Annotated in this window: 47 protein-coding genes and 1 pseudogene (2 of these 48 cut by a window edge); 22 read left to right on the forward strand and 26 right to left on the reverse strand. The window is 70.4% G+C overall.

All coding sequences use genetic code 11. The features are described from left to right. Both AN215_RS24100 and ureA read right to left on the reverse strand, forming a co-directional pair. Positions 1 to 1071 carry the 5' portion of an urease subunit alpha gene (locus tag AN215_RS24100; protein ID WP_070011024.1) on the reverse strand. It extends 636 nt beyond the left edge of the window, so only the first 1071 of its 1707 coding nucleotides appear in the window; the start codon lies at positions 1069 to 1071; its stop codon lies beyond the left edge, outside the window. Further along, complete coding sequence (gene ureA / locus AN215_RS24105; RefSeq protein ID WP_070011023.1) at positions 1068 to 1718, reverse strand: urease subunit gamma; 651 nt, start codon at positions 1716 to 1718, stop codon at positions 1068 to 1070. The genes AN215_RS24100 and ureA overlap by 4 nt, the downstream gene beginning before the upstream one ends. A gap of 122 nt (positions 1719 to 1840) precedes the next feature. Here ureA and AN215_RS24110 point away from each other — a divergent pair, with 122 nt between their 5' ends. Together AN215_RS24110 and AN215_RS24115 are read left to right on the forward strand one after the other, a co-directional pair. Next, entirely contained in the window at positions 1841 to 3052 is a 1212-nt protein-coding gene (locus tag AN215_RS24110) for a PucR family transcriptional regulator (RefSeq protein WP_070011022.1), read from the forward strand. A 438-nt stretch (positions 3053 to 3490) separates the two neighbouring features. Further along, the gene (locus AN215_RS24115; protein ID WP_245694765.1) at positions 3491 to 4579 is read left to right on the forward strand and encodes a nitric oxide synthase oxygenase; all 1089 of its coding nucleotides are present in this window, start codon (positions 3491 to 3493) and stop codon (positions 4577 to 4579) included. 103 nt (positions 4580 to 4682) lie between these two features. Here the strand turns inward: AN215_RS24115 and AN215_RS24120 are convergent, their stop codons facing one another. The 5 genes from AN215_RS24120 to AN215_RS24140 all read right to left on the reverse strand — a co-directional run bounded on the left by AN215_RS24120 (position 4683) and on the right by AN215_RS24140 (position 12079). Next, on the reverse strand, positions 4683 to 4871 hold the full coding sequence (locus AN215_RS24120) for a DUF6104 family protein (RefSeq protein ID WP_070011020.1): 189 nt from the start codon (positions 4869 to 4871) through the stop codon (positions 4683 to 4685). 196 nt (positions 4872 to 5067) lie between these two features. Beyond that, complete coding sequence (locus AN215_RS24125) at positions 5068 to 8937, reverse strand: multifunctional oxoglutarate decarboxylase/oxoglutarate dehydrogenase thiamine pyrophosphate-binding subunit/dihydrolipoyllysine-residue succinyltransferase subunit (protein ID WP_070031247.1); 3870 nt, start codon at positions 8935 to 8937, stop codon at positions 5068 to 5070. 278 nt (positions 8938 to 9215) lie between these two features. Then, positions 9216 to 10331 (reverse strand): HAMP domain-containing sensor histidine kinase, encoded by a 1116-nt coding sequence (locus AN215_RS24130; protein WP_070011403.1) that lies wholly within the window; start codon positions 10329 to 10331, stop codon positions 9216 to 9218. A 136-nt stretch (positions 10332 to 10467) separates the two neighbouring features. Beyond that, entirely contained in the window at positions 10468 to 11292 is an 825-nt protein-coding gene (locus tag AN215_RS24135; RefSeq protein WP_245694683.1) for a response regulator transcription factor, read from the reverse strand. A 79-nt stretch (positions 11293 to 11371) separates the two neighbouring features. Then, positions 11372 to 12079, reverse strand: coding sequence for a spermidine synthase family protein (locus AN215_RS24140; protein WP_171904266.1), 708 nt, complete (start codon positions 12077 to 12079; stop codon positions 11372 to 11374). A gap of 416 nt (positions 12080 to 12495) precedes the next feature. Here AN215_RS24140 and lon point away from each other — a divergent pair, with 416 nt between their 5' ends. Both lon and AN215_RS24150 read left to right on the forward strand, forming a co-directional pair. Then, complete coding sequence (gene lon / locus AN215_RS24145; protein ID WP_070011018.1) at positions 12496 to 14982, forward strand: endopeptidase La; 2487 nt, start codon at positions 12496 to 12498, stop codon at positions 14980 to 14982. Positions 14983 to 15380: 398 nt separating this feature from the next. Further along, positions 15381 to 16508: a hypothetical protein gene (locus tag AN215_RS24150; protein ID WP_070011017.1), complete on the forward strand. Its 1128-nt coding sequence runs from the start codon at positions 15381 to 15383 to the stop codon at positions 16506 to 16508. A 152-nt stretch (positions 16509 to 16660) separates the two neighbouring features. Here the strand turns inward: AN215_RS24150 and AN215_RS24155 are convergent, their stop codons facing one another. Next, positions 16661 to 17512 carry a lysozyme gene (locus AN215_RS24155; RefSeq protein WP_070011016.1) on the reverse strand — a complete coding sequence of 284 codons (852 nt, stop codon included), beginning with the start codon at positions 17510 to 17512 and terminating at the stop codon, positions 16661 to 16663. Between the two features lie 296 nt (positions 17513 to 17808). Between AN215_RS24155 and AN215_RS24160 the strand changes: the two genes are divergently transcribed. After that, the gene (locus tag AN215_RS24160; protein WP_070011401.1) at positions 17809 to 18255 is read left to right on the forward strand and encodes a MarR family winged helix-turn-helix transcriptional regulator; all 447 of its coding nucleotides are present in this window, start codon (positions 17809 to 17811) and stop codon (positions 18253 to 18255) included. Positions 18256 to 18283: 28 nt separating this feature from the next. On the opposite strand, the gene AN215_RS24165 is transcribed toward AN215_RS24160, so the two are convergent. Next, the gene (locus tag AN215_RS24165; protein WP_070011015.1) at positions 18284 to 19171 is read right to left on the reverse strand and encodes a protein phosphatase 2C domain-containing protein; all 888 of its coding nucleotides are present in this window, start codon (positions 19169 to 19171) and stop codon (positions 18284 to 18286) included. 429 nt (positions 19172 to 19600) lie between these two features. On the opposite strand from AN215_RS24165, the gene AN215_RS24170 reads away from it, so the two are divergent. Genes AN215_RS24170 through AN215_RS24190 form a run of 5 tightly spaced genes read left to right on the forward strand, consistent with a single transcriptional unit; the run spans position 19601 to position 25256 of the window. Beyond that, positions 19601 to 22336 (forward strand): sensor histidine kinase, encoded by a 2736-nt coding sequence (locus tag AN215_RS24170; RefSeq protein WP_079123363.1) that lies wholly within the window; start codon positions 19601 to 19603, stop codon positions 22334 to 22336. Beyond that, positions 22333 to 22908 (forward strand): roadblock/LC7 domain-containing protein, encoded by a 576-nt coding sequence (locus tag AN215_RS24175; protein ID WP_070011014.1) that lies wholly within the window; start codon positions 22333 to 22335, stop codon positions 22906 to 22908. Before AN215_RS24170 ends, AN215_RS24175 begins: the two co-directional genes overlap by 4 nt. Next, a complete protein-coding gene (locus AN215_RS24180) occupies positions 22905 to 23330 on the forward strand; it encodes a DUF742 domain-containing protein (RefSeq protein ID WP_070036683.1) in 426 nt (141 codons plus the stop codon). Before AN215_RS24175 ends, AN215_RS24180 begins: the two co-directional genes overlap by 4 nt. Further along, on the forward strand, positions 23311 to 23952 hold the full coding sequence (locus AN215_RS24185) for a GTP-binding protein (RefSeq protein ID WP_079123364.1): 642 nt from the start codon (positions 23311 to 23313) through the stop codon (positions 23950 to 23952). Before AN215_RS24180 ends, AN215_RS24185 begins: the two co-directional genes overlap by 20 nt. Positions 23953 to 23999: 47 nt before the next feature. Then, positions 24000 to 25256 (forward strand): styrene monooxygenase/indole monooxygenase family protein, encoded by a 1257-nt coding sequence (locus AN215_RS24190; RefSeq protein WP_070011012.1) that lies wholly within the window; start codon positions 24000 to 24002, stop codon positions 25254 to 25256. Between the two features lie 164 nt (positions 25257 to 25420). On the opposite strand, the gene AN215_RS24195 is transcribed toward AN215_RS24190, so the two are convergent. The 6 genes from AN215_RS24195 to AN215_RS24225 form a co-directional block, all read right to left on the reverse strand. Then, positions 25421 to 26470 (reverse strand): C40 family peptidase, encoded by a 1050-nt coding sequence (locus AN215_RS24195; RefSeq protein ID WP_245694685.1) that lies wholly within the window; start codon positions 26468 to 26470, stop codon positions 25421 to 25423. Between the two features lie 230 nt (positions 26471 to 26700). Next, positions 26701 to 27564 (reverse strand): protein kinase domain-containing protein, encoded by an 864-nt coding sequence (locus AN215_RS24200; RefSeq protein WP_139140778.1) that lies wholly within the window; start codon positions 27562 to 27564, stop codon positions 26701 to 26703. Positions 27565 to 27952: 388 nt separating this feature from the next. Beyond that, positions 27953 to 28225 (reverse strand): hypothetical protein, encoded by a 273-nt coding sequence (locus tag AN215_RS24210; protein WP_070011397.1) that lies wholly within the window; start codon positions 28223 to 28225, stop codon positions 27953 to 27955. Beyond that, complete coding sequence (gene soxR, locus AN215_RS24215) at positions 28225 to 28701, reverse strand: redox-sensitive transcriptional activator SoxR (protein WP_070011010.1); 477 nt, start codon at positions 28699 to 28701, stop codon at positions 28225 to 28227. The genes AN215_RS24210 and soxR overlap by 1 nt, the downstream gene beginning before the upstream one ends. 67 nt (positions 28702 to 28768) lie before the next feature. Further along, entirely contained in the window at positions 28769 to 29563 is a 795-nt protein-coding gene (locus AN215_RS24220; protein ID WP_070011009.1) for a TetR/AcrR family transcriptional regulator, read from the reverse strand. 53 nt (positions 29564 to 29616) lie between these two features. Further along, entirely contained in the window at positions 29617 to 30573 is a 957-nt protein-coding gene (locus tag AN215_RS24225; protein WP_070011008.1) for an AurF N-oxygenase family protein, read from the reverse strand. 196 nt (positions 30574 to 30769) lie between these two features. On the opposite strand from AN215_RS24225, the gene AN215_RS24230 reads away from it, so the two are divergent. The 5 genes from AN215_RS24230 (at position 30770) to AN215_RS24250 (ending at position 35463) form a co-directional block, all read left to right on the forward strand. Next, positions 30770 to 31900, forward strand: coding sequence for a ferritin-like domain-containing protein (locus AN215_RS24230; protein WP_070011007.1), 1131 nt, complete (start codon positions 30770 to 30772; stop codon positions 31898 to 31900). A 317-nt stretch (positions 31901 to 32217) separates the two neighbouring features. Beyond that, positions 32218 to 33066 (forward strand): SigB/SigF/SigG family RNA polymerase sigma factor, encoded by an 849-nt coding sequence (locus AN215_RS24235; RefSeq protein ID WP_070011006.1) that lies wholly within the window; start codon positions 32218 to 32220, stop codon positions 33064 to 33066. A 218-nt stretch (positions 33067 to 33284) separates the two neighbouring features. Continuing rightward, a complete protein-coding gene (locus AN215_RS24240) occupies positions 33285 to 33467 on the forward strand; it encodes a hypothetical protein (protein WP_070011005.1) in 183 nt (60 codons plus the stop codon). A gap of 226 nt (positions 33468 to 33693) precedes the next feature. Continuing rightward, positions 33694 to 35166: a 3-hydroxybutyrate oligomer hydrolase family protein gene (locus AN215_RS24245; RefSeq protein WP_079123365.1), complete on the forward strand. Its 1473-nt coding sequence runs from the start codon at positions 33694 to 33696 to the stop codon at positions 35164 to 35166. 123 nt (positions 35167 to 35289) lie between these two features. Further along, on the forward strand, positions 35290 to 35463 hold the full coding sequence (locus AN215_RS24250; protein ID WP_070011004.1) for a CsbD family protein: 174 nt from the start codon (positions 35290 to 35292) through the stop codon (positions 35461 to 35463). Positions 35464 to 35605: 142 nt separating this feature from the next. On the opposite strand, the gene AN215_RS24255 is transcribed toward AN215_RS24250, so the two are convergent. After that, positions 35606 to 36502 carry an RNA polymerase sigma factor SigF gene (locus AN215_RS24255; RefSeq protein WP_079123366.1) on the reverse strand — a complete coding sequence of 299 codons (897 nt, stop codon included), beginning with the start codon at positions 36500 to 36502 and terminating at the stop codon, positions 35606 to 35608. Between the two features lie 283 nt (positions 36503 to 36785). Between AN215_RS24255 and AN215_RS24260 the strand changes: the two genes are divergently transcribed. The 4 genes from AN215_RS24260 to AN215_RS24275 all read left to right on the forward strand — a co-directional run bounded on the left by AN215_RS24260 (position 36786) and on the right by AN215_RS24275 (position 39185). Further along, the gene (locus AN215_RS24260; RefSeq protein ID WP_070011003.1) at positions 36786 to 37223 is read left to right on the forward strand and encodes an ATP-binding protein; all 438 of its coding nucleotides are present in this window, start codon (positions 36786 to 36788) and stop codon (positions 37221 to 37223) included. 91 nt (positions 37224 to 37314) lie between these two features. Then, positions 37315 to 37737 (forward strand): STAS domain-containing protein, encoded by a 423-nt coding sequence (locus tag AN215_RS24265; protein WP_079123368.1) that lies wholly within the window; start codon positions 37315 to 37317, stop codon positions 37735 to 37737. A gap of 205 nt (positions 37738 to 37942) precedes the next feature. Then, the gene (locus AN215_RS24270; RefSeq protein ID WP_070011002.1) at positions 37943 to 38284 is read left to right on the forward strand and encodes an SCO4225 family membrane protein; all 342 of its coding nucleotides are present in this window, start codon (positions 37943 to 37945) and stop codon (positions 38282 to 38284) included. Positions 38285 to 38618: 334 nt separating this feature from the next. Beyond that, complete coding sequence (locus tag AN215_RS24275; RefSeq protein ID WP_070011001.1) at positions 38619 to 39185, forward strand: NlpC/P60 family protein; 567 nt, start codon at positions 38619 to 38621, stop codon at positions 39183 to 39185. A gap of 112 nt (positions 39186 to 39297) precedes the next feature. On the opposite strand, the gene AN215_RS24280 is transcribed toward AN215_RS24275, so the two are convergent. Continuing rightward, positions 39298 to 40155: an endonuclease I family protein gene (locus AN215_RS24280; RefSeq protein ID WP_420856157.1), complete on the reverse strand. Its 858-nt coding sequence runs from the start codon at positions 40153 to 40155 to the stop codon at positions 39298 to 39300. A gap of 384 nt (positions 40156 to 40539) precedes the next feature. Between AN215_RS24280 and AN215_RS24285 the strand changes: the two genes are divergently transcribed. Further along, positions 40540 to 42981 carry an isoamylase gene (locus AN215_RS24285; RefSeq protein WP_216093834.1) on the forward strand — a complete coding sequence of 814 codons (2442 nt, stop codon included), beginning with the start codon at positions 40540 to 40542 and terminating at the stop codon, positions 42979 to 42981. A gap of 237 nt (positions 42982 to 43218) precedes the next feature. Then, positions 43219 to 44301: a slipin family protein gene (locus tag AN215_RS24290; RefSeq protein WP_070011391.1), complete on the forward strand. Its 1083-nt coding sequence runs from the start codon at positions 43219 to 43221 to the stop codon at positions 44299 to 44301. Between the two features lie 174 nt (positions 44302 to 44475). Here AN215_RS24290 and AN215_RS24295 read toward each other — a convergent pair whose 3' ends face one another. From AN215_RS24295 to AN215_RS24315, 5 genes and pseudogenes are all read right to left on the reverse strand, one after another. Beyond that, the gene (locus AN215_RS24295; protein WP_079123371.1) at positions 44476 to 45564 is read right to left on the reverse strand and encodes a class I SAM-dependent methyltransferase; all 1089 of its coding nucleotides are present in this window, start codon (positions 45562 to 45564) and stop codon (positions 44476 to 44478) included. 1074 nt (positions 45565 to 46638) lie between these two features. Further along, positions 46639 to 46929, reverse strand: a pseudogene (locus AN215_RS24300) (hypothetical protein); the annotation flags it as partial. 631 nt (positions 46930 to 47560) lie between these two features. Beyond that, positions 47561 to 48019, reverse strand: coding sequence for a (2Fe-2S)-binding protein (locus AN215_RS24305; RefSeq protein ID WP_070010999.1), 459 nt, complete (start codon positions 48017 to 48019; stop codon positions 47561 to 47563). Between the two features lie 10 nt (positions 48020 to 48029). Further along, positions 48030 to 50312 (reverse strand): xanthine dehydrogenase family protein molybdopterin-binding subunit, encoded by a 2283-nt coding sequence (locus AN215_RS24310; RefSeq protein WP_070010998.1) that lies wholly within the window; start codon positions 50310 to 50312, stop codon positions 48030 to 48032. A gap of 304 nt (positions 50313 to 50616) precedes the next feature. Further along, positions 50617 to 51120, reverse strand: coding sequence for a cupin domain-containing protein (locus AN215_RS24315; RefSeq protein WP_070010997.1), 504 nt, complete (start codon positions 51118 to 51120; stop codon positions 50617 to 50619). Positions 51121 to 51419: 299 nt separating this feature from the next. Here AN215_RS24315 and AN215_RS24320 point away from each other — a divergent pair, with 299 nt between their 5' ends. Then, the gene (locus AN215_RS24320; RefSeq protein WP_070010996.1) at positions 51420 to 53615 is read left to right on the forward strand and encodes a LamG-like jellyroll fold domain-containing protein; all 2196 of its coding nucleotides are present in this window, start codon (positions 51420 to 51422) and stop codon (positions 53613 to 53615) included. 70 nt (positions 53616 to 53685) lie between these two features. On the opposite strand, the gene AN215_RS30535 is transcribed toward AN215_RS24320, so the two are convergent. The 4 genes from AN215_RS30535 to AN215_RS24335 form a co-directional block, all read right to left on the reverse strand. Then, positions 53686 to 54576 (reverse strand): helix-turn-helix transcriptional regulator, encoded by an 891-nt coding sequence (locus tag AN215_RS30535; protein WP_070010995.1) that lies wholly within the window; start codon positions 54574 to 54576, stop codon positions 53686 to 53688. Continuing rightward, positions 54573 to 54932 (reverse strand): antibiotic biosynthesis monooxygenase, encoded by a 360-nt coding sequence (locus tag AN215_RS24330; RefSeq protein WP_070010994.1) that lies wholly within the window; start codon positions 54930 to 54932, stop codon positions 54573 to 54575. Before AN215_RS24330 ends, AN215_RS30535 begins: the two co-directional genes overlap by 4 nt. A 313-nt stretch (positions 54933 to 55245) precedes the next feature. After that, a complete protein-coding gene (locus AN215_RS30710; protein WP_275521529.1) occupies positions 55246 to 55374 on the reverse strand; it encodes a hypothetical protein in 129 nt (42 codons plus the stop codon). Positions 55375 to 55425: 51 nt separating this feature from the next. Then, positions 55426 to 57671: the 3' portion of a LuxR family transcriptional regulator gene (locus AN215_RS24335; protein ID WP_070010993.1), read on the reverse strand. 520 nt of this gene lie beyond the right edge of the window; the window shows 2246 of its 2766 coding nt (coding positions 521-2766); its start codon lies off the right edge, out of view; it ends in the stop codon at positions 55426 to 55428.

Genomic DNA, 57671 nt, shown 5'->3' on the forward strand with positions numbered 1-57671 from the left:
GCTGATGGCGCCGAGGTCGTGCAGGGAGTTCTCGGCGGCGATGGCGTGGGCCCGTATGCGCCCCTTGGAGACCTCCACGTCGCTCTCGATGTGGTGGTTCTGCCGGTGGACCGTCATCGTCATCGGGAAGAGCTCCTCGACGGTGTTGACCGTGTACGGAACCGTCGGAGTCGTCGACGAGGGCAGGATGTTCGCCTCGGAGAGGATCTCCAGCAGGTCCGGGTGACCGCCTCCGCCCTCCACGTGGTACGCGTGCACGGTGCGGCCGCGCGTCGCACCGACGGTGTCGCGCAGATAGCCGGACTCGTTCATCGAGTCGGTGTGCAGCGCGACCGGCAGGTCGGCCTGCTCGGCGGCGTCCAGACAGGTGTCGACGATGCGCGGAGTCGCCCCGAAGTCCTCGTGGATCTTGAAGCCGCCGGCGCCCGACAGCACGATCTCGTCGAGGAGCCTTCGCGAGGATGACGAACCACGCGCCAGGAACGCCACGTTGAGTGGTGTGCCACGCCAGGCACTCATCAGCGTGTGCAGATTGTGGGCCGGGTTGCAGCCGATCTCCCACATCCCGCCGAGGCCCATGCCGACGACGGTCGTGACGCCCGCGGAGAGCGCGGCGGGCGCGATCTCCGGGGACGAGAGGTGCACATGGCTGTCGACGATGCCGGGAGTCGCCAGCAACCCCTCGCCGGGAACCATCGAGGTGTGGGAGTCGACGGCGAATTCGACCGGCATCACATCCGGGTTGCCCACCCCGCCGACCGCCACGACGCGGCCGTCCTTCACCCCGATGTCCGTCTTGCGCACGCCGAGCCGGGAATCCAGCAGCACCACATTCGTGATCACCATGTCGAGCGCGGAGTCACGGTCGGAGCGGGGTGAGGCGAGCAGGCCGTCGCGTACGGTCTTGCCGCAGCCGCCGAGGAGTTCGTCGCCCGGAGTGCCGTCGTCCGTCTCGACCTCCACCCACAGGCCGGTGTCGCCGAGGCGTACCCGGTCGCCCGTCGTGGGTCCGTAGAGCGCGTTGTAGGTGCGCCTGTCGATCTCGCGCGGCGTGTTCGGGGGCGTGTTCATTTGCGTGCCTCCACCAGTTCGACCTCGCGCTCGCCGCCCGGTTCGAAGACGAGGGCGGTGCCCGCGGGGATGTCGAGCCTCATGCCGGCGGCCGCCTCGCGGTCGAAGCTCAGCGCCGCGTTGGTTTCGCCGAGGGGGTAGTGCGACGAGACGTAGACGGCGGTCTCGCCGGTGTTCCGCACGGTCAGCCGCAGTCTGCGGCGGCCCTCGTTGATCCGTACGGGCGCGGCCGCCGTACGGACGGCACCCGGCGGATCCGGGGCCGCTGCTGCAGAACCCGCCCGTGAATCCGCCGCTGAATCCGACGCCGAGTCCGGCGCCGACGGCGCCGCCTCAGCGGACCCGGCCCCGATCGGACCGTCGACGGCCACCAGCGACGTTCCGCTGGGGAAGAGCGCCTCGACCTGCACGGTGGGCACCATCGCGGACACGCCTTCCAGCACGTCGTCCTCGGTGAGGACGGAGCGGCCCACCGCGATGACCTCGTCCATGCTCAGCCCGTCCCATGCGGCCTCCAGCACCTCGTCGCAGATGAGGGCGATGGCCTCGGGCGTGTTGAGACGACGGCCGCGGGCGCGGCGCCGGCGCGCGAGCTCCGCGACGGTGAACAGCTGGAGCCGCTCGTTCTCGCGGGGAGTCAGATGCACTGCGGAGGCCTCCGGAATCGACCGGCCGGTCGGTTGGACTCGGGCGATCGACCCAGGATTGCTCTACGCGAGCGGAAGGCCAACGTTGAAGTATCGCGGACCTGGGCGCCACAATTGTGCATGTGCACAATCCAGCGGAGCCCCCGCCCGGGGCCGCGCATCCACGCGCCGCCGAGCTGGCCGTCGACTGCCTGAAGGGCGTCGACGGCCTGCTGGGCGACTGGCTGGAGACCGTCCAGCCGTTGCGCGATCAGTACGAGGGCGCGGTGCCCGACGAGGACTTCCGGGAGTCCGCGGTCCAGGCCTTCGAACTCCTGCTGCGCACCGTCGCCGGGCTCCCCGTGCCCGCGGAGCTCGCCGGGACCTCCGGACGGATCGGGGAGCGCCGTGCCCGCCAGGGCGTCCCCCTCGACTCGCTGCTCGCCGCGGCCAGGCTCGACTTCCGGGTGGTCTGGGACGCGCTGGTCGCCCGCGCCGACGACGAGGACAAGGTGCTGCTCGTCGCCTCCGCGTACCACGTGTGGGAGGCGGTGGAGGCGCACGTCACCGGCATCATGACCGCGTACCAGCGCACGGTGCTGGAGATGGGCCGGCAGCGCGAGGACGAGCGCCGCCTCTGGTTCGACCGGCTCCTGGAGACCGGGGGCCACAATCCGACGGTGGTACGGGACGTCGGCCTGGCCCTCGGATTCGTGCCCGGCGGCCGGTTCCTGTGCGTCGCGGCCCTCCCGGGGCCCGGGCCGGGCGGCGGGCTGCACGGTGCCGCGGCGGCGCTGCGCTCGGCGGGGGCCACCCTGCAGCGGCAGACGGTCTCGTCCGCTTCGCTCCTGGTCGTACAGCTGGGGCCCCGGGTCACGGAGGAGACCGTGCTCGGCAGGCTGGAGGGCGTGCCGTGCGGGGTGTCACCCGTCGCGGACGGCCTCGCCGGAGTCCCCCGCGCCGTCGAGCTCGCGACCGCGACCGTACGGGCGCTCCCCGGCGCCGCGACGGGGCCGCTGCGCCTGGCCGACGCCTGGCTGGACGTACTGGTGGGCCGGGCGGGTCCCTTCGCGGCGCACCTCGCGGACGACGTCCTCGGTGGCCTCAAGGACCAGGGGGAGCAGCGAGGGGCGGTGCCCGCCGCGGAACGGGAACGGCTGCTGCACACGGTGCGGGTGCATCTGGCGGGGAGCGGCTCCATCGCCGAGACCGCGAGGGTGCTCTACTGCCACCGCAACACCGTCCAGCAGCGCTTCACGCGGTTCTGCGAGCTGACGGGCCGCGACATCCGCCGCCCCGAGGACGCGGCGCTCGTGGCGCTCGCGCTCAGGGCACGGGAGAGCGGCGGGAAGTAGACCCTGTCCTCCGGCCCGACTTGGGGGTTGGCGCCCTCGCGGCAATGCCACATGGCAAGGTAGCGCTGAGTCGACAGATGGCCAAAGGTGCGTGCATTGACCTTTGTGCTCCTCAACTGAGCGATCAAGAAGGTGACTGACTCTGAACGACGTGTGGTTCACGCCGGACCCGGCGGTCGCCCCGTCGGCCTCGAGACAAAAGAGGAGGAAGCCATGGATGCCGGCCGAGGATGATGCGGGGCTTGAGCCGGACCGTCCGCGCCGTGCTGCTCTCCGGCACGGCGACTCCCGGTGGTTCGTACGTCCCGTCCCGCCTGCTTCGAGGAAACCGTGACTTCCAACACCTTCCCGCCCTCCACATGCGCCCGCCACGACGCCGCCTCGGAATCGGAACGGACCTCGAGCGGTGTCGCCGACCGGCATGAGGCAGAGGAGTTCCTGCGCCAGTTCCACGCCGAGCATCCCGGTCGGCCCGTCTCGCTCAGCCGGCGTCTGCGCCAGGTCCGCACCGCCATCGACACCGAGGGCACCTACCGCCACACCCCCGACGAGCTCGCCTTCGGTGCCCGCGTCGCGTGGCGCAACTCCAGACGCTGTATCGGCCGCCTGTACTGGAACAGCCTGCGCGTCCTGGACTGCCGCGACGCCACAACCCCCGAGGAGATCCACCAGCACCTGCGCGAGCACCTGCGTCAGGCGACCAACGGCGGCCGCCTCCGCTCCCTGATCTCCGTCTTCGCCCCCGAGGCCCCCGGCAAGCCCGCCCCCCGGGTGTGGAACGACCAGCTCATCCGCTATGCCGGGCGCCGCCTGGAGGACGGCTCGGTGCTGGGCGACGCGGCCTACGTGGGCTTCACCGATCTTGTGCGCCGCCTCGGCTGGCCGGACCCCGAGGGGCCCTTCGACATACTGCCCTGGGTCATCGACACCGCCGACCACAAGCCCCAACTCTTCGACGTGCCAAGGGACTTGGTCCTGGAGGTCACGATCACCCACCCGGACTGTCCGCGGATCGCCGACCTGGGTCTGCGCTGGCACGCCGTTCCGGCCATCTCCAGCATGCGCCTGCGCATCGGCGGCATGGACTACCCCCTCGCGCCGTTCAACGGCTGGTACATGGGGACCGAGATAGGCGCCCGCAACTTCGTCGACGAGGGCCGCTACAACCTGCTGCACGACGTTGCCGCCTGCTTCGGCATGGACACCAGCAAGGAGAGCACGCTGTGGCGCGACCGCGCGCTGGTCGAGCTCAACGTCGCCGTCCTGCACTCCTTCCATGCCGCGGGGGTGCGGATCACCGACCACCACACAGAGTCCCGCCGCTTCCTCACCCACGTGACCAAGGAGGAGGGCCAGGGCCGGACCGTGCCCACGGACTGGAGCTGGATCGTCCCGCCGGTGTCAGGCGGCATCACCCCCGTCTTCCACCGCTACTACGACGACGCGGACCAGCGCCCCAACTTCTACCCCGGCGACACGGCCCACTACGACGATTCATTCCGGGACGGATGCCCCTATCGGCAATGACCCGGCCGGACCCGTCGCCGCGCGGACAGCGGAGCAGTAGTACGTCGCGGCCTCCCAGGTGCCCGGGCTCAGCACTCAGGCTTCGGTCTCAGCACCTCAGGCCTCAGTGCTCCTCGTCCTCGTCCTCGTCGTCGAGCCGCGCAAGCCAGGTCGCCAGCCGCTCGACCGGGACCTCGAAGTCCGGATTGAGGTCCACGAAGGCCCGCAGCTGCTCCGACAGCCACTCGAAGGTGAACTCCTCCTCGCCGCGCCTGCTGCTCAGCTCTTCGATGCCGCGGTCGGTGAAGTACACGGAGGGCTCCCGGTGACGGTGGAGGGGTGCGGTCCCAAATTACCGGCCCGCGTACGGGGGGCATCCGCCAGGGGACCTGCCCGCTCCGGGACTCCGGGACGAACCCCGGCTGAGCACCGCGCGCCGGTAACGACGGAGGGCCCGCCGGTACCGGCGGGCCCTCCGTCCTGCGGTCGGTTCTGCGAGCGGCTGACGCTCAGAGGTCGAAGACCTCCTGGATCAGCTGCTGCTGCTCCTCCTGGTGCCGCTTGCCGGAACCGACGGCGGGCGAGGAGGACGAGGAACGCGAGACCCGGCGCAGCCGGTCCGCGTTGGGGACCGGCTCGGAGCCGATGATCAGGTCCAGGTGGTCGACCAGGTTGAGCGCGATGAAGGGCCACGCGCCCTGGTTGGCCGGCTCCTCCTGTGCCCACAGGAACTTCGACGCGCCGCTGTACTTGGCCATCTCGGCCTGGATCTCCTGGCCGGGCAGCGGGTAGAGCCGCTCGATCCGGATGATCGCGGTGTCGGTCAGACCGCGCTTCTGCCGCTCGGCGTCGAGGTCGTAGTAGACCTTGCCGGAGCAGAAGACGACCTTGCGGACGTCGGAGGGGTCCACGGAGTCGTCGCCGATGACCGGACGGAATCCGCCGGCGGTGAACTCCGACGTCTGCGACGCCGCCGCCTTCAGCCGGAGCATCGACTTCGGGGTGAAGACGACCAGCGGCTTGTGGTGCGGGTTGTGGACCTGCCAGCGCAGCAGGTGGAAGTAGTTCGACGGCAGCGACGGCATGGCGACCGTCATGCTGTTCTGCGCGCACAGCTGGAGGAACCGCTCGATACGGGCCGAGGAGTGGTCCGGGCCCTGGCCCTCGTAGCCGTGCGGCAGCAGCAGCGTCACGCCGGACGTCTGGTTCCACTTCTGCTCGGCGGAGCTGATGAACTCGTCGATCACCGTCTGCGCGCCGTTGGCGAAGTCGCCGAACTGCGCCTCCCACATCACCAGCGCCTCGGGGCGGGCCAGCGAGTAGCCGTACTCGAAGCCCATCGCCGCGTACTCGCTGAGCAGCGAGTCGTAGACGTTGTAGCGGGCCTGGTCGTCGGAGAGGTACAGCAGCGGCGTGTAGTCGTTGCCGGTGTTCTGGTCGAGGAGAACGGCGTGACGCTGGCCGAACGTGCCGCGGCGGGAGTCCTGGCCGGACAGCCGCACCGGCGTGCCCTCCATCAGCAGCGAGCCGATGGCCAGGGTCTCGCCCATGCCCCAGTCGATCGTGTCGTCCTCGATCATCGCCGCACGCCGCTGGAGCTGCGGGAGCAGCCGCGGGTGGACGGTGACGTGGTCGGGGATGTTGACCTGCGACTCCGCGATCCGCTTGACGACCTCCTGACCGACCCCGGTCTCGATGTGCACCGGGAACTCGGCCTCGGGCTGCGGGACTTCGGCCGGGGCGGGGGCGTTGGCGGCGTCCCGCACCTCGGTGAAGACCTTCTCCAGCTGGCCCTGGAAGTCCTGCAGCGCCTGCTCCGCCTCTTCCAGCGTGATGTCGCCGCGGCCGATGAGGGACTCGGTGTAGAGCTTGCGCACCGAGCGCTTCTTGTCGACCAGGTTGTACATCAGCGGCTGCGTGAACTGCGGGTTGTCGGTCTCGTTGTGCCCGCGGCGCCGGTAGCAGATCAGGTCGATGACGACGTCCTTGTTGAACGCCTGGCGGTACTCGAAGGCCAGGCGGGCCACGCGGACCACGGCCTCCGGGTCGTCACCGTTGACGTGGAAGATCGGCGCCTCGATCATCCTGGCCACGTCGGTGGAGTACATCGACGAGCGCGCCGACTCGGGCGCCGCGGTGAAGCCGACCTGGTTGTTGACGATGATGTGGACCGTGCCGCCGGTGCGGTAGCCGCGCAGCTGCGACATGTTGAGCGTCTCGGCCACGACGCCCTGGCCCGCGAAGGCCGCGTCGCCGTGCAGCTGGACGGGCAGGACGGTGAAGTCCGTGCCGCCCTTGCCGATGATGTCCTGCTTGGCGCGCGCGACACCCTCGACGATCGGGTCGACTGCCTCCAGGTGCGAGGGGTTGGCGGTGAGCGAGACCGTGATCTGCTCGCCGTCCAGACCGGTGAAGGTGCCCTCGGCGCCCAGGTGGTACTTCACGTCGCCGGAGCCGTGCATCGACTTCGGGTCGAGGTTGCCCTCGAACTCCCGGAAGATCTGCGCGTAGGACTTGCCGACGATGTTCGCCAGTACGTTCAGGCGGCCGCGGTGCGCCATGCCGATCACGCATTCGTCCAGGCGCGATTCGGCGGCGGCGTCCAGCACGGCGTCCAGCATCGGGATGACGGACTCGCCGCCCTCCAGCGAGAAGCGCTTCTGGCCCACGTACTTGGTCTGCAGGAACGTCTCGAACGCCTCCGCGGCGTTCAGCCGGCGCAGGATGCGCAGCTGCTCGTCACGCTCGGGCTTGGAGTGCGGACGCTCGACCCGGTCCTGGATCCACTTGCGCTCCTTCGGGTCCTGGATGTGCATGTACTCGATGCCGGTGGTGCGGCAGTACGAGTCGCGCAGCACGCCCAGGATGTCGCGCAGCTTCATCATCGACTTGTTGGCGAAGCCGCCGACCGCGAACTCCCGCTCCAGGTCCCACAGCGTGAGGCCGTGCTCGGTGATGTCCAGGTCGGGGTGCTTGCGCTGCTTGTACTCCAGCGGGTCGGTGTCGGCCATGATGTGGCCGCGCACCCGGTAGGAGTGGATCAGGTCGAAGACGCGGGCGGCCTTGGTGACGTCGTCGTCGTGCGACGCGTCGATGTCCTGGTTCCAGCGCACCGGCTCGTACGGGATGCGCAGCGCCTTGAAGATCTCGTCGTAGAACCGCTCGTCGCCGAGCAGCAGCTTGCTGACGATGCGCAGGAACTCGCCTGAGGCCGCGCCCTGGATGACCCTGTGGTCGTACGTGCTGGTCAGCGTCATCACCTTGGAGACGCCGAGCCGGTTGAGGGTGTCCTGCGAGGTGCCCTGGAACTCCGCCGGATACTCCATCGCGCCCACGCCCAGGATCAGGCCCTGGCCGGGCATCAGCCGCGGCACGGAGTGAACGGTGCCGATGCCTCCGGGGTTGGTGAGCGAGCAGGTGACGCCGGAGAAGTCCTCCATCGTCAGCTTGTTCTGCCGGGCACGGCGGACGATGTCCTCGTACGCCTGCCAGAACTCGAAGAAGGTGAGCGTCTCGGCCTTCTTGATCGCGGCGACGACGAGCTGGCGGTCGCCGTTCGGCTTCACGAGGTCGATGGCAAGGCCGAGGTTGACGTGGTCGGGCTTGACCAGCGTCGGCTTGCCGTCCTTCTCCGTGTAGGAGTGGTTCATGGACGGCATCGCCTTCAGCGCCTGCACCATGGCGTAGCCGATGAGGTGCGTGAAGGACACCTTGCCGCCGCGGGCGCGCTTGAGGTGGTTGTTGATGACGATGCGGTTGTCGAAGAGCAGCTTCACCGGGACGGCACGCACCGATGTGGCGGTGGGCAGCTCCAGCGAGGCGTTCATGTTCTTCGCGACGGCCGCGGAGGGGCCGCGCATCTGCGTGTACTCCGGGCCGGACGGCCCTTCCGCCTCGGCGCCGCCTTCGCCGCCGCCCTGTGCGGGCGCGGCGGACTTGGCCTGTGCCTTGGCCGGCTCGGCCGGTGTGGGCTTGGCGTGCTTGGCCGGCGCGGGCTTCGCTTCCGCGGGCTTGGCGGGTGCGGCGGCCTTGGCGGGCTTCGCCGGCGCTGCCGGCTTCGCCTCGGCGGGCCCGGTCTCCGCCGGCTTCGCCGGTGCGGCGTGCGCGGGACCCGCGGCCACTCCGGAGGTGCCGGCCGCGGCGCCCGGCGGCGTGGTGGCCGCGGCGGGCTCCGCCACGGTTCCGGCGGCCTCGGCACCCGGCTTGTAATCGGCGAAGAAGTCCCACCAGGCTCGGTCTACCGAGTTCGGGTCCTGGAGGTACTGCTGGTAGATCTCGTCTACGAGCCACTCGTTTGGCCCGAAGACGGCGGCGGGATCACTTCCCTGACCGTCCTGCTGGGTCGAGACGCTCGAGCTGTTGGGGGACTGTGACGACACGGCGGCAACCGCCCTCTTCCGCGTTCCTTAGGTGGTGGACAGCGGGAACAAAGGCTACGCCTCTCCCCGCCTGACTTGCAGTCCAGCCCCGGTTGTCGTCACGCAAGTCACATCAAGAGTCCGGTTTCGGCGCATGAAGTGGCGGGAAACAACCAAGGTTCGCCGCAGGGTGGAACTGGCGGCGCCGATTCCGCGTCCTACACCTCCGGGGCCTTTCGTCAGGCGTTTCGCCGGGCGTTCCCGCCCGGCGCCGCGCAGCATCGGCCTTGCGTCGTGCGTCAGCCCTGCATCTCGTTCACACCCGGAAGGGTGACCTGGATCCGGCAGCCCCGGGGCGACTCCGCGACCCTGATCCAGCCGCCGTGCAGATCCACCGCCCAGCGCGCGATCGCCAGGCCCAGCCCCGTACCGCCGTCGCCGCCGCCCGGTCCCGAACCGCGCTGCGAGGACGTCTCGGCGGCCTTCGTACGGTTGAAGCGCTCGAAGACGTGTGCGCGTTCCGACTCGGGGATGCCGGGCCCCTCGTCGAGCACCTCCACCTCGAGGCTCTCCTCCGTCGCGCCCGGGCGCGCACGCACCGTGACGCGGCCGTGCGGAGGGCTGTGCTTGACCGCGTTGTCGATGAGGTTGGCGACGACCTGGTGCAGCCGCTCGGCGTCCGCGTAGGCCGTCAGTTCGGGCGGGGAGACGTCCAGATGCAGATGGACGTCCGTACGGGAGTGCCCCTGTCCCTTGCTCATGTTGGCTTCCTTGAGCACCCCCGCCAGGTACGGCCACACCTCGAAGCGGCGTGCGCGCAGCGGCACGACACCGTTGTCCAGGCGGGAGAGGTCCAGCAGGTGCTCCACGAGCCTGCCCAGCCGGTCCGTCTGCTGGAGTGCGATGCGCATCGTCTCGGGGTCGGAGTCCGAGACGCCGTCCACGACGTTCTCCAGCACGGCCCGCAGCGCCGCGATCGGGGTGCGCAGCTCGTGCGAGACGTTGGCGACGAGCTCCTTGCGGTGCTGGTCGACGAGCTCCAGGTCCGCTGCCATCTGGTTGAAGGTCTCGGCGAGCTCGCCGAACTCGTCCCGGCGGTCGCCGCGTACGCGCCGTGAGTAGTCACCGTCGGCCATGGCTCTGGCCGCGTCCGTCATCTCGTCCAGCGGTGCCGTGAGCGACTGCGCCACGAACTGGGTGATCAGCAGCGAGGCGATGATCGAGATGATGGTGATCACGCGCAGCTCGGTCGCGGAGTTGACCGCGAAGAGCGCGAGCAGAGTGGTGATCACCACTGAGACGATCACCAGCGCGCCCAGCGCCGCCTTCACCGAGCGGTACGGGTCGAGCGGCCGCAGCCCCTCCCAGAGCCGGTCGATCCATCCCACCCATACGGGTTCCCAGCGTCGGCGCAGGCGCTGGTTCAGGCGCCCCAGGGCACGCGCCGCGCGCCCCAGGAACCTGCCGGTGACGCGGACCGAGCGCGGAAGGCGGACCGCCCGGCTCGCCGGGGTGGTGTCAGGCACCTCTGCCACGTCGCGACGCCGCCCGTCAGGAGCCGTCCGCGGCCGACGCCGGATGGCCGCCGCCTTCCGCGCCGGACGACGCGTTCGCCGAGTTGGAGCCCGACGAGGGCGTCTCGAGTGCGTAGCCCACGCCGTGCACCGTACGGATGCGCTCCGCGCCGATCTTGCGGCGCAGGGCCTTGATGTGGCTGTCGACCGTGCGCGTACCGGAGGCGTCCGCCCAGTCCCACACCTCGGCGAGCAGCTGCTCGCGCGAGAGCACGGCACGCGGCGAGTGTGCGAGGCACACGAGCAGGTCGAACTCGGTGGGCGTGAGGTGGACGTCCTCACCGGTGACCCGGACCCGGCGCTGCGAGTGATCGATCTCCAGCTCGCCGAGGCGGAGTATGCCGCTGCGCGGTGTGTGCGCGGCGAGCGTGGCACGCTCGACGCGGCGCAGCAGTACGTGCACCCGCGCGGCGACCTCGCGCATGGAGAACGGCTTCGTCATGTAGTCGTCCGCGCCGACACCGAGCCCGACCAGCATGTCCGTCTCGTCGTCCCGCGCCGTGAGCATCAGCACGGGCACCGGACGCTGGGACTGCACCCTCCGGCAGACCTCCAGCCCGTCGAAGCCCGGCAGCATCACGTCGAGGACGATCAGATCGGGCTGCCACGCCTCGGCCGTGTCCACGGCGGCGGGTCCGTCGCCCGCCGTCTGCACCTGGAAACCCTCGGCCCGCAGCCGCATCGCAATGGCGTCGACGATGGTGGGATCGTCCTCGACGACCAGGATTCTGCGCTGCGCGCCGGGGGTGGTCGACGCGGACGCGTTGCTGCTTTGTGCCGGTGTGATGTTCTTCTGGTCCATTCGACCCCGCCCCTGCATGGCCCCGTGGCTTGTTTGTGTGCGTGCTTGCAGCAGCGTAAGGGGCTTGTGTCGGCTGCGGCTATGCCGGTTTGGTTGCGAAGTGGACCACGTCGGGGACGCCTCGGGCGACGGGGATCTCTTCCGTCCGAACCCCTTGGAATCCGGCATTCCGCAATGCATCCCCGAATGTCGGGGAGGCCTGCGCCGACCAGACGGCGAGCACGCCGCCGGGCGCCAGCCGGGCGCCGCAGGCAGCGAGCCCGGCTGGGGAGTAGAGGGTGGCGTTGTCCTCGGTGACTGTCCATTCCGGGCCGTTGTCGATGTCGAGGCAGAGCGCGTCGAACAGCTCGCAGTCCCGCAGGTACCGCGTGAGGTCCGCGTGCACGATCTCCGTACGCGGATCGCGCAGCGCCTCGGCGGAGAGTCCGGAGAGCGGTCCGCCCTCCCGGTGCCAGTGGATGACCGCCTCCTCGCGCTCGACCACCGTGATGCGCCCCCACTCAGGCTCCGCGGCGGCTTCGGCGAGCGAGAAGCCGACGCCGAGGCCGCCGATCAGCAGCCGCGGCGCCGCACGGTGCGCTTCCCGGTGGCGCCGCCCGCGGCGCAGCTCCTCCAGGGCCGCCCGTACGAGCAGGCGCTCGGAAGTGCCGTCGGAGGTGTCCATGAGGAAGGTGCCGTTGGCGATGATCTGCAGCAAGGGGCCGTGCTGCCGCAGCACGACCTCGCCGTGCGGTCCGGCACGGCGGTCCACCACGACGGGGGCCTCGGCGTCTGCGGGCAGGGACATGGGCCCATCCTCTCGCGCCGCGGTGGGAGCCCGGCAGGTGCGGGCCCCCCGGGGTGCCTTCCGGGACGTTGGCAGGACGGGCGGTCGGTTACTCCACCTCGCTTCTCCACCCCCTTCCCTTCTCTATGCCGCCGGCCGTGAGTCGTCCCGCGGCGTAGCCCGGCGGCGCCGGACCGCCGTACGGGCGCGGGGAACATTCGCGGAGCGGAGCGCCTTGCCGAGAGGGAGATCCCGCGGCAGACGCGGGCGCCTCCGCGTCCGGTGGCGGGCCCTCCGGTGCCGCCCGCTCCTCCGGCCGGGCCCGGGGCCCGGAGCGGGTCGATCGCTCCTGGCGAACAGCGCGGATTCGGCGGAACATCCGCGGCCCTCCGTGCATTGAGTGGGCATAGCTCAACTTGCCTGCCTAGGGAGAGATCATGGCTGCGACGTCCACACCGCTCACCCTGCCCGTGCTGCCCCTCGACGACGAGGTCGTGCTCCCGGGAATGGTGGTGCCGCTGGACCTGTCGGACAGTGAGGTCCGGGCGGCGGTCGAGGCCGCGCAGGCCGCCGTCGCCTCGGGAGAGAAGCCGCAGGTGCTGCTGGTGCCGCGGATCGGGGGGAGTTACACGGACATCGGCGTGCTCGGCCGCGTCGAACAGGTCGGCCGCCTCGCCGACGGAGACCCGGGTGCCCTCATCCGCGGCCGGCGGCGCGTGCGCGTCGGCTCCGGTACGAGCGGTCCCGGCGCCGCCCTGTGGGTGGAGGGGACGCTCGTCGCCGAGGACGGCGGAGGTGAAGGCGCCGCGGACGACGAAGGAGCCGGGGACGCCGGCCGTCCCGGGGACACCGGCGGAGCCGCGGACACCGGGGACGCCGCCGAGCTGATGACCGAGTACAAGGCACTGGCCGCCGACTGGCTCCGCAAGCGCGGCGCCTGGCAGGTCGTGGACCGGCTCCAGCAGATCGACGACCCCGGCCGCCTCGCGGACAACGCGGGCTACTCCCCGTTCCTGTCCGCGGAGCAGAAGATCGCCCTGCTGCGGACCCTCGACCCCGTCGAGCGGCTGCGCCTCGCCCTCGGATCGCTGCGGGAGCACCTCGCCGAGCAGGACGTGGCCGAGTCGATCGCGAAGGACGTCCAGGAGGGCGTCGACAAGCAGCAGCGCGAGTTCCTGCTCCGCCGCCAGCTCGACGCCGTACGCAAGGAACTCGCCGAGCTGAACGGCGACCCGGAAGACGAGGGCGAGGACTACCGCGCCCGCGTCGAGGCCGCGGCGCTGCCGGAGCACGTGCACAAGGCGGCGCTGAAGGAGCTGGAGAAGCTGGAGCGCGCCTCCGACCAGTCGCCCGAGGGCGGCTGGATCCGCACCTGGCTCGACACCGTCCTGGAACTGCCCTGGAACGAACGGACCGAGGACGCCTACGACATCGCCGGCGCCCAGGCCGTCCTGGACGCGGACCACGCGGGACTGCAGGACGTGAAGGAGCGCATCACCGAGTACCTCGCGGTGCGCAAGCGGCGCGACGAGCGCGGCCTCGGCGTGGTCGGCGGCCGCCGCGGAGGTGCCGTCCTGGCGCTGACGGGCCCGCCCGGTGTCGGCAAGACCTCGCTCGGCGAGTCCGTCGCCCGCGCGATGGGCCGCAAGTTCGTCCGCGTCGCGCTCGGCGGCGTCCGCGACGAGGCGGAGATCCGCGGTCACCGGCGTACGTACGTCGGAGCACTGCCCGGCCGCATCGTGCGCGCCGTGAAGGAGGCCGGCTCGATGAACCCGGTCGTGCTGCTGGACGAGGTGGACAAGCTCGGTGCCGACTTCCGCGGCGACCCTTCGTCGGCGCTGCTCGAGGTCCTGGACCCGGCGCAGAACCACACGTTCCGCGACCACTACCTGGAGGTCGAACTCGACCTGTCCGACGTGGTCTTCCTCGCGACCGCCAACGTCATGGAGGCGATCCCGGACGCGCTGCTGGACCGTATGGAGGTCGTCCAGCTCGACGGCTACACGGAGGACGAGAAGGTCACCATCGCCCGCGACCACCTCCTGCCCCGCCAGCTGGAGCGCTCCGGCCTCGAAGCCGGCGAGGTCCGGCTGGAGGACGGCGCGCTGCGCAAGCTGGCCGGCGAATACACGCGGGAGGCGGGCGTGCGGAACCTGGAGCGCTCGGTCGCCCGCGTGCTGCGCAAGGTGGCGGCCCAGCACGAGCTGGGGGAGCGCGAACTCCCCGTCACCGTCGGTCCGGACGAGCTGCGCGCCCTGATCGGGCGGCCGCATCACACCCCCGAGTCCGCCCAGGACCCGGCGGAGCGGCGTACCGCCGTGCCCGGTGTGGCGACGGGGCTCGCGGTGACGGGCGCGGGCGGCGACGTGCTCTTCGTCGAGGCGTCGCTCGCCGACCCCGAGACCGGCGGCTCCGGGCTGACCCTCACCGGGCAGCTGGGTGACGTGATGAAGGAGTCCGCGCACATCGCCCTGTCGTACCTGCGTTCGCGCGGTGCGGAGCTGGAGCTGCCGGTGGCCGATCTGAAGGACCGCGGCATCCACCTGCACGTACCCGCGGGCGCCGTGCCCAAGGACGGCCCGAGCGCCGGCGTCACCATGACCACGGCGCTGGCGTCGCTGCTGAGCGGACGTCAGGTGCGTACGGACGTGGCGATGACGGGCGAGGTCTCGCTGACCGGGCGGGTGCTGCCCATCGGCGGCGTGAAGCAGAAGCTGCTCGCGGCGCACCGGGCCGGTGTCACGACGGTCGTCATCCCCAAGCGGAACGAGCCCGACCTGGACGACGTGCCGGAAGAGGTGCTGGACAAGCTCGACGTCCGTCCGCTCTCCGACATCCGGCAGGTGCTCGAACTGGCCCTGACACCGGCCGGGTCCGGCTGCCTCGGAGGCAGCGACGAGCGGGAGCTCCCGGTGGCGGCCTGAGGCCGTCCCGGCACAGCCGCTCCCGGTCCGCCGCCGCGCCGGCGTCCGTCGCCGGCGCGGCGGTGCGTGTGGCGTAGCCGGCCCGGCGGCGCCGTACGGCAGAGCTGAGCATGCGGCGGAAGCGGACATCGGACAGATGTCCGAACGGTGATCCGCGGCGCTCAGGGCGAAGCCGTCCGGCGACTTCCGGGCGTCGCCACCAGGCCGGGCGGCAGCTGAGGCTGCGGCTTCGCTCCGAGGCGGCTGCGCCGAACGGCAGAGCGGCTCATGCGGCGGCTTCGGCGGTCGGATAGGTCTTGGACTGCTGGTCCGGCGGCGCCCGGGCTGCTCGGCGGTCACGGGCGGCGTCACCAGGACCTTCCACACTCCCTGCCCACCCCACACGCAAGGGAAGCCGCATGACTGACAAGCTCAGACGCGTAACCGTCACCGCCGTCACCGGCCTCGGACTGTGCCTCACTCTCCTTCCCGCGGGAGCGGCGCAGGCGCAGGCGCCTACTCGCGTGCCCTGCAACGACATCGCCGCACTGAGGGCGGCCATCAACGAGGCGAACACCGCCGGCAGCAGCATCGTCCTCGCCCCTCGCTGCGTCTACAACCTCTCGCAGCCGGACAACGCGGACGACGGCCTGCCGGAGATCACCGGAAAGGTGCGGATCTCCGGGAAGGACACCTACATTCAGCGCGGTACCGGGTCATCGCAGCCCTACCGCATCTTCCACGTGAGGGAGGGCGGCAGCCTCAGCGTGGAGTCGGTCACCGTCCGCGGCGGTCAGACCACCGCGGCCTCAGGCCATGGCGGAGGTTTCTTCAACGACCGCGGCAAGCTCACGCTGAAGAACGTGACGGTCAGCAACAACCAGGGCAGCGTCGGCGGCGGTATCTGGAATCAGCTGGGAACGCTCACCCTGAAGGACTCCACGGTCCGGGACAACAGAGGCGGTTTCGGCGCCGGAGTGGCCACGAACGGGACGATGAGGATGAGCGGCGGCGGCATCCGCGACAACGTGGGCCAGATCTGGGGAGGCGGCCTCGCGAACGCCGGCGACACCAAGCTGGACCACGTCTCGGTCGGCGGCAACACCTCCAGCGACAACGGGGGCGGCATCATGACGCTGGCCATCAATTCCGAGACCGGGCCCCTGCGGGCGGACTTCACCAAGGTCAGGGGCAACATCGCGCAGACCGACGGCGGCGGAATCCAGACGGGCGCGGACGAGCCGACGACGCTCTACAGGAGCACCGTCAGCCACAACACCGCGAACGGCGGCCCCACCAGCGGCGGCGGCATCGCGAACCCGGGGACTCGCTTCAGCCTGTTCATCGGTACGAACGGCGCCGTGACGCAGAAGAAGAACGACGGCAACTCCACCAAGCAGCCGACGCCGTTCGACGTGAACCTCATCCGGAGCACGGTCTTCAAGAACCATCCCACCAACTGCGCGCCGCCCAACAGCGTCCCCGGCTGCGACGCCGTCGGCTCGGCGCCGACCACGACGAAGCCGGCGAAGCCGGGCAGGGACTAGCCGGCGACAGCGGGCGGGAGCTCCCGGTGGCGGCCCGCGAGAGCCGCCACCGGGCACCCCCTCCCGGCTGGGAACGCCGCGCCGGTCACGCTCCGCCGCCGGCGCGGCACGGGTGTACGGGTGTCAGGCCGCCGTACGCGGGCCGTCGCCCGTCATCCGTTGGCGAGTGCCTTCAGACGGTCCATCGAACCGTTGAACAGGTTGTGGTCCCCCACGGTCGGCCCGGTGGAGGTGTACTGCCAGAAGGTGTGGAAGCCCCACCCGTTGGGGAGCGTGCCGGGCGATGACGCGTACCGGGCGATCCACAGCGGGTTGGTGCTGCCGAAGCCGCCGTTGTTGCCCGTGCACTGCGTCCACCAGTCCGTGGTCGTGTAGATCACGGCGTCCCGCCCGGTGCGTGCCTTGTAGGTGCTGGTGAAGTCCCTGATCCAGCTGACCATGGCGCTCTGGCTCTTGCCGTAACAGGTCGATCCGTACGGGTTGTACTCGATGTCGAGCACGCCGGGGAGCGTCTTGCCGTCCTTGCTCCAGCCGCCCCCGTGGTCCGCGAAGTAGTTCGCCTGCGCGGCTCCGCTGGAGTTGTCCGGCAGCGCGAAGTGGTAGGCGCCGCGGATCATCCCGATGTTGTACGAGCCGTTGTACTGCTGCGTGAAGTAGGGGTTCGTGTACGAGGTGCCTTCCGTCGCCTTCACGTAGGCCCACTTGACGCCGCTGTTCCACAGGGTCGACCACGGGACGTTGCCCTGATGGCTGCTCACGTCGACACCGTGGACGGACGCGGCCAGCGTCTCCGGCCGGCTGCCGTCCGTGGTGTCGCCGCCCTCGTGCATGCGTACGCCGACGCCCATGGAGGCCTCGCCGGGCTTGACGGGGTTCGTGTCCTGGGGAGCCGCGCTCGCCGTACCGGGTGCGGTGACGATCAGAGCGAGAGCGGAGATGAACAACCCCGCCGCGGAGAGGATTCCTCGTCCGCGGCGGGTCGTACCGGATCCGTGACCTGGCATCGCTGCCTCCGAAACCGTGCGTGGGGTGGGGAGTCGGGATTGGCGCGGGGAACGGTGCGGTGGGGCATGAACGTGGGGGTAGTTGATACATGCCCCTCTGGTGTGGGCATGTCACATCTTCAACCGTACGCGCGTAGACATAGGCGGGGAAGACGGACAGCTCTCCGCCGGTGGTCCATACCTGCGAAATCCCGCTGGAACTGCGACGATCGCCGTCCGCTACGGGAAGTTTCCGCGCGAATGACGGAAGAGACGCGCGGGGCGACGGAGGAGAAGGGCGCACAGTGGACGAGTCCATGCGGCAGCAGGCACCCGAACTGCTGGATCTCGAACGGGAGTTGACGGTCTTCATGCGCCGGGCGCGAGCCTTCTCGGGGGAGATGGCCCGAGAGGTGCACCCCGAGCTGGAGCCCGCCGCGTACGGGCTCTTCATGCGTCTGGACGAGGGCGGTCCGCAACGGGCCACCGACCTCGCCACGTACTTCGGCGTCGGCAAGGCGACCATCAGCCGCCAGCTGCGGGTGCTGGAGAACCTCGGGCTGATCTTCCGTGCCCCGGACCCCGTCGACGGGCGCGCACAGCTGGTGCATCTCACACCGCGGGGCCGCGACAGCTTCAGGTCGGTGCGCGAGGCCCGGCGGGGTGAGTACATGCGCAAGCTCGCCACCTGGGACCCGGCCGAGGTCGCGGAGCTGGCCCGGCTGATGCACCAGCTCAACTCCATGTCGGACGTGGGGAGTTGACCGAGCCGGCGGCGAGCTTCGCGACCGGTCAGCCGTCCGAGGCTTCCCCGGCGGGCGCCTGCGGGCCGAGTTCGGCGAAGACTGCCGAGGCGTCGTCGTGCGCCTTGCCCCGCGGATGCGCAGTGCCGTGCGGATCGGCTCGCTCGGCCTCACGTACGCGGGCGACGAGCGAGCCGGTGCCCTCCTTCCGTACGAGGGCGAGCAGCGCCGCCCAGTCCCCGAGCCGGAACATCTCGCTCCAGCGCGAGGCGCCGTCGCTGAGCGCCAGCAGGGCGCTCACCTCCGAGCGCGGCGTCGTCCCCGTGACCGCGTGCCGGGCGACGGCCGGGTCGGCGGCAGCCGTGTAGAAGCCGGTGCCGTCGGGGTTGTTGCGCAGCGCCTCGACGGCGCGGACGTACTCCGCGCGGGCGGCGCGCCGCCCGGCGCCGCCCTCGGGCAGTGCGCGCACACGGCTGCGCAACGCGCGGATGTGCGGGGGCAGTTCGCCGAGCCGGGAGTCGAGTACGGGCGTCACCGGGCCGTCCGGGTGTTCCAGGAGCAGCACCGAGTCCGACAGGACCAGATGCTCGACGCGTTCCTCGTCCCAGCGGGCGGCGACGACGGTCGCCTGCGGCGTACGGCTGTGAGAAAGGTCACAGGTTGAACAATGTGCGGCAGCGGTACGGGAAATGGCCTCCGACAGGCACGAACCGAGGGTCAGATCCCGCTGTGCGGTGGCGAGTTCGAGGAGCGCGCCGCCAAGACGCGCGGTGAACCAGGGCACTCCGTGTACGCATCCGGTGCCGTCCCGTGGCGGCGTCACCCCGTCCAGCACCACCAGTGCGCCCCCCTCTCCGGAGGAGGGGAGAGCCGCCGAGGCGTAGTCCTCGTTGGGGTGCCGGGGATCTCCGGGCTCGCCGGTCATGTCGATGCGCATGGCCTTCAGTCTGCCTTCGGGCCGCTCCGGCGGAGGGGACCGGCAAGACGTGTCAAGAGCCGGGCGTCCGGTGGAGTTCGCCAGGTCAGGCGTCGCGGCAGGACCGGAGTTGACCGGAATAAGTGCGTCCGCAAGTATGCGAGCGCGCATCCTGCCAGCTCTTGAGGGGATCTCCAACCGGTGCCCGGCACAGGGTGGTTGGCGTGCGCAAGCGGAGTTGTTCGCCGACTCCCGATTGCGGTTCACTCCTTCGGGTGGCCCAGCAGGAGATCGTCACATCGCCAGTCATCCGTGCTGGAAGGGTCGGATGGCGTCCAAGGGGATCAGCAAGGACGACACTGGACGAAGTCCGCTCCTGCGACACAAGGTTGGACTGCGCCACCCGGGGCCGCCGCTCCGGGGCAGGCCCCGACGAGATTGCGAGCACGGGTGCGGACGAAGCTACTGCGGAAACCGGGCGGACCGGGCGGACTGCTGACCAGGCCCGGAAGCCGGGCGACGGCGCAGGGCGGCCCGGCACAGGAGCCCGCCCCCCGCCGCGCGCGGGTGCGGAACCGGCTGCTCGCCTCCGTGGCGCTGTGTTCCGTCGCCGTCCTCGGAGCCGGCACACCCGCGGTGCTGGGCGCGTACGGCGATCTCACCGAGTCCCAGGAGCTGGTGGAGCGGGCCGAGCTCGACAAGCGGGCCATCGCCCTCGGCCACGCACTCGCCGACGAGCGCGACGGCATGGTCGAGTACGTCGCCGCGGGCCGCACCAGCCGTGACGGCGCCGGCGTCACCGAGGAGCAACGCGCCCGCGTCGACCGGCAGATCAGCGAGATCCGGGAGACGGCGCCGGCGTCCGTACGGGAATCCCTCGGCAAGCTGCCCCGCATCCGCCAGGAGGCTCAGGCCGGCGACGGCAGTGCCCTGGAGATGCACGAGGCGTACACCGCCACCATCAAGACCCTCCAGGACGTCGGCGCCGAGGTCGCACGCTCCCTGCCCGCCCGCGCCACGGACGCCTCCGGCGGCTCGGGTGCGGCACACACGCTGCCCGATCTCGGCAGGGCCGTCGAGCAGGCGTCGGCGGTACGCGGCCTGCTGCGCGGCGCTCTCGCCGCCGGGGGGTCCCAGCGCGCCCTGACGGCCGAGGCTCAGCGCGCGGACGTACGTGAGCAGGCCGCGCTGGCGGACTTCGGCGACGGCGCGGACGGTCCGGCCCGCGAGACCTTCACCGAGACGGTCACCGGAGCGGACGTCGCCGTGGCCGAGCGCTATCTGGCGCGGCTGACCGACCAGCCGTACCTGGACGCGCGGGACCGTGGCATGAACCACGACCGCATCGATGCGACCCTCTCGGCCCGCATCGACAGCATGCGCGGGGTCCAGTCGTCCTTCGCTGCCGAGGAGTTGAAGCATCTGGAGCAGCTGCGGGACGACGACGTCACCACGCTGGAGTGGCGCATCGCCCTGGTCGGGGTCTGCCTGCTGCTCGCGGCGGGCATCAGCGTGCAGACGGCGCGCTCCATGGCCCGACCGCTGTCCGTGCTCAAGCGCGGCTCCCGCCGGCTGGCGGGGAACCCGGTCGGTGAGGCCCCGGTCGTCTTCAACGGCAGGAACGACGAGTTCGCCGAGGTCGTGCGCTCGCTGAACACCCTCCGCGAGGCGCTCGTCGAGGCGCACGAGCGTGCCGCCGAGGCCGAGGCCGACAACAACTACCTGGTCCGCCACAAGGACACCCTCACCGCCGAACGCGACCGTGTGCGCGGCGAGTACGCCGCCCTGAAGGACCGCCTCGACGCCCTGTCGGGCGCCGTGCACGGCACTTTCGTCAATCTCGCGCTGCGCACCCTGGGCCTGGTGGAGCGGCAGCTCGGCGTCATCGAGGACCTGGAGGAGCGGGAGAGCGATCCCTCCCGGCTCAGCACGCTCTTCAAGCTCGACCACCTCGCCACCCGGATGCGCCGCTACAGCGAGAACCTGCTGCTGCTCGCCGGGGCCGAACACGTCACCGCGAACCACTCCGGCCCCGTACCGCTGCTGGACGTGCTGCGCGCCGCGATCAGTGAGATAGAGCGCTACGAGCGCGTGGCGCTGGGCCAGTTGCCGCCGCACGTGCAGGTCTCCGGGCATGCCGCCGACGACCTGAGCCACCTCGTCTCCGAACTGCTCGACAACGCTGCCACCTTCTCCCCTCCCGATGCCCAGGTGCAGCTCTCCGGCTGGCTGCTGGAGAGCGGAGAGGTGATGCTCTCCGTCGAGGACGAAGGCATCGGCGTCACCAGCAGAAGACTCGCGGCGCTCAACGCGAGGCTCAGCGTGCCCGAAGGGCAGGAGCCCCCGGAGATGGAGGCCGCACACGCGCAGACCGGTGACCGCAGCCCGGAGGCTGGGCTCGGCATGGGGCTGTACGTCGTCGCCCGGCTCGCGTCCCGGCACGGCCTCCGCGTACAGCTGCGCGAACGTCGGCAGGGCGGCGGCATAGCGGCCGTCGTGGCGGTGCCGAGCGCGCTGCTGCCCGTACGGCCCGCCCCTGTGGGCGCCGCCTCCGGCGAGGGGGCGGCAGGCCGCCTTCCCGCTCCTCCGGCGTCGGCCTTCCCGGGCTCGGTCGCGGAGGCCAACTCCAACGCGCTGCCCGCCCGCCGCACGGGGGACCCGCTCGTCACCGCGGCGGAGCAGGCGGTACGGGACGCGGGCGCGCCCTCCGAGGAGCACGGGCTGGCGCCGGGCGAGACCGGCACCCGGGCGGGGCACGACCCTGGGCCCGACGCCCCCGAGACCGACGCCGAGCCCGCACCCGGCACCGGGGCCCCGGGGACCACTCACGGGACCGCGCCTGAGACCACTCCCGCGACCGTTCCCGGCCCCGCTTCCGGGCCGGACCGTGAGGCCGGCCCGGAGCCGGGGTCCTCCCCGGAGCCGGCCGTCCCGGAACAGCCGAGGATCACCGACAAGGGCCTGCCGAAGCGGACCCCGCACCATGTGGAGGCGCAGAGCGACCGCGCCCAGCCGCGCAAGCAGGGTGCGAACGCCGAGGAGATGCGCCGCCGGCTGGGCGGGTTCCAGCGGGGAGCCGCACACGGCCGCCGTGACGCGGCGGCCGAGACCGGCGCTGAAGAGAATGCGACTGATCAACGGGGGGCGCAGTCCGAAGGTGGTACCGCCGAGGAGGCCCACAGGTGAACGCGCCCACCACGCGCACGACTGGCAGCACTCAAGCCCGCAATCTGCGCTGGCTGTTGGAGAACCTCGTCGACGAGGTGCCGGGCATCCTGTCCGTCGCCGTCGTCTCGTCCGACGGACTGCTGCTGCTGTCCTCCGACCGGCAGCAGGAGGCCGCAGCCGCCGCCGGCGCCTCCGGCACGGACGGTGACGGTGACACCGGGCCCGGGAGCTCCGGCCCGCGGCCATTCGGCGAAGAGGGCCGCCCGGCCGTCCGTGCGACCAGAAGCCGCGGCCCCAAGGGCACGAGCGCCGACCTGGCGACCATCGTCTCCGGTCTCGGTTCGCTCACCGTCGGAGCCGCGAAGCTGATGGACGGCGGGGAGATCCGGCAGACGGTCGTCGCAATGGAAGAGGGCTCGCTCTTCGTGATGGCCATCAGCGACGGTTCCCTGCTCGGTGTGCACGCCACGCCGGACTGTGACATGAGCGTCATCGCCTACCACATGGCGCTCTTCGTGGGCCGTGCCGGCCATGTCCTCACCCCCGAACTCCGCACCGAACTGCGCTCGTCGATGGAGCTGGACCAGTGACACCTGCTGCTTCCTCCCCTTCCTCCCCGCCTCCTTTGCCCGTACGCCGTGGCGAGAGCGGAAAGTCCAAGAGAGTCCGCCCGTACACCCTCACCGGAGGCCGCACGCGCTTCGGCCACGTGCTGCTGGTGGAGACGATCGTGGCCGCGATCGAAGCCCCCGAGGAGCGCCCGGAGTTGACCTCGGGCGGCCTGCGGGACCGGGTGATGCCGGAGATGCGGGCGATTGTCGAACTCTGCCGCCGCATGCGGTCGGTGGCGGAGATCGCGGCACTGTTGAAGATGCCTCTCGGCGTGGTACGGGTTCTGCTGAGCGACCTCGCCGATCAAGGAAGGGTGCGCGTTCACGGCACCGGGCACGGCAGCGACCGTCCCGACCGTGCGCTGTTGGAAAGGGTGCTGGGTGGACTTCGCAGGCTCTGAGCCGGTCGTGGATGAAGTGCGGGCTGCGGGCGGTACGGCTCCCGGAGTGAAGGAGTGGCAGGAGGACCTGTCGCAGGCCCCCATATCCACCAAGATCGTGGTCGCGGGCGGCTTCGGCGTCGGCAAGACGACGCTCGTCGGTTCGGTCTCCGAGATCGAGCCGCTGACGACCGAGGCGTTGATGACGCAGGCGAGCGAGTCCACCGACGACATCGCCTCCACGCCCGAGAAGACCACGACCACCGTGGCCATGGACTTCGGGCGCATCACGCTCGAATCGGACCTGGTGCTCTATCTGTTCGGCACGCCCGGCCAGCAGCGCTTCTGGTTCATGTGGGACGACCTCGTGCGCGGCGCGATCGGCGCCGTCGTGATGGCGGACACCCGGCGTCTCGAGGACTGCTTCCCTGCTCTGGACTATTTCGAGAGCTGCGGGTATCCGTACGTCGTCGCGGTGAACCACTTCGAGGGGACCACCGCGTACGAGGCCGAGGACGTGCGGGAAGCCCTGTCCGTCCCCCGGCACGTGCCTGTTGTGATCATGGATGCGCGGGAGCGGCCGACGGTCCTGAAGTCCCTGCTCGCGCTGGTCAGTCACGCCCTGGACGTCACGCCCGCCTGATTCGCGCGGGCGCGGAACTGCACTACGTACTGAGAAGAGAGACCGCCATGCGGAAGATACTCATTGTCGGAGCCGGTCAGGCGGGCCTGCAGCTTGCACTGGGCCTGCAGGCGCAGGGCTACGAGGTCACCGTGATGTCGAACCGCACGGCGGACGAGATACGCGGCGGCCGCGTGATGTCGACGCAGATGCAGTTCCACACGGCACTGCAGAACGAGCGCGACATCGAGGTCAACTTCTGGGAGAGCCAGACCCCGAAGGTCGAGGGCCTGGGCGTTTCCGTCGCCGACCCGGAGTCCGTGCACGGCCCGGGCGAGACCCAGCGCGCCATCAACTGGCTGGGAATGCTGGACGGTTACGCGCAGTCGGTCGACCAGCGTGTGAAGATGTCCGGCTGGATGGAGACCTTCGCGCAGCGCGGCGGCCAGCTCGTCATCCACGGTGCGGCCGTCTCCGACCTCGACTTCTTCGCGAAGAAGTACGACCTCGTCCTCGTCGCGGCCGGCAAGGGCGAACTGGTCTCGATGTTCGAGCGGGACGCGGAACGTTCACCGTACGACGCCCCGCAGCGCGCGCTCGCCGTCAGCTACGTCACCGGGCTCGGCCAGCGCCCCGAGCACCCGGACACCGAAGCGGTGCGCTGCAACCTGGTGCCCGGCGTCGGTGAACTCTTCGTCATGCCCTGCCTGACGACGACCGGCCGCTGCGACATCCTCTTCTGGGAAGGCATCCCGGGCGGCCCCCTCGATGTCTTCCAGGGCATCAAGGACCCGAACGAGCAGCTCGCCAAGACCCTTGAGCTCATGGAGGAGTTCACGCCCTGGGAATACGCGCGGGCCACGAAGGTCGAGCTGACGGACGCGGGCGGCACGCTCTCCGGGCGGTACGCCCCCACCGTGCGCAAGCCCGTGGGGCGGCTGCCCGGCGGCGGCCGCGTGCTCGGCGTCGCGGACGTCGTCGTCGCCAACGACCCCATCACGGGCCAGGGTTCGAACTCGGCGTCCAAGTGTGCGGCGGCCTACCTGGCGTCCATCCTCGAACGCGGCGACAAGCCCTTCGACGAGGAGTGGATGCAGCAGACCTTCGACCGCTTCTGGGCCGACGTGCAGCACACCACGAAGTGGACGAACGCGATGCTGGCCCCGCCGCCCGAGCACATCCTCAACCTGATCGGCGCCGCCGGTGAGCTCCAGCCGGTGGCCGACCGGTTCGCCAACGGCTTCAACAACCCGGCGGACTTCGAGGAGTTCTTCTACGACCCGGCGAAGACCGAGGCGTACCTGGGCAGCGTCGCCGGCGGCTGAGGCTGACGGCCGAGCGCTGCCGGCTGTGGCTCCGGCCGCCGCCCCGCTCGGCCGTCCGGCCTGGGCCCCGTGGTCCGGCCGCCGCGCCCGGGTGGTCCCGGCGCGGCGGCCCGTCACGGACGGGGAAGGGGACCCGTCAGTGGTCCTCGGGTGCTGTTGCGGCGTCAGCGCAGCGGACCCGGCAGCCGGTAGTCCTCCATCGGCGGCCTGCCCTCGTCTGGCCGCACCGCTCCCCGTACGGAGGGGACGGCGCCGACCGGGGAGAGCGTCACATCGGAACCGGGCCACGGCGCGTGGACGACCTTGCCCTGCCCGGCGTACATCGCCACGTGCGAGGCGCTCCGGTAGTACACGACGAGGTCGCCGGGGCGCAGCTGGTTCATCGGCACGCGCCGCAGCTTCTTCCACTGCCCCTGGCTCGTACGCGGAATGGAGCGCCCCGCCTGGGCCCACGCCTTCGAGGTGAGCCCCGAGCAGTCGTACGCTCCGGGCCCCCTCGCGCCGAACCGGTACGGCTTGCCGATCTGCCGCAGCGCGAAGCTCACCGCCCGCGCGCCCGTACGTGACGGCTTGCGCAGCGCCTTCGAACCGTTCAGTTCGTGCGCGGACATCAACGTGCGCTGGGTGCTGGTCTGCTGAGCGTTCTCCATGGTGCGCAGACGGCTCAGCTGCTCGTCGGAGAGCGAGGCCAGTGTGCGCTCGACCTGGCGCAGCCGCGAACGTACGGTGTCGCGCTGCTCCTCCTTCCGGTCCGCGAGACGCTGCTGCCGTGCGAGCGCCTTGCGTGCCCGCGCGGTGAGCTGACGCTGCCTCTTCTCACCGGCTACCAGCCGCCGCACCGTGACGGCCTGGTGGTCGGACGCACGAGTGAGCAGATGCAGACCGTCCATCGCGTTCCGCGGCTCCCTGGTGAGAAGCAGCTGCACGACCGGAGGGAGGCCGACGTCGCCGCGCCGGTACTGCTGCCGGGCGAGGCTCCCGGCCTCGCGGCGTGCCTCGGCGAGGACGGAACGCAGGGAGCTGAGCGCCTTCTCCGCCGTCTCGGTGCGCTTGCGCTGCCGTGCCAGCTTGCCGGCGGTCTTGTTGTACGCGTCCGAGGCCGACTCGGTCTTCTCGTACATGACCTGCAGATCGCGGAGCAGTTCGCTGACGGGCTTGCCGACGGGGTCCGCGGCGGCGGGAAGCGGCTGGAGGGCGAGTGCTGCCGCTGCCACGACGGCCGCCGTCCCGGCGGCGACGGAGCGTGATGCACTCAGGGCACGATGCGACACCGGCTCGCCTCCGATCTGACTCGCTACCGGAGCGATCGTGCACGGCGGTGCGTGTTACCGGCGGGGTCGCCCGGCCCTGCGCCCGTGCCCGTCACCCGAAGGGTGCCCGGGCGTCGCCCGTGCGGCGGCGGTGACCGGTTCGTTCTGCCCGTCTGCCCTGCTGTACGCGCTGCTCACCTGCCGAAGAGGCGGCGTCCGGACAGGCGGCGGGCGCCGTCCGCGACCTCTTCGATCTCGTGTGTGTAGACCTCGGGCAGCCATTCCGCGGCGGGCTGTTCAGCGGTGTCGGCCAGGTCGAGCGCCTTGGCGAGCACGTCGGGCGGGGGGCGGGACTCCGGGGTCTTGTGCAGGCACGCGAAGAGCGCGGGGCAGAGCGCGTCGGGCACGCCCGTCAGGTCGGGGTCCTCGCGTGCCATGGGGAGCATGTTCCCGGCGAAGGGCTGGTGTGCGCTGCATGCGTAGACGAGCGTCGCACCCAGGTCGAAGACGTCGTCGGCCAGTTCGTCGGTGGCCGGTCCGCTCATGCGTCCCAGCGCCAGGCCGTAGTCGACGGCCCGCGGGGTGTCCGCGGCGAGCAGCACGTTGTGGGGGCCCAGGTCGCGGTGGGTTATCCGGGCCGCGTGAAGAGCCATCAGCGACTTGCAGAGCGCACCGCCCAGGGCCCGCACCGAGGACTCGGGCAGCGGGCCGTACTTCGAGACCAGCAGCTCCAGGGAGGCACCGGGGACGAAGGCGTTGGCCGCCCACGGCTGAGCGCTGTCGAGTTCGCAGCCGGCCGCGTCAGCGACGTACGGGCTGCGCACACTCGTCGCGGCGGCCTGCATCTCCTGCCGCAGCCGCGCGCGCAGCGGCCGGTCGCGGATCAGCTCGGGTCTCAGGGTGCGCACAGCGACGAGTTGCTTGCGTGCGCCGCGCTGTGGTGCCCCCCGCCCGAGATAGACGGTGCCCATGCGGCCGTTGCCGAGTACGCCGTGCAGGCGGTACGGGCCCAGCTGCTGGGGATCTGTGCTGCCGAGGCCAGCCATCCCTTGGATCACGCAGAGCAGCCTAGGCGCACAGCGTGTACAAGGGGACGGCACCAACAGAACCGTCGCAGTTCTTCGCAAACTTCACGTGAGACCCAGAAATCGTCACGGATGTGCCAGAGCCTCGCCGGCCGAGCGGCCGGAAGCGGCCCCCGCAGGCGGTCGGCCAGGCTGCCGAACGCCCCGGCCGGGAGGGTCGTTTCCCCCGGCTGCGCCGGGGTGCCCCAGCGGCGGCAGGTTCACCTCCCGCAGTGGCTCCGGCATGGGCGGAGGCTCCCCAGGGGCCTTCCGCAGGTCCCCGCGGTGAGGCGTGAGGAGAAGCCGGGCCAGGTTCAGCGCGAGGGCGAAGGGCCGGTGGCGTAAGACGGGCGGCCTGCTCGGCCCGTCCGGTTCCCGCCGGCTACCGCCGGCCGTCGCTCCACGGCCAGCGGGGCCCTCCGCGCGGTCGCCCCTCCGGTTCGTGCACGTAGCGCCAGCCGCGCGGGATGCCAAGGCGCCGGGTGAAGCCGGCCGGTTCCAGCCGGTAGACGTGGACGGTGTCGGGCACGCCCTCGTCCTCTGAGGGCACCGGGACCTCGTAGGTCTTCGGAGGGCGCCCGCTCGCTCCCGTGAGCACCTCCAGCACACGCCCGTCGAGCGGCCCGCCCACGAAGATGCTCTCCTCGCTGCGCATCAGCAGCACTCCTCCGGAGGGGAGCCCGCGAGTGAGCGCGCGCCCGGGCCCTGCTCGCCGAGCGTGTCGTAGGGGTTGGCCAGCGCGCAGTGGTCCAGGGAGAGACAGCCGCAGCCGATGCACTCGGTGAGATGGTCGCGAAGCTGCGACATCAGCTTGATCCGCTGGTTGAGGTCCTCCCGCCAGCACTCGGAGACCTTCGCCCAGTCCTCCCGGGTGGGCGTACGGCCCTCGGGCAGCAGCGCGAGCGCCCCGCGGATCGCGGCGAGGGGCATGCCCAGACGCTGGGAAGCGCGGATGAAGGCGACCCGGCGCAGCGTGTCGCGGCTGTAGCGGCGCTGGTTGCCGGAGGTGCGGCGGCTGTGGATCAGGCCCTCGCGCTCGTAATAGCGCAGCGCGGACGTGGCCACTCCGGCGCGCTCGGCCAGCTCGCCGACGGTGGCTTCCTTGGCCTGCCAGGAGAGTTGAGTGGACATGGAGCCAGGATAGGTGTTCTTCAAGCTTTCTTTAAGTTGTTGTTGTCGGTGGATCATCGCAGCGGGGTCAGAGGTCGCCGCGGGCTTCGAGGAGATGTCCCTTGTCGCCGACGACCGGCAGCATCCGGCGCGCGAGTTCGCCGACCGGACCGTCGCTCTCCTCCAGGTCCAGGGCGTGCCTGACGATGCGGGCCGTCTCCGCGTCCCTCGTGGCGGACGCCATGAGCAGGGCGACGAAGTGGTCCAGCAGCCAGTCGCGCAGTTCGGCGACCGGCGGCTGCTTGCCCTCGTCCAGCCACATCAGCGACGCGGCCTCGACCACCGTGATCCAGGTGCTCACCGTCATGCGCAGTCTCGGCCCGGCCTTCGTGCCCGGCCTGCCGGCGTTGCTGTCCGGCCTGCCGGCCTCGTACTCGGGCTGGAAGCCGAGGTGGAAGAGGATCTGGTCGGCCGCGGCCCGCCGTACCTCGTCGACGATCGCGTGTGTACGGGAGGTCTGTACGACGCTGCCGCCCTGCAGCAGCGCCATGAACCCGGCGTCGTGCTCGTCGACGAACGCGAGGTAGCGCTCCAGGGCACGCACGAGGCGCCGGGTGAGCGGGCCGGTCTGTGCCTCGGCGAAGCACTGCTCCAGCTCGTCGGCGGCGCTGCGCAGCGCCGCCTCGTACAACTGCTGCTTGCCGCCGGGAAAGTAGCGGTAGACCAGTGGACGGGACACGCCGGCGGTCGCTGCGACGTCGTCGAGCGAGACATCCTCGGGCGGGTTGTGGGCGAAGAGACCGAGAGCGGCGCCGATCAGCTGTGTACGCCGTTCGTCCACGCTCAGCCTGCGATACGCCGGGGCCGTGCCGCTGCTGCTCATCCCATGAGCGTAACCGGCAGCCCCTTCCGGGCTCCGGGGGCCGGTGCTGCCTGCTACCTCGCGAGCAGGCCCGAGCTGACCCAGAGCTTGCGGCCGATGCCGCGCATGACGCCGATCTCGTCCAGGAAGTCCGTGAGGCGGCGGGCTCCGGTCTGCATCACCTCACGGCGGTGGCCGCTCGCCTTGACCTGGGCCATCGCCTCGCGCTTGTCCAGGCCCACGTTCGTGTAGACGTCAGGGTTGACGAAGGAGATGGAGAAGACGCGCGAGGCCTCACCGGAACTGAGCCGCGTCAACTCCGCCTCCCAGCGCGGGCAGTCGACCATCTGACGGCGCAGCTCCTCGCGCGCGTACCGCACGTGCCGCGACTCCTCGACGACGTGAATGCGCGTGACGCCGCGGACCAGCGGCTGGATCCGCTCGTCGGGGAAGGTCAGCCGCTGCATCCAGTCGAGGATCTCCTCGCCGAGGAGCGTGGCGGTGAACGAGCCGGGGGTGGTCGAGACGGTCTTCAGCAGCCGCGCGAGGTTGTGGTGGACCCGGGAGACGCGGTATTCGGGGACGCCGCTCTTGGTGAGCAGCCGGGCGAACATCTTCGAGTGCCGGCACTCGTCCTCGATCTCCGTCAGGGCGTAGCGCACATGGTTGCTGGTCAGCGGCTTGTCGTAGATGTGGCGTACCAGCAGCTGCATGAGGATGACCTCGAACCAGATGCCGAGCGAGGCGAGCGAGCCCGCCTCGTGACGGGCGAGGTCCATGCGCTGCTCCTCCGGCATCCGCTTCCACAGCGGGGTGTCGTAGAGCGAGACGAGCTCCGGCGGCCAGAACCACTTGCCCTCCTCGAAGGGCGCGTCCCAGTCCAGCTCCGTGTCCGGGTCGAACCAGTGCTTCTTGGACGACTCCAGCAGGCGCTCCGCGGTCTTCTCGCGGTCCTTGAGCAGTCCGAGAGCGTCCCGGAGCGGTTCCTTCGCGGTCTCCTTGGCGGCGGCCGTGTCGGGTGTGATCGTCATGCTGGGCACCTCTTCGCGGGTTACCGAAGGTACGTCGACATCAACTCTTATGAGACTGCCTGTCAGCAAGGGCGTCAATCCCCGCGACGCACATTGCACGGGCTTTGTTGACCGCCCGGTAACTGCCGTGTGAGCCTGCCGAAGAGGGCCCCGCGGGGGGTCGTGGGACCCCGAACCCCGGAATCAGGAGGCGTCCATGTCCACGCACGACCTCTATGTCCACGACCCGGGATCAGGCGGGTGGGAGGTGCCGGCCTCCGGAGCGGCCCGCTTCAGCTGGGACTACGACGACGGCCGTGACCGCCTCCTCGCCCTCTACCAGAAGGGCAAGGACAAGCAGTGGGACGGGCAGCGGCGCATCGACTGGGATCTCGAAGTCGACCCGAAGGACCCGCTCGGCACCCCCGACGAGGCCATGTCCCTCTACGGCACGTCCTACTGGGACAAGATGAACGCGGCCGAGCGTGCCGACCTGCGGCAGCACTACGCCTCCTGGCAGTTCAGCCAGTTCCTCCACGGGGAGCAGGGCGCGATGGTCTGCGCGGCACGCATCGTGGAGTCCGTCCCCGACCTGGACGCGAAGTTCTACTCCGCGACCCAGACCATGGACGAGGCCCGGCACGCGGAGATCTACGGGCGCTTCCTGCACGAGAAGGTCGGGATGGTCTACCCGATCAACGACAACCTCCAGTCCCTGCTCGGCGACACCCTCCGCGACTCCCGGTGGGACATGCCGTACCTCGGGATGCAGGTCCTGATCGAGGGGCTCGCGCTCGCCGCCTTCGGCATGATCCGCGACACCACGAACAAGCCGCTGCCCAAGCAGATCCTCGCGTACGTCATGCAGGACGAGGCCCGGCACGTCGCCTTCGGCCGCATGGCGCTGCGCGACTACTACAAGCAGCTGACGGAGGCGGAGCTGCGCGAGCGCGAGGACTTCGTCATCGAGGGCTGCTATCTGATGCGGGACCGCCTCAAGGGTGTCGAGGTGCTGGAGAACTTCGGCGTACCGCGCGAGGAGGCCGAGACATTCAGCGAGCAGTCGGACTTCCTCAAGCTCTTCCGGCAACTGCTCTTCAGCCGGATCGTGCCCTGCGTGCGCGACATCGGCCTCTGGGGGGAGCGGCTGCAGCGCGCGTACGTCGACATGGGCGTCTTCGAGATGGGCGACCAGAATCTGGACCTGCTCATGGCGCAGGACGAAGAGATCGCCGAGAAGCTCGACGCGGAACGCTTCGCCGCTGAGGAGGCGGAACGGACCGCCGAGGTGGCCGACGCCATCGCCGAGGGTGAGCGCGAGGAAGCGGAGGCGGATTCCGCGCGCTGACGCGGGTTGCATGATCCGAACGAGAGGCTCTGAGGGCCCCGGTTGCGCCGCTGTGCACCCGGGGCCTTGGTGTGTCACCTGAGGCGCTCGGATGAAACACGGCGTACGTGTGGCACAAGGCTCCGCCGCGACGTAGTTTGAAGGGGATCGGGAGTAATGAACGGTGTAATTACTCTTCGGGTGCTTTGAGCACCTTGTGCTTCGGCCAGTAGGCACAGCTGCGGGAGGGCGGTCGGCGCCGCCGCGCTTGATCGCTGTGTCGGCTCCCGCGGTGACGCGCTACCCGTAGTTCACCGCGCACCGGGAGGCATCAGGTCATGTCAGCAGTTCGTTTCCGTGCGAAGCACGCACGCCACCCGCATGACGATGCGCCCGACACCGCGGCCCACTTCGAGCGCATCACGTCACTGCCGGACGGGCCGGAGAAGGAGGAGCTGCGTCAGGAGGTCGTCCGGGCCTGGATGCCCATGGCGGACCGCCTGGCCCAGCGCTTCCGCAACCGCGGAGAGAACCTGGAGGATCTGCAGCAGGTCGCCGCGCTGGGGCTGGTCAAGGCCGTCGCCCGGTACGATCCGGCGCGCGGGTGCGCCTTCGAGAGCTTCGCCGTGCCGACCATCGTCGGAGAGATCAAGCGGCACTTCCGCGACTACATGTGGGATCTCCACGTGCCGCGCCGGGTGCAGGAGCTGCGCAACCGCGTGCGGGCCAGCAGCCGTGAACTGGGCGTCACCCTCGATGACCGCTCGCCGACCGTCGCGCAGATCGCCGAGCACAGCGGCCTGAGCCAGGAGGACGTCGTCATCGGCATGGAGGCGCTGGAGAGCTACAGCGCCCTGTCGCTGGACGCCGAGCTCTCCAAGAACGAGGACGGCTACTCGCTGCTCGACACCCTCGGTGCGACGGAGCCCGGGTTCGACCGCGTCACCTACCGCGAGGCGGTCAAGCCGCAGCTGCGCAACCTGCCGGAGCGGGAGCGCTACATCCTCTACCTGCGGTTCTTCTGCGACATGACGCAGAGCAGCATCGCCGAGCAGCTCGGGATCTCCCAGATGCACGTCTCGCGGCTCATCAGCCGTACGTGCGAGCGCCTGCACCGGGAGGTCGAGACCGAGGTGACGGCGCGCGCCCACGAGGCCGCACCGGAGCGGACGCCGATGACCGTCTAGCGCCGGGCGGCGCCGGCCGCCGCTGCGAGCGCGGCCCGCCCAGCCGGCCCGTTCCGCGCCCAGGTCGGCAGGGGCGCGGAACGGGCGGACGACCGCGGCCACCGGCAACAAGGCGGCCGCCGCGGAGGCAGCTCAGCACATGGCCCGGGAGGTCGGCGGCAAGGGCAAGGTGGCGCTGGTGGTGCACAGCCGGACCGCGGGCTCGGGCATCGACCGCCGTGACGGCTTCACGCAGCGGTGCGATCACTCAGAACCCCGGCGCCATCGGCCGGCAGGTCGTACGTGCCTCGGTCGCCGCGATCAAGAGGAAGCGGCTGCCGGAGGTCATCGAAACCGGCCACTACGGGTACGACCGGCGCAACATCGACGATCCGCGGATCCGGTCGGTGCCCTACCGCTGATCCGGCCACCGCCGGCCGACCTGGCCGCCTTGACCGGACCGACCTGTGCCGGGCAACAGGCCCGCGGTGCAGCGGTGTCCGGCGTGTGACACGTGTGGCCGCGCACCATCGGCAAAGCGTGGAAGGTGGCGGTCCGTCACGTGGGTGGGGGTGGCGGGGACTCATAGCCTTCGGGCACTCACCACGCCGGACCGGGCGGACACAGCCCACCTTGGAGGCCGCGCCGATGAAACGCGCCAGCACACGGGCCGCCGTACGCACCGTCCCCCTGGCCGCTCCGGGGACCCGCCCGATCCGCTTCGCCACCGTCGCCGCACTCTCCGCGGCACTGCTCTCGTTCCCCACGCCGGGCGGTGCCGCGGCCCAGCAGCAACCAGGCACGGAGCGGCACTGCGCCCGTACGGACATGCCGCGCGTGCCCGGTGCCGAACACCAGAAGGCCGCCTGCCTGGAGGAGTTGACGACGGCGGGCACGGTGGGGACCGGTCACACCGATCCCGCCGACTGGGCGGGCCTGACACCTGAGAAGCTGCCGACGCCGAGCGGAGTGCCGGGCGTTCAGATCGACGGCTACTTCCCGGACACCTCGGCCACCAACACCAACAACGGCTGGGGCCACGACGCCCAGTTCGTGCTGCGGCTGCCCGCGCGCTGGAACGGCGGCCTGGTCGTCAGCGGCGCACCGGGCAACCGTGAGCAGTACGCCAACGACCGTGCGATCGGCGACTGGGCGCTGAAGCGCGGATACGCCTTCGCCGCCACCGACAAGGGCAACACCGGAGCCGCGTTCCACCGTGACGGACGTACACCCGGCGACGCGGTCGTCGAGTGGAACCAGCGCGTCACGCAGCTCACCCGTGCCGCCCGCGCGACGGTCGCCCACCACTACCGGCAACCGCCCTCGCGCACTCTGGCCACCGGCATGTCCAACGGCGGCTACCTGGTGCGCTGGCAGCTCGAGAACCATCCGGAGCTCTACGACGGCGGCGTCGACTGGGAGGGCACGCTGTGGCGGGCCGGCGGCGAGCCGCCCGGACTGCTGACCTTCCTGCCGCCCGCGCTGCGCCACTACCCGGCGTACGCAGCCGGCGGGCCCGAGGGGGAGAAGGCCAGGAAGGTGATGCACAAGGCCGGATTCCCCAAGGGGTCGGAATTCCTGTGGCCCTACTTCCACAAGAACTACTGGGACCTCACCCAGCGCGTCTACCGCGAGGAGATGGATCCGGGCTTCGACGGCGCCACCGAGGCCGGCACTCCCTTCTGCGCCCCCGGCGATCCGGACGGTCCGCCGTGCGACGCGGACTACGAGTACGAGGACCGTCCCGAGGAGGTCCGCCGTGCAGTCGCGAAGACCGGACTGACCGGCAGGATCGGCAAGCCGCTCATCACTCTGCACGGCACCCTCGACACCCTGCTGCCGATCGGTGAGGACTCCGACGTCTACGCCCGCATGGTGCGCGACTCGGGGCGCGGCGAGCTCTTCCGCTACTACCGCGTCGAGGACGGCAACCACGTCGACTCGCTCGCCGACACCTACCCCGGCCGGCTCCGGCCGCTCACACCGTGCCACCGCTCTGCCTTCACCTCACTGGAGCGCTGGCTCGACGACGGCGTGCAGCCGCCGCGCAGCCGTACGGTGCCCAGGCCCGAAGGGGCGTCGCAGGCGGAGCTGTTGAGGAGCTGTCCGCTCAAGAAGTGACGTTGGACGCCGGCTTCGGCAGTCCGGTGCGCGCCGCACGCCCGGCCACGGCTGTGTTTCAGGCGTGCGCAACGGGAACCCGTACGGAGTCAGCAGTGAATCTCGTGGGGAGGAGGACTCACCGTGAGTGCTGAGAGGAAGAACCAGGCCAAGGGCGACCAGCTCAAGGGCAAGTTCAAGGAAGCCGTGGGCCGCACGCTCGGCAACGAGCGACTGGAGGCGCGGGGCCGCTCGGAGCAGTCGAAGGGTGACTTCCGGCAGGCCGCCGAGAAGGTCAAGGACGCCTTCAGGCGCTGACCGGGACCGCTCGCAGAGCAAGGCTCTCGCAGAGCAAGGGTGGGGCCCCTGACGACGAGATCGTCAGGGGCCCCACCCTTGCTCTGCGGTTCACCCCGCTCCCGGGACCCCGAAGTGGGGGGCCGGGAGCGGCACTCGGCGCTCAGTTGCTCGTGAGCAGGCCCGCGCGGAGTCCCGTGAGCGCGCGGCTCAGCAGACGGGACACATGCATCTGGGAGAGTCCGAGCTCCTCGCCGATCTGCGCCTGGGTCATCTCCTCGCCGAAGCGCAGCTCGATGATCTTCCGGTCGCGCTCGGAGAGGTCGGCCAGAAGCGGCTTGAGCGCGTGGAAGTCCTCGACCAGGTCCATGGCTTCGTCGCGCGCGCCCAGCACGTCCGCGAGTGAGGCCTCGCCCTCCTCGTCGTTGACGGTCGCGTCGAGGGACGAGGAGTTGTAGCCGTTGGCCGCGACCTGGCCCTCGACGATCTCCTCCTCGCTCACGCCGAGATGCTCGGCCAGCTCGCTCACCCGCGGCGAACGGCCCAGCTCGGAGGTGAGTTTGTCGTTCGCGCGCGCCAGGTCCATGCGCATCTCCTGCAGGCGGCGCGGCACCCGTACGTCCCAAGTGGTGTCGCGGAAGAAGCGCTTGATCTCGCCGACGACGTAAGGGATCGCGAAGGTGGTGAACTCCACCTCGCGCGACAGGTCGAAGCGGTCGATCGCCTTGATGAGGCCGATCGTGCCGACCTGCACGATGTCCTCCATGTCGTCGCCCCGGGAGCGGAAGCGGCGCGCGGAATACCGTACGAGCGTCAGGTTGATCTCGATGAGGGTGTTGCGCACGTACTGGTATTCGTGCGTGCCCTCTTCGAGGACGGCGAGACGGTCGAAGAGGGACTTCGACAGCTGGCGCGCGTCCTCGGGGGCGAGCTTCTCAGGCTCCTCTATCGCGGGCAGCTCGTGCGACGTGCCTCCGGCTCCCCGCCCTTCGAATACGGACGGCCCGCCTGCAGTGGCGTCCTCCGTTGTCGTGGTGACGGTCGGCGTTGCGGAAGTCATCGCGTGGACCTGCCCTTCAAGTCGTCGGAACACGTCGGGCTGTACCGCCTACCCAGCATCGCTCCGAACAAGCCCTCCGCCGCGAAGTGTTGTGGCTTATCGACCCTTTTGTAATATCTTGCGTCCCCCATGCGCTGCCCGTTTGCATGAGCCGCCCGCCATGGGGCAAGCGGATCTGGGACCGACTGACCGACCACGACGCGCGCTGCTTCCGGTCCGTACGAAGACGGCACGAACGCGCGGCGCCCGTCGGGAGAGCGTCCTCGGCAGAGGACGGGAGGTGATGCCTGTGCCTGCGGGTCACAGCCCTACGGCGACAGGCGACGGGGAGAAGCAAGTGCTGCTCGTGGATTCGGTGTACACGGACATCGGACAGGCGCGCAGGGCCGTCGAGGAACATCTCGCGCGTGTCTGCGCGTGGGTGGACCTGGGCGGTGTGCTCCTGGTGGTCTCCGAACTCGTGACCAACGCGCAGCGTCACGCACGCGGGCGTTGGGAACTGCGGGTGCAGGCCGAACGGCACCGCGTCCTGGTAGAGGTCACTGACCCGGTGCCGCTGCCGCCGCGCGAGCGGCCCGGAAGACTCGACGGCAGCGGCGGCTGGGGCCTGCGCATCGCCGAGGAGTGCGCCGACACGCTTGAGGTGCTGACCTCGGGGAGCGGCAAGACGATGCGGGCGCAGTGGCTGCATCCCGGCCGGGCCGGCGCGACGCTCGCCTGACGCACGCGAAGGTCTCTCGCGTCCCCGAAAGGCCCAGCGGCCCGCGACGGTCGGGCTCGTGACGGTGCGGTGTGTGACAAGGTAAGACGCTGTGACGACCGGTGACGACGCGACGGGCCCGGCCCCGGAGCAAGGGCAGAACCAGGACCACGGGCGGGCCCGGCCCGGCAGTGCGGGCCCCGTGGCCTCGCGGCGGCGCCAGGGCGGCGTGGAGGTACTGGTCCTCGCCGGGGAACTCGACCTCGACTCCGTTCAGGAGATCGCCCCGGCGCTGGACGATGCGCTCGCCGCGCAGCCCGGGGGGCTGGTTGTGGACCTCTCGCAGGTCGCTTTCGCGGATTCCTCGGCGCTCAATCTGCTGCTGCGCACCCACACCCGTACGTCGCTGCACCTGGGCGGGCCACTGAGCCCGTTCGTGGAGCGGCTGTTCGAGGTGACGGGGATCTCGGGCGTTCTCAATCTGCACCCCACCGTCGAGGACGCGGTACGTGCCGCGGGGCAGCGCGGCGGGTGACGTGACGCGGCGTCCGCGCGTCGCCCGGAGCGCCGGGAGCCACCGGCACCGCGAGGGCCGCGGCCGGCTGCGGTGACGGCCGCGGACCGGGCCGCGGATCTGAGTACATGTACTCATGCGCCCGGGCGGCACGAGGGCGGAGGATCGGGGCCGGGCGCTCAGCCGTCATCTCCCAGGAGATCTCCCTCGACCGGGAAGAGCGAGCATGCCGGACCGCAGGAACTGGAAGCGAATTCTCTCGGCGGCGACGGACAACTGGCTGTCCCGCGGATATCTCGCCGTGTGTGCCGTATTGCTGATCTGGACGGCCGCCGGTGCTGTTCTCGCGAACGCGGAGGACGCATCATTCACCGGCGTGTGGCCTGTTTTCGCGACGCTGCCGACCAGTTTTCTCGTCGTCCTGCTGGCCGGCGGTATCGGGTTTCTGCTGCCTTCGGCGGTGACTGTTCCGCTCTTCTTGATCCTTCTCGCGGTGGCGGCCCTCATCAATGCGACGGTGCTCGGGATGCTGTTGCGCTGGCAGCGCAACCGCAGGTCAGTGACGTGATTCGGCTGCCCGCCGCATTCCACGGGCGCGACACCCGGATTCCTTGACGGGTGCTTTGCAAGGAGCCCCCGTGGAACACCTGAGCACTCTTCAAGTCCTCTCATGGAACGCCTGAACGGGCGCCGTGTGCCGAACTCCGAATTCCGCGCCTGACATTCGTCATCCATGGGCACGGTTGCCCGGGGAAATGTTGACGTGCTCACTTCAGGCACCCTAGTGTCCCCGGCGTCGGGCAACGGACCGTCAGACAGGTGAGAGTGATGAGGAACCTCTGGTCCCGTGAATGCCCGGCTGTCAGCCCGTAAGGGAAATCGGACGAGACACGGGGAAACACATGAACCGCAAGTTGCGCATCGTTCTTCCCATGGTCGCGGGTGCCGCCGTACTGGCACCTCTCGCACCCATGGCCACGGCCGGAGACTCTCCGGCCGGCACCGGCGGCAAGTCCCAGGCGCGCGAGGCGAAGGCGGACGCCGGCGCCGAGGCGGCGATCAGCCGCGACACCGTCATCAAGCGCGCCAAGACCTGGCTGACCGCCGTCGACGGCCACCAGGTGCCCTACAGCCAGAGCAAGACGTTCGGCGGGTACCGCACGGACTGCTCCGGCTACGTCGCCATGGCGCTCAAGTACGGCAAGCCGGGCACGAACACGGTGGGTCTGGCTTCCTCGCAGTTCACCAGCAAGATCAAGATGGCGAACCTGAAGAAGGGCGACCTGATCATCGACGCGAAGGGGAGCAACACCACCCGTCACGTCGTGATCTTCGAGAAGTGGACCAGTTCCGCCAAGAAGTCCTACCGGGCTTACGAGCAGCGCGGCGGTCACGGCACCGACCACAGCACCCGCAGCTACGGCCTCGGGAGCGACGAGTACGACGCGTACCGGCCGAAGAAGTACTGACCCGCCGGTGCCGCACACGCGACCCCGCGACTGTGCCCTCGTCCCGCAGCGGGACGAGGGCACAGTGCTGTGATGACCGGGAAACGGCGGACGGACCGTGGCCCGCCCGTGTCTACTTGTAGATCTCCGCGACCCACTCCGGGTGATCGATGAACGGGTTCCGGTTCTTCTGGATCTTGTCGAAGATGACCTGGTTGCGGTTCTCCTCGAACTTGTCGGGCGGGTCCTCCTCGCTCCACTGCTTCAGGACGGACAGCTTCCCGTGATTGGGCTTGGAGCCGTTGTTGACCTCGTCGTTGGCTTCCAGGTCGGGGAACTCGCCCTCGCCCTCGTAGCGCACGTCCATGTAGAGGATCATGCGGGCGACGTCGCCCTTGACCTCGTCGCGCGGCTCGAAGGAGTCCTCGTCGGTGAAGTTGCCCGGCGCGCCCTCGACTTCCTCGCCGCCCTTGTCGAAGTCCTTGCTCCCGCGGGTGGAGTTGACCTTGACGTTCGTCGGGCGCAGATGGTGGACGTCGGTACCGGGGCCGTCGGCCGTGCCGAAGTCGCCGTGCGACTTGGCCCAGGTGTGCTCACGGTTCCACTGGTCCTCGCCGCCGCCGTTGGAATCCTTGGAGACCGACTCGCCGCTGTAGAGCAGGATCACGTTGCCGGTGTTGTCCGGGTCCTGGTCGGTCTGCTTGAGCGCGTCCCAGACCTCGTCGTACGAGAGCGTGGTGACGTCCTTGCTGATGATGCCGTGCAGCGCGGTCTTGAGCTCTTCGCCGGTCTTGCCCTCGGCGTCCTTGTAGTACTCGTCGTCTGCGGCGGCACTGAAGGCGGACTGCGCGCCGGCGCTCCCTGCGGAGGACTTGTCCGGTGCGGTGGCCGTGCCCGCGGAGGCGGGGATCTGTACGACGGCGGCTATGAGCGCGGTGCCGGCGAGTGCGCCGAGTGTTCTGCGGCGCGCTGCGGAACGTATGAAGTCCACGTTGGCGTCCTCTCCCCGAGGATGTGGCGCCGCGTGCGCAATGTGGGGGTCGCAGCACGGCACCGGCCGAAGGGTGATCGGCCGCTGCGAAGCCTTCCATTGCCTCGAACACCAATGCGGGACGGATTTGAAACGTTGCTGTGAAGAAACAGTGAAGGATGGCATGTCGTCACCGAGGGCTACTTGCGCTTCACTCCGCCAACACCCTCGCGAACAGGCGCTGTTGGGCAGATCATGTGCCGCAAGATGTTCCTGAAGGTTGCGGGAAGTCTTTACAGTCCTGCGCGGCGCCGTTACGTTCCCTTCAAGTTCCCGCCCGCAGACGGGAATCGAGTATCGGCTGCCGGCGCGTGCGGCCCTTCCGACCGACGTGAAGGAGCCGTTGTGCGTACGCGCATCCCGCTCGTGTTGTCCGCCCCGGTGCCGGCCGCGACCCGCCACAGGGTGCCTCTCCTCGCCGTACTGGCGGGGCTCGTCCTCGCTCTGATCGCCGCCGTACTCGGCCTTCCGCCCGCCGACGGCGGGCGCGCGCTCGCGGCCGGGGAGAAGGCGGAGGACGCACGGACCACCCTCGGAGCCCACTACGACGCGGCCGGGGAGAACATCACCTTCCGGGTGCACTCCTCCGCCGCGACGCGGATGGTCGTCGCCCTCTACGAGAAGCCCACGGGCGCCGAGGAGAACGGCACCGTCCCGCTGAAGAAGGAGGAGGGCTCCGACGGGACGTGGACCGCCACGGTGAGCGTCCGCGAGCTCGCCGATGAGTACGGCATCGACGGCACCGTCCACTACGGATACCGCGCCTGGGGCCCCAACTGGCCCTACGACGAGGACTGGACGAAGGGTTCGGAGGCGGGCTTCGTCTCCGACGTGGACGGTGAGGGCAACCGGTTCAACCCGAACAAGCTGCTCCTCGATCCGTACGCCCGCGAAGTGAGCCACGACCCGCTGCGCGAGGGGATGACCGACAAGGGCGTCTACGGCTCCGGGCCCGCGCACCGCACCGAGGACAGCGGCCCGCAGGCGCCGAAGGGCATCGTGCTCCCCCCGACCGCACCGGGCAACGGGAGCACTTCCCAGGCCGAAGGCTCCGGGGGAGGCACCGGCGAGAAGCCGCAGCGCGCGCTCAAGGACGACATCGTCTACGAAGTGCATCTGCGCGGCCTCACGAAGAACGACAGCAGCATCCCGGCCGACGAGCGCGGCACGTACAAGGGCGCGGCGGCCAAGGCCGGGGAGCTGGCCGAACTCGGCGTGACAGCCGTGGAGTTCCTGCCCATGCAGGAGTCTCAGAACGACGCCAACGACGCCGACCCCGACAGCAGCGCTGACGACAACTACTGGGGCTACGTCACCGACAACTTCTTCGCGCCCGACCGCCGTTATGCCGCTGACCGCTCACCCGGCGGCCCCACCCGCGAGTTCCGCGCCATGGTCGAGGCGTACCACGACGCCGGGATCAAGGTCATCGCCGACGTGGTCTACAACCACACCGGCGAGGGCGGCCCGTGGAACGAGGGGGACAAGAACACCTACGGCATCCACTCCTACCGCGGCCTGGACAACCCGACGTACTACTCACTGACCGACGACCGGCAGGAACCCGTGGACAACACGGGAGTCGGCGGCAACTTCAACACCTACAACCCCGTCGCGCAGAACCTCATCGTCGACTCCCTCGCCTACTGGAAGGACGTGCTCGGCGTCGACGGCTTCCGGCACGACCTGGCCCCCGTGCTCGGCAACACCTGCGAGCACGGCTGCTTCAAGTACAGCGCCACCGACCCGGACACCGCGCTCAACCGCATCACCCGGGAGATGCCCGCGCGCGGCGCCCGAGGCGGTGAGGGCACCGACTGGATCGCCGAGCCGTGGGCGCTGGGCGAGGGCACCTACCAGATCGGCAACCTCCCCGCGGGCTGGTCCGAGTGGAACGGCAAGTACCGCGACACACTGCGCACCGACCAGAACAAGCCGGAGGACGAGGTGACGCCCGGGCAGCTCGCCACCCGCCTGGCCGGCTCCTCCGACCTCTACGGGGACGACGGGCGGCGCCCCTTCAACTCCGTCAACTTCATGGTCGCCCACGACGGGTTCACCCAGCGCGACCTCTACGCCTGCAACGCGAAGCAGAACGACCAGCCTTGGCCGTACGGGCCCTCCGACGGCGGTTCGGACGACAACATCTCCTGGGACCAGGGCGGCGAGGCCGGCGCCCAGCGGCAGGCCGCCCGCAACGGTTTCGCCTTCCTCATGCTCTCCGCGGGCACGCCGATGATGACCGGCGGCGACGAGGTCCTGCGCAGCACACGCTGCAACAACAACCCCTACAACCTGGACAACGCGGCGAACTGGCTGGATCACGAGCCCGGCTCCGACCAGCGGACCTTCCGTACGTACACGCAGCGGTTGCTCGAATTCCGAAAGGCGCACCCGGCGCTGCGGCCGGCGGACTTCTACTCGGGCGGGGACGCGAACGGCAACGGCATGGGACAGCTCGACTGGTTCACCCCGGCCGGTGCCGCGCCCGATGAGGCCTACTGGAACGGCGCGTCCAACCACGCGCTGGCCTGGCGCATCGACGGCACGGAGTTCGACGACCCGGCGGACGGGCTGTACGTCGCCTACAACGGGTCGTCCGAGGCTGTCGACTTCACGCTGCCCTCACCGGGCGAAGGAAAGGAGTGGCACCGCGTGACCGACACGGGCGGCAAGTCGGAGGGCGCCGATCAGGTCGCCGAGCCGGGCGCGGAGACGCCGGTGGGCGGCAAGGGTACGGAGTACCGGCTGGGCGGCCGCTCGCTGGCGGTGATGATCGCGAAGTAGCCCGGGCCCGCCTGCCCGGCGGAACATCCTGCCGGGCAGGCGGCCGTCGCCGCGGAGCGATCGGGGAGCGGCCCCTGTGATACGGCTGCCACTCTCCGTGTCCGCCGGTGCTCGCGCGCCCCGCCCCCGTCCACCGGGTACCGGCACATCTCTCGACCCCCGGCCCGCGCGGAGCTACCGTTGACAGTGGTTCTCTCCCTGAATGCCGGGCTTGTACGGCAGTGGCAGGAGGCCGTGATGGTCGTCGAGGTGATCGTAGGGCTCGTGATCGCGTTGGCCCTGTACGCGATGGCGGCAGCGCGCGTGGTCCGGCAGTACGAACGGGGCTTGGTCTTCCGGCTCGGACGTCTGCAGTCCGGCCTCAAGGAGCCCGGCTTCACGATGATCGTGCCCGGCATCGACCGGCTGCAGAAGGTCAACATGCAGATCATCACGCTGCCGGTGCCCGCTCAGGAGGGCATCACCCGCGACAACGTCACGGTGCGGGTCGACGCAGTCGTCTACTTCAAGGTCGTCCAGCCGGCCGACGCGATCATCCGCGTCGAGGACTACCGCTTCGCGGTCTCCCAGATGGCACAGACCTCGCTGCGTTCCATCATCGGCAAGAGCGAGCTCGACGACCTGCTCTCCGACCGCGAGAAGCTCAACCAGGGCCTGGAGCTGATGATCGACAGCCCCGCCGTGGAGTGGGGCGTCACGGTCGACCGCGTCGAGATCAAGGACGTGTCGCTGCCCGAGACGATGAAGCGCTCGATGGCGCGGCAGGCGGAGGCACAGCGCGACAGGCGCGCCCGTGTCATCAACGCGGACGCCGAGCTGGAGGCGTCGAAGAAGCTCGCACAGGCCGCCGAGCAGATGTCCGAGACCCCGGCGGCGCTGCAGCTGCGGCTGCTGCAGACCGTCGCGTCCGTGGCCACGGAGAAGAACTCCACCCTCGTGCTGCCCTTCCCTGTCGAGCTGCTGCGCTTCCTGGAAGGGCCGCGGGAGACGGACGGAGCCAACGGCGGCAACGGCGGCAGGTCCGGCAAGGCAGCAAAGGCAGACAAGGCAGGTAAGGCTGTCAAGGCAGGCAAGGGCGCCAAGGGCGAGGAGAAGAAGTCCCTGCCGGAGGCGTCCGGTTCCGGAATGGCCGGGGTGGCCGTACCGCCGGACTACGCCCTTCCGCCGGAGGCGGCCGTACCGGAGGGTCCGGCTCCCGGCGCGCTCCGGCCGGAGGACGCGGAGGACGAGCTGCCCGGGGCGGCGGGGGAGCAGGCGTCGGAGAGCGCGGCCTCGGAGGAGGAACCGCCGCTGCCGGAGAGCCGCCGCCGGAGCAAGTAGGGCCTCCCGGCCGGCCTGACCCCAGGCACCTTGCAGCGGAATGCCCACGGCGCAGGGAGCCCGCTGCAGAAGACGCCGGCCGGCGCGGAGGCCGAGGGACGGCGGGACCGTCCCGGTCGGCTTCCGCGCCGGTCGGCGCGCTGCTGATCTTGTACGTGCGGAGTCGCCCGGGCCTCAGCCCAGCCGGTGGACCGGGCGGCCGTCGCCCCAGCGCTTGATCGCTTCCTCGTCGGCGAACGCGAGGGCCCTCAGCATGTTGCCGCCGTCGGACGCCTTGACCGACTGCTGCAGGCGCCGGCTGTGCTTGTCGCTGAGCCTCGTCGTTCCGGCCTCGATGGAGTCGCCGTAGAACGGCTCGAAGGCCACGCCCGCGAAGCCTGCCTGGCGGAGCAGCTTCGGCATGGTCTCGCGCGAGTAGAACATCAGGTGGTTACGGGTGAACCCGTTCCACCTGGAGCCGAACGCCTTCCGCAGCAGCGAGTCCGCGTTGACGGTGAGGATCATCAGCACGCCGCCGGGTGCCAGCAGGTTGCGGAAGCTGGTGAAGTCGTCCACGGGGCGAGGCAGATGAGCCAGCACCGACCACAGGGTGACGACGTCGAAGCCCCCTGCCGCGATCTCGGGAACGTCCTCGGGGGCGCCGAAGTGGGCCTTGGCGGACGTGAGGCGCTCGTTCGCCTCCTTGACGGAGTCCGGCGAGAGATCCACGCCCTGTGCGTCGAAGCCGCGCTCCTCGGCCAGCTCCAGGAAGAGCCCCGCGCCGCAGCCGAAGTCCAGCAGCCGGCGGTTGTCGCCCTCCTCGAAGACCGGCTTGAACGCGTTCATGGCCTGGCGGTAGCGGCGCTGCCTGTTCGCGGCGTAATTGCCGGTCAGGAAGCTGCTGTAGTTCTTGGAGTACAGGTCACCCAGGCGCTCGGGCAGGATGTTGGGGTTGCGGTACAGGAATCCGCAGGACGGGCAGCGCACGACGTTGTACTGCCATGCGGTCTTGCCGTTCTTCTTCACTTTGGTCGGCTTGTAGAGCGGCTGCTGCCGGGACTCGCCGCACATGTGGCAGGTGATGAACTCCTCGATCGCGCCGACCTTGACGCGGGACCGGTATTCATCGAGCGATATCACCGGTGACTTGCGCAGCAGCACCTGCCACTGCAGCTCCCTGAATATTCGTTCGCCCGGCCTTACGTAGACGCGCTGTTCCCACGGAACGCTGTCGTATCGCGAACCGTATACGGCGCGGGCGACGGCTCGTTTGGGTGACACCATGGGGCTACCTCTCGGGGACGGCTTTCGGTTCACAGTGTCACCCGGGACCGGCTTTATTCAAATAGTGGGTGACGTCTTTGTGTACTGATCGCCTGCTGTCTCTTTCTGAACGGCCTCAACTGCCCTTGAGCCGGGCTCCGCTGGAGGAGATATCTCCCGTTATGTCTGATTCATCGGAGAGTTTGGTCCGGGTTTGGTGCGCTGTTACAGGAGTGCAGCATTCGGTCCGGCGCCGGATGTGCGGCCCTCGTGGAATTCGCGGAATCCCTGTAGCCGGAGATGGACGGTACGTGTTCTTCTGCGGTCTCAGCAGGGCATTCCATGCACTTCCGACTCATGAATGAAACCCCGAATCCGGCACTGCGGGAGGGGATGCTCCGCTTGTGCAGGCCTCCCGGTCCGGTTCCATCCGGCGCGCCATCTTCACCGTCCGGTCAATCCGTGCACATGGCAGCGAATTTGGCAGCGGTGGCGTGACCGGCGTGAAGTCCGTGAGGGCGGCAAGGAATGCCGACGGGCATTCTACGAATCAGTAATGTGACTCAGGGCGACTGTCATGACTTGGTAACAAGCGGGTGCGGCGTCCCGTAAAGCGAGGCGCATTACCGGGAATTGGGCCCGCGATCGCCGTTCACGGAAGATCCGGCCCGGCCGGGCGATGCCTGCCCACGGGGCCCGGCCGGACGGTGATCCGGGGCCGTCTGGCTGCCGCGCCCCGGGCCGTCCGTCTGCCGTGCCCGGGTCGCCGTCCGGGAGCCTGGCGGACGCCACCGGGTGCCTTCCGGGAGCCCGGCGGGCGCCACCGGGTGCCCACAGGCCGGCTGCCGCCTCCCCTGCGGGCCCCGCGCCCCGTGGTGCCGTAGGTACGCGAAGCGCCCCCTGCCGGGCGTCACGGCGGACGCCGGGCAGAGGGCGCTTCGTTGGCGATCGCGAATTCGCGTGGTGCGGCCTTTCGTGGCCTGCTTGACAGGCCGCGCAAGGCTCCTTCGCAGAATCCGCGCTCCGTGCGCACCTCTTCTCCACGCGGAATTCCGTATGAACCCCGTGATCCGGAGCCGGAACCCCGTGATCTCGTCAGAGCCGGCGCACGCGCGCCGAAATACCGTGTCCGATGAGGAGGTAGATCAGCGCCGGCAGGCCGTAGTTGAAGAAGACCCGCAGGCCTTCGCTCTCCATCGTGAAGATGTCCTGCGCCCACGCGGCGAGCCAGTCGGCGGAGCCCTTCACGAAGTCCACGAACGGATTCGCCTGGTTCGCCTCCAGCATGTACAGCATGATCCACAGACCCAGGATCACGGCCGCTATGTCGGCGATCGTGTGGATGACCAGAGCGGCACGCTGCGCGCCCTCGCCGTCGCGTGGACGCCTCTCCCGGCGCGGAGCCGGAGGCTGGCCGTACCCGTAGTCAGGGGGCGGAGGCGGACCCTGCGGGCCTGGCCCTGGAGGCGGCCCGCCCTGCCGGTACGCGGGGCCGGGCGGAGGCCCGCCCTGCCCGTGGTTGTGGTACGGCTGCCGGGGCATGGGTTGGGTGTCGCTCACGGGATCGGTCCCTATCCGACGCGGAAACAGCGTCTTGTCGCAGGAGTCTCGTCCTCGTGCCCCTCCCTGCAAGCTCTGCCCTCTCGCGCCGCCCTGCACGCACGCTCGCTGCGTTGGCCAAAGCCCTGGTGGCTCCTCCCCTGGGCTTCGCCATGGGGAACCCCGAAGGACTTCTGGCCGCCTTGCGATCGCACGCACCGGACGACGCCCCTGGGGGCCCCCGGGCCGTGAGGCCCAGGGGGAGGGCAGACATTGCCGGTCACGGCACTGGAGAAGAAGCGGTACGGCAGCAGGTGTACGGAAATCCAGGGGATCAAGAGACCAGGACGATCAGGCGAGATGCCGCCGGGAATTCCGGTGCCCGCATTCCCTCAGCGCCGTACGGGGGCGACCGCGTTACTCACGTCACCGCACCCACACATCAGCCCCACGCCGCCGTTCTCACATCCCCGCACGGCTACCCCATCATCGACGCCGCTTTCTTGATCGCCTCCCGTATGCGGAAGTAGGTGCCGCAGCGGCAGACGTTCGCGATCGCGTCGATGTCCTCGTCCGAGGGATTCTTCGTCTCACGGAGCAGGGCGACGGCGGCCATGATCTGGCCGGGCTGGCAGTAGCCGCACTGGGCGACGTCCTCCTCCAGCCACGCCTCCTGCACCGGGTGCAGCGTGTCGCCGTCGGCGAGGCCCTCGATCGTCGTGACGTCACCGCCGTCGGCCTCGGACACGGGCACGACGCACGGGTTCACGGCCCGCCCGTCGAGGTGGCTGGTGCAGGCCTTGCACACGTCGATGCCGCACCCGTACTTCGGGCCGCGCACGCCGAGCATGTCGCGCAGCACCCACAGCAGGGGCATGTCGTCCAGGGCGTCGACCGTGACGCTCTTGCCGTTGACGGAGAAGGTGTGGGTCGGCAACTCGGGCTCCTCAACGGGGGAATGGGTCGAAGTCGACGTCGAAGTTCACGGGGAAGGAGCGCGGGCGGGTCCCCGTCGCACGGGCATAGGCGTTGGCGATCGCGCCCACCGCGGCGGGCACGCCCAGCTCGCCGGCGCCCCCCGGCTCCGCGCCCTCCTCGGCGGGCATCACGTGAACGGCCACGTCCCGGGGGCTGTCGTTCTGCCGCGCGTAGTGGAACTGCGAATAGCTGCCTTCCAGCGGCAGCCCGTCCTCGATGTGGAGACCGGCACGCAGCGTCGTGGAGATCGCGTCCGTCAGGCCGCCGAGCATCTGCGCCTCCAGCCCGCGCGGATTGACGGGCCTCCCGACGTCGACCGCGATGACGGCCTTCGTCACCCGGGGCTCCTTCGGGTCGCGGGCGTCGATCTCGACCAGGCACGCCGTACGGGACTTGTACTCCTCGTGGAAGCCGACGCCCTGCGCGAAGCCCTCCGGCAGCTTCCGGCCCCACTCGCCGTCCTCGGCGACCTTGTCCAGAACCGCCCGCTGACGCGCGGACTTGAGGAACGAACGGCGGAACTCGACCGGGTCCTTGTCCATCTTCTCCGCCAGTTCGTCGACGACGATCTCCTCGGCGCCACGCGTGTTCGCCGAGTAGACCGACCGCCACGAGGCCGTGGGCATCCGCAGCGGCACCTCGCCCAGCAGCTGCGTCGTGACGCCGAAGTTGTACGGGGACTTCACCGTCGTCAGGAAGAGGGACTGCGCGAGCGTCGCGTTCCCGGCGACGGGCAGCTTCGAGGCGTTCGCGGTGAGGATCTCGCCCAGCCCGTGCCGGAAGTCGGTCTCGACGGCGGCGACCCTGTGCTCGAAGCTGATCACGTTGCCCAGGGAGTGCGTGGCACGGATCTTGTGGTGGGTCGCGGGACGCATCCGCCCGTGCCGCATGTCGTCGATACGGGACCACATCAGACGCACCGGACGCCGGCTCTTCTTCGAGATCCGGGCCGCTTCGAGCGCGGCGTCGAAGAAGAGCCGCCGCCCGAACGACCCGCCGCCCTGGACGACATGGACGGTCACCTTCTCCTGCGGCAGCCCCAGCTCGGCGGCGATCGTCTGCTGCGCCACGATCGGCGACTTCAGCCCGGACCAGATCGTCGCCCGGTCCCCGCGTACGTCGGCGACAGCGGAGTTCGACTCCAGCGGTGCGTGACTCACGAAGGCGAAGTCGAACTCGGCGTCCGTGTGGTCCGTCAGCACCGGTGGCACCACGAGGGGCGGGGTGGCGGCGCGGAGCTTCTTGCGGATGCCGTCGTCGGACAGACCGTCGACGGTGCCCCTGCCCCAGTCGACCTTCAGGGCGTCCTTGCCGTCGAGCGCCTGCCCGAAGGTCTCGGCCACGACGGCGACACCGGTCTCGACGGCGACTACGTCGAGCACGCCGGGCATGCCGCGTACCTGGGCCTCGTTGCGCACCGACTTCACCGTGCCGCCCAGCGTCGGCGGCCGGCGCACCATGGCGGGCTTGGCGCCGGGAACGTCCAGGTCGAGGGTGTACTCCTGCTGCCCGGTCACGATCGCGCGGGCGTCGATGCGGGAGGTGGGCACACCGACCAGTGAGTGGTCCGACTCCGGCTTCGTCGCCGTCAGTTCGCCGCTCAGCTCCTCGGTCCGCTCACCGGCCGCCGCCGAAGTGAGGGAGGCGTAGGAGGCCTTGCGCCCGCCGGGGCCCACGACCACGCCCTCGCGCACGGACAGGTCCTCCGGCCTCACGTCCCACTCGCGGGCCGCAGTGGCGACCATACGGGCGCGGGCCGCGGCCGCTGTGTGCCGGACGGGGCCGTAGAGCGACCTGATCGAGTTGGAGCTGCCCGTGAGCTGGTTGAACAGCAACTCGGGCCTGGCGTCGTCGAGTTGGACACGTACGTTCGCCAGAGGGGTGTCCAGCTCCTCCGCGACGAGCATCGCCACGGCGGTGGTCAGGCCCTGGCCGACCTCTTCGCGCGGCAGCCGGAAGTGCACCGTGCCCTCTTCGTCGATCTTCAGCACCAGCAGGCCGGAAGTCGGCTTGCCGGCGAGGATGAGCACGTCACCGAGGTCGAGGATGTCGGCGGGCGCCGGAGGGGAAGGCACAGCCGCCCGCGCCTTCGAGGGGGCGGCCGACTCCGAGCCGATGCTCGTGGCGACGGCCAGGGTCGGTGCCGCCACCAGATACGTCAGGAACCTGCGCCTGCCGTGCTCCCTGGGGCCGTTGCCGTCGGTACCGGTCCCGCCGGCCTCCGCATCGGCTTCCGCGTCCGCTCCCGCCATCGTGGCTCCTTCGCAACAGGACGGCTGCCGGCCCCGCTCAAGAGGTCGCTCCGTGATCCGGCTTGCGAACACACTTGCGTGCCACGGCCTGCCGGGCAATGTGCCTTCGGTGACGATTGTGCGTAAGCGTTGGAAACGCGTGATCACACGTGGGGCGGCAGTCCACCGCGTTCGTGCCGGGGAGGGGCTGCGGGGGCGGGCCGGGCCGCTCCGGGCCGTATGTACCCGGCTGTCCGCCCGGCGGACGTGGACCGCGACACCGCCCGTCGCCGGACCGGGGCGTTGAGAGCGGGCGCCTGCGCGGTTACTCGCCGATCAGCCGCAGCCCGTACTTCCGCGTCAGCTCGTGGACCCATTCGTCGGAGAACGTGAGCCCGTGCAGGTGGCCCAGCTCTTCGCGGATGCGGAGGAACTCCTCGCGGTCGGGGGTCTTTTCGGCGGCCTCGCCGACCGCTTCGAAGAAGTCCTCGAAACCGGCGGGGGAGAGGATCTCCAGGATTCTCGCCGGCTCCGGTCCGGCGTTCCAGAAGGTGTGCATGATCCCGCGTGGCTTGAGGATGTACGAGCCGGGACCGGCGGTGGCCTCCTGGTCGCCCACGCGGGCGCCGACCCTGCCCTGCAGGATGTAGGAGAACTCGTCCTCGCGGGTGTGCGTGTGCGGCGGTACGAGCCGGCCGGGGGCGATGGGGTGCTCGACGACCGAGAACTGCTTGTCGCTCTCGTCGCCGCGGATCTTGAAGTCGATGCCCATCCCACCGAAGTCGACCGACTTCCCCTCACCCGGTTCGATCACGAAGCGGGCCTTCATGGCGGCCTCCCAGGTGTCGCTTTCATCACCTTCCTCCAGTTTAAAACGGTGACCGGACGGCGCCGGGGGCCGCGGACGCGGGCCCGCACCCGCCCCGGCGGACGGTCGGCCCGGCGGGGCAGCGGGCCCCGCAGGAACCGGTCGCCCGGTCTAGGTACATATTGCTCATGCCCCGGCTGTCACGGCCTGTGATTCTGGGTGAGGACAAGGTGCGGCCGCGGTGCTGCGTCCGCGCTCCAGAGTTCAGCTCCGGTCTCTTGGTTGAGACGCCGTCAACTGCACGGGGAATGAACGAGCGGATGGTATTCACGCGACTGTCTGACGCCGAGCTGCGCCGACTCGTCCAGGAGGAGGGGGAGCGGTCTCCGGGCGCGCGCGAGGAGCTGCGGCGGCGCCACCATCAGGCCGTACGCGCCTTCGCGGACGTCGCCGCACCCTCGGCGGGTGAGGCACTGGCCGAGCAGGCATGGGAGCAGGCGCTGCGGCCGCTGGACGAGGACATCACGGGGGCCATGCGCCCGCGTGTGCTCGCTGCCGTCCTGCGCACCGCCGCCGACTGGCTCCGTACGGACCGGCGGGACGCGCCGGCGCCGGAGTTGGTGAACTGGTTCGAGCCGGACGACGCGACCGGGGAAAGGGACGGGAACGCCGGCCTGGACGCGGATGCCCTGTCCGGTGCCGGACCGGGCGAGGGCGCGGGCGCCGGCCGTCTCGCCGAGTTCCGCGCCTCCTCCCTGACGGCGCGGGCCTTCGAACTCCTCCCGGAACGCAGCCAGACGGTGCTGTGGCACCACGAGGTCGAGCACGACGACACGGCGACCGTCGACCAACTGCTCGGCGGCGGACCCGAGGACGTCTCACTGCTCAACAGGCGTGCGCGCAGGGAGCTTTACAACAGCTACGTGAGTCTCCACCAGGAGACCATGACGGACGACGCGTGCCGGCGGCTGCACCGGATGCTGCTGGCCTACGCGGAGCAGACGTCCATGAACACGCCGGGCGACCTCGTATCGCACCTGGACCGGTGCGCGCACTGTGCGAGGGCCGTCGACGATCTGGAGCGCATGCGCTTCGAGTTCGGGAGCGTGCTGGCCGAGGCGCTGCTGCCCTGGGGAGGGGCCGACTACGCGCTCGCGGCTCACACCGTCTCCTCCGCGACCTTCGACGTCTCCGAGCCGTCGTCCGTGGAACGGTGGGCCGCCATGGGCGCGGCCGGCGCGGGCGGAGCGCTGCGCCCCGGGAAGCGGCTGCTCGGCGCGCTCCGCGGCCGAGCGCTCGCGGTCCCCGTCGTGTCCGCGCTGGTGAGCGGGGAACGCAGCTCCCGCGCCCGCCGCGTGGTGCTGTCCGCCGCGCTCGTCGGCCTCTGCTCGCTCGTCGTCGCGGTCGCGTATACGGGCGGGCTGCGGCAGGGCGAGAACAGCGCCGCTCCGCGCCCGGGAAACACCTCCGGCGCACCGGCGCCGCCCGCCGGCAACGAGCCGACGGCGACCGCGACCTCGACGGTCACGGCGACGAAGTCACCGGGGAAGCCTCCGGGGAAGGGCTACGAACCGGCACCTCCCGTGCGCGGAGCGGCACTTGAGTGGCTCTTCGGCGCGGTGGACGACGGGGTCACCGCGGACACCTCGGGCAACGGCGTCGACGGAACGCTCGACGGCGACCCGGTCCCGGAGCTCGTGAAGGGAGGTGCGCTGGAGTTCGCGGGGGAGCAGTCGGTGGTCTCGGACGGCCCGGTCGTCGACACCTCGAAGAGCTTCTCCGTCTCGGCCCGCGCGAAGCTGAACGACACCGAGGACTTCCAGACGGTGGTCAGCCAGGACGCGTCGTACATCAGTGGCTTCTCCGTCCAGTACGACCCCGACTCGGACCGCTGGGAGATGATCATTCCCGAGGAGGACGAGGAGGACGCCGACCTGATCCAGGCCGGTTCCGGGTCCGAACCCTCGGCCGGCAGGTGGACGTACCTGACAGGCGTCCACGACGCCGGCGCCGGCGAGCTCCGTCTCTACGTGGACGGCGAGCTGGAGGACACCGTGGGGACCGGCGAAGCGGAGGCGGACGTGGGCGAGTCCACCACGACCAGTTCCTCGACCACCACGACGACTTCGGGAGGCGGCGGCGACGGAGGCGGCTTCGGGAGCGGCGGCTTCGGCGGCGGCGACGGGGGCGGAGCCGGAGGCGGAGGCGGGTTCTTCGGGGAGTCGTCCGGCAACGGCAACGGGAACGGCAACGGGAACGGGAACGGGAACGGGAACGGTGACTTCGACTTCGGCCCCGGCGCGGCGGGCAGCGAGCTCGCCGACGAAGTCTTCCGGAGGACCACGGAAAGCCTGGGCGGCATCTTCGAACCCGTCGAGGCGGACGGGGACTTCGCCGTCGGCCGCGGTCTGGCGGGTGAGGTGTTCGTCCGGGGATTCGACGGGACGATCGACGACGTACGGGCCTTCAAGCGCGCGCTGACGGCGCGTGAGGCGGCGGCGCTGGCCGGACGGTGACGGTCGCGGGTGCGGCCCTCCAGGACCGCTGGGCCTGCCGGCGCGTATGTCGTCGCGGACGGTGCGGGGCTCAGTCCGGCCGGGCCCGCCCGGGCTTCGTGCCGGGTGCCGTGCCCGCGGTCTCCCGGAGCCTGTCCCGTATCCGCGACGGTGGCGATTCGACAGCACGCCGCAGTCGTTCCGTGAAGTGGCCATGGCTGGCGTAGCCGAGCGAGGTGGCCAGCCGGGCGAGGTTCTCCGCGCCGTCGGCGAGCGCCTTGAGGGCGGCCGCGGTGCGCAGCCGTTCCCGGTAGGCATGCAGCGTCATGCCGTGAACGGCGCGGAAGGCTCGTGCCAGATGGTAGGGGGAGCAGGCGACGGCCGCCGCCGCGCTGTCCAGCAGTCGCGGGACCGGCTCGGCATAATGCGCGGCGATGTATGCGGCGGCTGCGTGAGCGGCACGCCGCTGTGAGGGCGGCACCGGCTTGGGGCGGTCGCCCGCGGTGCCGCATCTGAAGGTGATCTCACCGAGGTGAAGCAGGGCCAGTTCGCGAACGGCATGGGGATCGTCGTGGTGCCGCCTCGCAGCGGCGCGGAACAGCGCCGTGCGCAACAGGTCGCGGGAATCCAGCATCAGCCGGTGACCCTGCCTGGCTGGAGCCTCCGGTGCCGGGACCTCATCCCAGACCTCGGCCGCCGACGCGATCACCACGCACTCGTCTCCGCCTTCCACGGGGTGGCCGAAGCGGTACGGTTCGTCGGGCTCCAGCAGGATGGCACTGCCCGGCTCCAGCAGATACGAAGTCCCATGCCCGGCGCAGGAGAACACCCCACGCAGCGGCAGGACCAGGCGACGTAGCGGGCCGGCTTCCTGTGCACCGGGCGGATCGACGGGAGCACGGCATCGCACATCGGTGACCCGGACGCCCTCGACATCGGTGAGCGTCCGGGCCGCCAGGGCGGAAGAGCGGAACCTGGTCACCGGCCCACGTTATCCGTGGACTCCGGCGCCCGCGGGGCCTCGAACGGCGCCGCGGCGACCAGGTCGTAATGCTGAGAGTGCTCGTCGAACCGTGCCAGTAGTCTGCGGGCCGCCCCGGGCACCACCGAACGACCAGGGTCACCACCCGTGAATTCCGCGACCGCTTGGAGATCGTCGAAAGACATCACGGTGACGAACTCGATCTCCTCACCCACCTGGTGACGCCATGCCTCCAGGCCGTGCAGGCCCGCGATGCCCCGGGCGACGATGCCGGGGAGAATCCGCTCGCGCAGGAGCCGTTCATAGGCATCGGCGTTCGCCGGGGTCGTCCAGCCATGCCAGATTCGCCGGATCATTGTGCCTCCATCGGCTCTCGGTGGGACACGATGCTCCACCGGCCCCGGCATGCACGCTTCCACGATCCTGCGCGACTTCGCCCGGCGCTGCCGCTGAAACGGCTGGGTCGGCAAGGGCGCCGTAACCCACGGCTTCCGCTACGTGGCGGTCGAAACGGACCGGGCGGGCGTCCCGCCGGGCAACGAAGACGCGATCCGGGTCAACGTCTCGGTCGTGCGCCGGCCTCACGTCACCTCCGTCAACGAGTTCCCCCTGCGGCGCATGTTCCTGCCCGTCCTTTCTCGTGGGGGTGTCGCCCACCACCGTGGAGGCTCAGCGGATGAGCGCCTTGATCAAGAGGTGCTCATGGCGGGAGAAGATCGCTCTCATCGAGCAGACCGTCGAGGAGACGTTCGCGAAGATGCCGGACGGGTCCCTCTCCCCGGATGAATCCGGACGCACCCGTCGCAGGGAGAGTTCCCCGGCCGGCCCTGACGTCCGCGCCCCCGCGCGTCAGGCGAAGTCCTCTTTCAGGTACTCCGCCCTGAGCGCCCGCCGGCTCCGTACACCCAGCTTCCGGTAGATGTTCTGGAGGTGGTTGTCGACCGTCCGCTTGGAGATCGTGACCGCCTCCGCCACCTCGACGTTCGTGAGCCCGGAGCACACGAGCCCGGCGATCTCCGCCTCACGGACGGTGAGGTGCTTCGCCGCGCCCAGCACCGTCAGCCCCGGAGTGCGGGCCTGCTCGCAGTTCCGCTGGAGTGAGAGGGCGAGGTTCTCGGCGGCCGTGGCCGGCCGCTGTTCGCCGCGGTGGATCCACAGCGTGCAGGCGGATGCCGCGGCCTCCGCGGCGATCAGCGACGCTCCGGTCGCCGCGAGCAGCCGGGCGGCGTTCATCAGCCTCTCGGGGTCCGCCGCGGCCAGAGCGGCGACGTACGAGGCACGGGCCGCGGTCAGCGCGCCGTCCGAGGTACGCCCGATGTGAAGGAGCCGCGGCTCGGCTCCCTTCGCGTCGCCGAGCCGGGCCACGTCGGTGAGAATCCTGGCCTCGGAGGCGAGATGTCCCGCGGTACGTGCGTCCTCCGCCGCCTCCCACAGCACGCTCCGGGCCGCCTGCTGCTTTCCCTGCGCGGCGAGCAACCACGCCTGGCCGAGCGGCAGTTCGGAACGGAACATCCCCCAGCGAGGCAGGTTCGCACAGGCGTCGACCGCCTTGGCCGCGGCCGGTACGTCCCCCATCAGGGCGGCGGCCTCGGCCTTGCGGGCCAGCGCGGTGTGCAGGGTGCCGGGGAAGGAGTTGCGCGAGGCGACGCACGCGGACTGGGAGGCCCAGCGCCGCGCCTCGGCGGGGCGGCCGAGCAGGAGGGAACAGCGTGCGAGTGCCGCGGCGATCAGCGCCTCCGCGCCGGCGACGTCGTCGGCGAGGGCCTCCTGCCAGCCGCGCTCGCCGGTCTTGTACGCCTCGTCGAGCCGGCCCTCCTCCTCCAGCGCGAACATCACGATGCCGAGGTACTCCACGGGGTGCGGGATCGCGGGTGACTCCTCAAGGCGCAGGCGTTCCTCGTACGCGTCGTGCGCCGCGTCCGCGCCGTCCTTCACCCTGCCCGTGGCCACGAGCGCCGTCGCCCGGGAGCCGTTTCCGAGCGCTCCGGCGATGCAGTTGCCGTCGGAACCGGCGTCGTCGGCGCCCGGGCCGTCGACGACCCGCAGTGCCTCCTCGGGCCTTCCGAAGGCCATGAGGATCGCGCCGCGGGCGGCCGTCAGCACGTCCCGGTGGCGTGGTTCGCGGACCTCGCGCGCTGCCTCCGCGTTGACGTCCAGCGCCTTGCGCGCGTCGATGAACCCCCAGGCGAGCAGCCTCGATCTGCCGAGCGCGAGGAGCAGACGGTCGAACTCGCCGTCCGTACGCTCCGCCGCCTCCTCGAAGACCTCCCAGGCGGTGTCGAGATCGCCCAGTTCGTACAGCGACTCCGCGAGCAGCAGCCGGGAGAGGAAGTCCTCGCCCTCACGGCACGCGGCGCGCGACAGCTCGCGCACCTTGCGGAAGTTCTGGGTGCGGCGCGCCAGGGTCGCGGCGCGCAGCAGGGTGTCGGGGTCGGCCGAACCGGTGGCGGCGAGCTGCCAGGAGGCGATGCGGATCTTGTCGGTGAACCTCTTCGCGCCCATCGACCGCACCAGTTCGGCCTCGTCGCCGAGGATGCGCCTGCGTTCGGGGGAGGGGATGGCGGCTCGCAGCACCTTCTCGTGCGCGGGATGCAGCAGGGAGACCGAGGCGCGGCGGCCGTCGCGCAACGTCCGTACGAATCCGAGGACTTCGAGCTCGTCGAGGGCACCGTCGGGAAGGCTGGAGGCCTCCACGGGCTGGCACAGGGCGATCCGGTTGAGGGTCCGGCGGGTCTCGGCGGAGACCCCGGCCAGGCGCCGTTCCGCCATCTCCGACAGGAGGGGAGTGGTGCCGACGTCCGAGATCAGCGTCCACCACTCGCCGTCGTCGACGAGGCTCTCCTCCGCCAGGGAGTGCAGGACGAACTCCCGCAGATAGCAGGGGTTTCCGCCGCTGACCCTGTGCAGCAGGGAGACGGTGCGCGGCTCGACGGGACCGCCGAGCACCCGGCGAAGCGCCTCACCGGCCAACGGCTCGCTCAGACCGCCGAGTTCGGCCCGCCGCGTCTGCCCGCCCGCCTGCAGGCGGTACGCGACGGGGCCGAGGTTCTGCAGGGAGCCGACCGTTCCGACGAGGAAGACGGTTCCCGATTCGA

Origin of the sequence: Streptomyces abyssalis, assembly GCF_001751365.1 — a bacterium.
GTDB lineage: Bacteria > Actinomycetota > Actinomycetes > Streptomycetales > Streptomycetaceae > Streptomyces > Streptomyces abyssalis.

Coding starts and splice junctions, on each gene's coding strand:
- soxR (WP_070011010.1), bottom strand. CDS start 28,701: ATGTCCACTCAACTCTCCTGGCAGGCCAAGGAAGCCACCGTCGGCGAG.
- AN215_RS24165 (WP_070011015.1), bottom strand. CDS start 19,171: ATGCGCATCGACATGACCGGCGAGCCCGGAGATCCCCGGCACCCCAAC.
- AN215_RS24190 (WP_070011012.1), top strand. CDS start 24,000: ATGCGGAAGATACTCATTGTCGGAGCCGGTCAGGCGGGCCTGCAGCTT.
- AN215_RS24230 (WP_070011007.1), top strand. CDS start 30,770: ATGTCCACGCACGACCTCTATGTCCACGACCCGGGATCAGGCGGGTGG.
- AN215_RS24140 (WP_171904266.1), bottom strand. CDS start 12,079: ATGTCCCTGCCCGCAGACGCCGAGGCCCCCGTCGTGGTGGACCGCCGT.
- AN215_RS24275 (WP_070011001.1), top strand. CDS start 38,619: ATGAACCGCAAGTTGCGCATCGTTCTTCCCATGGTCGCGGGTGCCGCC.
- AN215_RS24155 (WP_070011016.1), bottom strand. CDS start 17,512: ATGCCAGGTCACGGATCCGGTACGACCCGCCGCGGACGAGGAATCCTC.
- AN215_RS24160 (WP_070011401.1), top strand. CDS start 17,809: ATGCGGCAGCAGGCACCCGAACTGCTGGATCTCGAACGGGAGTTGACG.
- AN215_RS24220 (WP_070011009.1), bottom strand. CDS start 29,563: ATGAGCAGCAGCGGCACGGCCCCGGCGTATCGCAGGCTGAGCGTGGAC.
- AN215_RS24320 (WP_070010996.1), top strand. CDS start 51,420: ATGGTATTCACGCGACTGTCTGACGCCGAGCTGCGCCGACTCGTCCAG.
- AN215_RS24255 (WP_079123366.1), bottom strand. CDS start 36,502: ATGACTTCCGCAACGCCGACCGTCACCACGACAACGGAGGACGCCACT.
- AN215_RS24235 (WP_070011006.1), top strand. CDS start 32,218: ATGTCAGCAGTTCGTTTCCGTGCGAAGCACGCACGCCACCCGCATGAC.
- AN215_RS24330 (WP_070010994.1), bottom strand. CDS start 54,932: ATGATCCGGCGAATCTGGCATGGCTGGACGACCCCGGCGAACGCCGAT.
- AN215_RS24150 (WP_070011017.1), top strand. CDS start 15,381: ATGACTGACAAGCTCAGACGCGTAACCGTCACCGCCGTCACCGGCCTC.
- AN215_RS24270 (WP_070011002.1), top strand. CDS start 37,943: ATGCCGGACCGCAGGAACTGGAAGCGAATTCTCTCGGCGGCGACGGAC.
- AN215_RS24310 (WP_070010998.1), bottom strand. CDS start 50,312: ATGGCGGGAGCGGACGCGGAAGCCGATGCGGAGGCCGGCGGGACCGGT.
- AN215_RS24315 (WP_070010997.1), bottom strand. CDS start 51,120: ATGAAGGCCCGCTTCGTGATCGAACCGGGTGAGGGGAAGTCGGTCGAC.
- AN215_RS24135 (WP_245694683.1), bottom strand. CDS start 11,292: ATGGACCAGAAGAACATCACACCGGCACAAAGCAGCAACGCGTCCGCG.
- AN215_RS24290 (WP_070011391.1), top strand. CDS start 43,219: ATGGTCGTCGAGGTGATCGTAGGGCTCGTGATCGCGTTGGCCCTGTAC.
- lon (WP_070011018.1), top strand. CDS start 12,496: ATGGCTGCGACGTCCACACCGCTCACCCTGCCCGTGCTGCCCCTCGAC.
- AN215_RS24260 (WP_070011003.1), top strand. CDS start 36,786: ATGCCTGTGCCTGCGGGTCACAGCCCTACGGCGACAGGCGACGGGGAG.
- AN215_RS24245 (WP_079123365.1), top strand. CDS start 33,694: ATGAAACGCGCCAGCACACGGGCCGCCGTACGCACCGTCCCCCTGGCC.
- AN215_RS24295 (WP_079123371.1), bottom strand. CDS start 45,564: ATGGTGTCACCCAAACGAGCCGTCGCCCGCGCCGTATACGGTTCGCGA.
- AN215_RS24210 (WP_070011397.1), bottom strand. CDS start 28,225: ATGCGCAGCGAGGAGAGCATCTTCGTGGGCGGGCCGCTCGACGGGCGT.
- AN215_RS24225 (WP_070011008.1), bottom strand. CDS start 30,573: ATGACGATCACACCCGACACGGCCGCCGCCAAGGAGACCGCGAAGGAA.